This is a genomic window from Citrobacter sp. Cc139 (assembly GCF_030334645.1).
Taxonomy (GTDB): Bacteria; Pseudomonadota; Gammaproteobacteria; order Enterobacterales; family Enterobacteriaceae; genus Citrobacter; species Citrobacter werkmanii.
Genome location: NZ_JAOWDM010000073.1, coordinates 1 through 56992, shown reverse-complemented (window position 1 = coordinate 56992; position 56992 = coordinate 1). Strand labels below are relative to the sequence as shown.

Sequence of the window (56992 nt, the reverse complement as noted above, 5' to 3'; positions counted from 1 at the left end):
AACTCTCTGATGCGCGATGCCTCCGCCTTTGATTTTGAAGAGAATATTCGTCTGACCAAAGAGGCTGTGGACTTCTTTCATCCGTTAGGCATTCCGGTCGAAGCGGAGCTGGGCCACGTGGGCAATGAGACGGTCTACGAAGAGGCGCTGGCGGGTTATCACTATACCGACCCGAGCCAGGCGGCGGAATTTGTCGAGCGTACCGGCTGTGACTCTCTGGCGGTGGCGATTGGCAACCAGCATGGCGTATATACCTCCGAGCCGAAACTCAATTTCGAGGTGGTTGAGCGCGTACGCCGAGCGGTTTCTGTTCCGCTGGTGCTGCACGGGGCATCCGGCATTAGCGATGCGGATATTAAAAAAGCCATCTCATTAGGCATCTCTAAAATCAATATTCATACCGAACTGTGTCAGGCGGCAATGGTGGCGGTGCAGGAGAACCAGAACCAGCCATTCCTGCATGTTGAACGTGAAGTTCGTAAAGCAGTAAAAGAGCGAGCGTTGGAAAAAATCAAACTGTTTGGCTCTGACGGTAAAGCGGAATGATAATATGGATAATATCGAGGTTATTTGTATAGGGGCGGCAATTGTTGATATCCCCTTACAGCCAGTGAGTAAAAATATTTTTGATGTAGATTCTTATCCGTTAGAACGTATTACGATGACCATCGGGGGCGACGCGATTAATGAAGCGACTATTATTTCTCGCCTTGGGCATCGTACTGCGTTAATTAGTCGGGTAGGGGATGATGCGGCAGGTCATTTTATTCTCGACCACTGTCGTCGGGAGAACATTGATATTCAAAGTCTGAAACAGGATGCGGATATTGATACTTCTATTAACGTGGGTTTGGTTACAGCTGATGGCGAACGCACCTTTGTCACCAACCGCAATGGTAGCCTGTGGAAGCTGAATATAAACGATGTTGATTTTGACCGCTTCTCTCAGGCAAAGCTGCTGTCGCTGGCGAGTATTTTTAACAGCCCGCTACTCGACGGCGAAGCATTAACGACGATCTTCACTCAGGCGAAAGCACATCGGTTAATTATTTGTGCCGATATGATTAAGCCACGACTTAATGAAACGCTGAACGATATTCGCCAGGCTTTGAGCTACGTAGACTATCTGTTTCCTAATTTTGAGGAAGCAAAACAGCTTACCGGCAAAGAGACGCTGGATGAAATTGCCGACAGTTTCCTGAGCTGTGGCGTAAAAACGGTAGTGATTAAGACCGGTAAAAGAGGCTGCTTTATCAAGCGTACCGATATGAAAATGGAGGTCCCGGCGGTTTCAGGAATTACCGCTATCGACACCATCGGCGCGGGAGATAATTTTGCCTCGGGATTTATCTCCGCGTTACTTGAAGGCAAGTCGCTGCGCGAGTGCGCACTGTTTGCTAACGCAACGGCAGCAATATCGGTACTGAGCGTGGGCGCCACAACGGGCGTAAAAAACAGAAAGCTGGTTGAACAACTTCTTGATGAATATGAAGGGTAATAACGGCAGATGAAAAAGATTCCTTTAGGCAGTACGGATATTATGCTTTCCCGCATGGGATTAGGGACATGGGCCATTGGTGGCGGTCCGGCATGGAACGGCGATCTCGATCTGCAGGTTTGTATCGATACCATTGTCGAGGCGCATCGCTGCGGTATTAATCTGATTGATACCGCTCCAGGCTACAACTTTGGTAATAGTGAAGTCATTGTTGGGCAGGCGCTGAAAAAGTTACCGCGTAAAGATATCGTGGTTGAAACTAAATGCGGCATTGTCTGGGAGCGGACAGGCAGCCTTTTTAACAAAGTGGGCGATCGCCAGTTGTATAAAAACCTCACGCCCGAGTCGATTCGTGAAGAGGTCGATGCCAGTTTGCAAAGGTTGGGTATAGAAAGCATTGATATCTATATGACCCACTGGCAATCGGTCGAACCCTGTTTTACACCGATTGCGGAAACCGTAGACACGCTGAACGCACTTAAGAAAGAAGGCAAGATTCGATCTATCGGTGCTGCCAACGTGGATGCAGGGCATATCAGGGAGTATCTCAAACACGGTGAGCTGGATATCGTGCAGGCTAAGTACAGCATCCTTGATCGCGGACTGGAAGCTGAATTGTTGCCGTTATGTCAGCAGCATGGCATCGTCGTGCAGGTTTATTCACCGCTCGAACAGGGTTTACTGACTGGAACAATCGCGCGGGATTATATTCCTGGCGGCGCACGGGCCAACAAAGTCTGGTTCCAACGGGAAAATATGCTGCGGGTGATTGATATGCTCGAGCAATGGCGGCCATTGTGTGAAAAATACCGTTGCACGATCCCCGCGCTGGCGTTGGCGTGGATTTTGAAGCAAAGCGATTTAATCACCTTACTGAGCGGAGCGACCGCGCCTGAACAGGTTCGCGAAAACGTCGAGGCGCTGACCGTTGCCCTGACTGATGGCGATTCGTTATTGATGAGACAAATGGCAGAAGCGTTGGATATAAAATAACCCAGCTGGCAATGACCTCTGTTTCTGTGTAAAAGAGTACTAAATCTGTGATTCAGACATGTTCTTTTGAAAATAAACATAGCCTGTGAGATACTAGGGTCTTATTATTACTTTGCAGGAAACAGAGGTGTCATCGTGGCGGCAAAAGACAGGATTCAGGCCATTAAGCAAATGGTGGCTAATGATAAGAAAGTGGCGGTATCTAATTTAAGTTCCATCTTTCAGGTAACTGAGGAAACAATTCGCCGCGATCTCGAGAAGCTGGAAGATGAAGGTTTTTTGACCCGAACATATGGTGGTGCGGTACTTAATACCACCGCGTTGTCTGACAATATTCATTTTTATAAACGTGCAAAGTCTTTTTTTGAAGAGAAGCAGATCATTGCTCGTAATGCATTACCGTTTATTAAAAATAAGACCACAATGGCCGCTGACTCCAGCAGTACGGCGATGGAATTATTAAAGCTGTTAAAGGAAAGAAACGATCTGACGCTGTTAACCAACTCGGCTGAAGCATTTCATGAACTGGCGCAGTCAGAAATTAACGTCGTTTCTACTGGCGGCGAACTGAATAAGAATACGTTGTCGTTGCAGGGAAGGATCACCAAGGAGATCATTAGTCGCTATCATGTTGATATTATGGTGATGAGCTGCAAAGGTCTGGATATGCAAAGTGGGGCGCTTGACTCTAACGAAGCAGAAGCGGAAATCAAAAAAACCATGATCCGCCAGGCGACTGAGGTGGCCCTGTTGGTTGATCACTCAAAGTTTGATCGTAAAGCTTTCGTCCAGCTCGTGGACTTTAGCCATATTAACTACCTTATAACCAATAAGGCACCGGGTGCAGAGTGGATTGCGTTTTGTAAAGAGAATAATATTCAACTCGTTTATTAATTTTAACGTTACTCGTGTCGATATTATTTTAGTTTGCACCTGGATAATGCCATAAAAATCTAATGATGATGGATGGCGCGGCAAAATTACCACTGCCGCGAGCGCCATACTTTCTGTTTAGTTGAATTTGAGGCATCCAGATGGAACAATGTGACCCTATCGGTGCAAGATTAGATCGTTTACCCTTATCGCGATTTCATTTTCGTATTTTTGGCATTATAAGTTTTAGTTTATTAGTCACCGGTTTCCTCAGTTATTCCGGGAATGTGGTATTGGCAAAATTAGTCAGTACTGGTTGGTCTAACAATTATCTCAACGCAGCATTTACCTCGGCGCTGATGTTTGGCTATTTTGTCGGTTCGCTAACCGGGGGCTTTATTGGTGATTATCTCGGTCGACGCAAGGCATTCCGCATTAATTTGCTGATTGTTGGGGTCTCTGCTTGCGCGGCAACGTTTGTGCCCAACATGTACTGGCTTATTTTTTTCCGTTGCCTGATGGGGATCGGAATGGGGGCGCTGATTATGGTGGGCTATGCTTCGTTTACCGAATTTATTCCGCCTGCAGTACGTGGAAAGTGGTCTGCCCGCCTGTCATTTGTTGGTAACTGGTCGCCGATGTTGTCCGCGGCTGTTGGCGTCGTGGTTATTGCCTGGTTAAGCTGGCGGGTGATGTTTCTGCTCGGTGGCGCGACAATGCTGTTGGCCTGGTATCTGTCCGGAAAGTACTTTATCGAATCTCCCCGTTGGCTGGCTGGTAAGGGACAGAGAAGTGAAGCTGAAAAACACCTGATACTGGTGGAGTCGCAGATTGAGACAGAGAAAAATATCACCTTACCCTCCTGTCAGAGCCAGTGCCTGGCGGTGCACTCTGGCGTGGAAAGTGGTTCATTTTGGCTACTGTTCAAGGGGCCGATGTTGCGCTGTACGCTGGTGGCGATCACTGTGCTTATCGCGATGAATATTTCGCTCTATACCATCACAGTATGGATCCCAACGATTTTTGTTAATTCGGGAATCGATGTGACGAAGTCTATCTTTATGACCGCGATAATTATGATTGGCGCGCCCGTTGGAATATTTATTGCCGCGATGATTATCGATCGTTTTCCACGGAGGCTGTTTGGTTCATTCTTACTCGTTATTATCGCGCTGCTCGGATATTTCTATTCGATTCAAACCGAAGAGTGGGCCATTTTGAGCTACGGGTTGGTGATGATTTTTTTTCTGTATATGTATGTTTGCTTTGCCTCTGCGGTATATGTCCCGGAGTTATGGCCGACACATCTGAGATTGCGTGGTTCGGGTTTCGTGAATGCGGTGGGCAGGATTGTCGCGGTATTTACGCCTTATGGCGTCGCTATTCTGTTGACACGCTACGGCTCGACCACTGTCTTTATCGTGCTGGGCGTTATGCTGGTGCTCTGCGCACTGATTCTGTTGTGCTTTGGCATCGAAACACGCAAAGTTTCTCTGGAAGAGATTTCAACCCTGGCCTGAAATAACGTGCCGACAGGAGCGATCCTGTCGGCGTCGCTTACGGTTGGGTTTCCAGCCAGTCATCCAGCGTATACAACGTCGCACCCGCCGCCGCCATTTCCATAAAGGCGTTTGCACTGTCCTGGGGGTGAATATTGACGCCACGACAACCGTCGGTAATGACGCTGACGGCGTAACCCAGATCGAGCGCATCCAGAACGGTAAATTTTACGCAATAATCGGTCGCCAGCCCCATGATGATGAGCTCGGCAACGCGATGTTCGAGCAGCCATGCGTTCAGTGCGGTTGCCTTACGACGACCATTATCAAAAAACGCACTATAACTGTCGACCAGCAGGTTTTCGCCCTTAGTGAAGGTTTGCGCTATCGCGCGCTGGTTCAGCAAAGGATGCAGGGCTGCCCCTTCGCTGTTTTGCACGCAATGGTCGGGCCAGAACGTCTGCGCCAGGCCGTCCAGTTGCCCCTGACTGTAAGGTTCAACCTGGTGCTGGCTGGCAAAACTACCGTGATTAGCCGGATGCCAGTCCAGACTGGCGACGACGGTGTCGCCGCGCGGGGCGCACCAGTCGATCAGGCGGTTAGCAATATCGATGGTGCTGTCGCCTTGCGGGACGGCGAGGGCGCCGCCGGCACAAAAGTCGTTCTGTAAATCGACCAACAGTAAGGCTCGGGCCATGGGCATTAACTCCTTTATTCGTCTGGCGTGAGCTCGCCACGCAGATTTTGCGACATGGCTTGACGAATGCTCTGCGTGTCCAGCCCCTGACTCAGCAAATAGTGCAGTTTGGTCAGCGTTGCTTCGACCGTCATATCCGCGCCGCCGATAACGCCAGCATGCGCCAGCGCGTTCCCCGTCGCGTAACCCCCCATGTTCACCTTGCCGGACATACACTGCGTAAGGTTAACCACCACGATGCCGCGTGAGCTGGCATCTTCAAGCTCTTGCAGAAACTCTTTATTTTGCGGCGCATTGCCCACGCCGTAAGAGCGTAAAATTAACGCTTTAACCGGCTGGCGCAAGAAGTTGCGTACCACATCCGCAGAAATCCCAGGATAAATAGTCACCACGCCAATCGGTTGTGGCGTGATAGGGTGAACAATCAGTTCGCCCGTACCGTGTGGCGCAGGTGGTGTTCCCAGTCGACGGATATGGATACCCGCTTCCAGTAGAGGGGAAAGATTGGGTGAGGCAAAGGCGTCAAAACCATCGGCATGCGCTTTGGTGGTACGGTTGCCGCGAAACAGTCGATTATTGAAGAACAGGGTCACTTCGTTAATCGGATAATTCGCTGCAACGTAGAGCGCATTCAGCAAATTAATTTGTCCGTCGGAGCGTAATTCTGCCAGTGGTATTTGTGACCCTGTCACAATCACCGGCTTGCCGAGATTCTCCAGCATGAAAGAGAGTGCCGAAGCGGTAAACGCCATGGTGTCGGTACCGTGGAGAATGACAAAACCATCGTAATCGTCATAGTGCGATTTAATGTCTTCCGCAATATGCTGCCAGTCTTCCGGCGTCATATCGGAAGAATCCATCAGCGGATCGTATTCATGGATGGTGAAGTCTGGCATCTCAGGGCGGTGGAATTCTGGCATCAATGCCAGCTGGCGCTGAAGATGACCAGAAACGGGGATATAACCCTGTTCTGAGCGCTGCATACCAATGGTACCGCCGGTATAGGCAACGTAAATCGATTTCTTTTGCATGGGCGTCACAGATTAAGTTGTGCATGAACAGGCGCAGTATAAAGTCCCTCCTGAAAAAAAACAGCGCAAATGACGCATACCGGTTGTCTGATCAATATGTCATTTACGTTCAGTGCGTTGTCCCGATTATACAGTGTGGTTCTCCCCCCTCAGTCCTACAGTATCGACCTTCTTTTACGCGTACTTTTACGGATCGAGAAATGATCAGAAAGAGAATTGATAATGCCGCTATTTTGCTGATGGTGGTGATTTGCGGTGTCTGGGGTAGTCAACAGGTTGCGATTAAATCCGCGGCTGATGATATGTCGCCGTTTCTTCAGGTGGGGTTGCGTTCTGCAATTGCCGCGCTGCTGATTGGACTGCTTTTTCACCGCAGGGATAATATATTTGGCCGCCTGCGTGAGCGCAGTATTGCCAGAATGGGTACTATCGTTGGGCTGCTTTTTGCGCTTGAGTTCGTGTTGGTTTCTGTCGGAATAACGCTGACGACTGCCTCTCATATGGCGCTTTATCTGTACACCGCGCCGTTGTTTTCCGCTGTCGGGTTACATATTATTTTGCCTGAGGAACGCCTGAGCCGCCTGCAGTGGTGCGGGTTGGGCATCGCCTTTTTCGGGATTGCCGTCGCCGTGATGTGGGTTGCGCATGACGAGAATACGCAGTGGAGTCTGGCAGGCGATTTGTGCGGGCTGTTTGCGGGCATTGCCTGGGGAACGTCCAGCGTTGTGATTCGCTGCAGTCGTCTTGCTACCATTCCTTCATCGTGTACGTTGTTTTATCAACTCGCTATCACCGGTATTGTGTTATTGCTTATTGGTTTGATGCTGGGTGAAACGACGATACATATGACCTCGACATTGATGGCTAGTCTGACTTTCCAGACGCTGGTCGTCGCATTTTCAAGCTATCTAATCTGGTTTACTCTGCTGCGTAATTATCATGTTGCTTCGCTGGGAACGCTGGTTCTGATGACGCCTGCGATGGGGATTATCGCCGGCGTGATGTTTCTGGGAGAATCGCTACAGCCTGCGTTTATCGTAGGGGCGCTGTTGATACTGACAGGATTGCTTTGTGTGTCATTACCGTCCCGGGCAATTTTGCGCCATCGCCCGGGTTTAAACCGGAGCCTGAAGTGAAGAAAAACAACATTGCGTTGCCCCCAGGTGGAAAAGCGGATCGCGATATTATCACCGCCATTGATGCGAACCAGACAGCGATGCCCCTCAGGCCGCAATTAAATGTCGGGATTGTACTATGGCCTGAATTTCCTTTACTGGCACTGGCGGGGTTGACGGATGCGCTGCGTCACGCGGCGGATATGGGGGATGACAGCCAGAAGATCCGCTGTTCCTGGCGTCTGATGAGCGCTACGCCAGAACAGCCTGTTTTAAGCAGTTCGGGCATGGCGATGATGCCGGATAGCGCATTCGTTACCCCGGAGCAGTTTGATTATATCGTGGTGATCGGTGGGCTATTGCGCAGTATGGCAAAAGCGGACCCTGCCGCGCGGCGTTATCTGCATCTTGCCCATCAGCGGAATATCCCGCTGGTCGGTGTTTGTACGGGCAGCTTTGTTCTGGCGCAGGAGGGTTTTCTACAGGGATTAACTGCGGCGGTTCATCCCTGGCATCTGAACGATTTTAAGACGCAATTTCCTCTGTTGACCGCCCGAACCGGCGTCGATTTCCATGAAGAAAAGGGGATACTGACTTGCCCGGGCGGTATCTCAACGATCGGACTGGCGACGGAGCTTATTCGCCGACACTGTGGCCCCGACAGAGCGACAAAAGCCATTTTCCAGATGTCAGTGCCTAACCGAATAGACGGCACTTCCGTGGCGGTTTCCAGAGCGATAGGCTTTACGCATGTGAGCGATAGCCGCTTACGTAAGGCCGTATTTTTGATTGAGAAAGGGTTGGTTAAACCTATCTCCACCCAATGGCTTGCCGCAGAAGTCAATCTGAGTCCACGGCAGTTGACCCGGTTGTTTAATGCTGAGTTTTCTCAGTCGCCGGGGGAGTTTATCCGTAGCGCCCGATTGCGTTATGCCCATTGGCTGCTGATAAATTCTGGAGAGAGCGTAACGGAGATTGCGCTGCGTCTGGGGTTTAGCGACTGCGCGCACTTTATTCGCATGTTTAGTCGGGAATTTGGCTGTACGCCTGGGGATTGTCGGAATACCCGAATCAATGCTGCCCCATCCGGGGCAGCATTTGACGGTTAACGAACGTTGGCACAGGTCAGGCAAAACGCATAGCGGTTTTGCGGATCGTTAAACGCGGCCAGCTTATCGCTTTCAGCTTTTACCGTACTTGCCGCAGAAGCCAGCGGAGCCGGAAGCATTGCCTGAATGGCAGCGGGCAGCATGGCGCGAACCGAACCTGACATACTGTCCATGACCATATCCACGAATGTGGGTTCGTCCTGGTAATACTCAATGTGCCATTGTTTCAGTTTGGCCAGTTCAGCCGCTTTCGCGACGGCGTCGTCAAAATCCCCCAGACTGTCTACCAGACCGTTGGCTTTCGCATCCTGGCCGGTCCAGACGTGGCCCTGAGCGATTTTGTCAATCTGCTCTGGCGTTGTCTTACGTGCATTCGCGACCAGCGTGATAAAGCGCTTATAGCCGTTCTCGATGCTCAGTTGCATCATTTGCTGTACTTCAGGCGGTAACGCTTTAGTGATGGAAATGTCCGCCAGCGGGGAGGTGGCTACGCCGTCGGTATGTACGCCAATGGAATCCAGACTGTTTTCCACGGTGTTGATCACGCCAAAGATCCCGATTGAACCGGTCAGTGTGCTGGGGTTAGCCACAATGTAACTGGCTGGCGTGGAGATCCAGTAACCGCCTGATGCCGCCATACCGCCCATCGACACGACGACCGGTTTGCCCGCTGCTTTGGCCGCAGCCAGTTCAGCGCGGATCACTTCGGAGGCGCTGACGCTGCCGCCAGGACTGTTCACTCGCAGAACAATGGCTTTCACCTTCGGATCAAGACGCGCTTCGCGGATTTGTGCGGCAGTGGTGTCGCCGCCCACATTCCCTGGGGTTTCTTCACCGTCCATAATCGCGCCATTCGCGAAGATGACGCCAATGCTCTCTCCGGTATCCGCCGGGGTTTTCAGCGAATAATCGTAGTAGCTGATGGCGCGGAAGTTTTTATCCGCTTTGCTCCAGCCGAACTGTTTGGTCAGCATTTTTTCGACTTCAGCGCTGGAGGCGAGTGCATCCACCAGTTTGTTGTCGAGCGCGTATTTTGCGGTATCACCCTCGACTTTTGTCAAACCGTCCAGCATCGCTTGCGCGCCGGGGAACACCTGCTGGGCTGGGATCTGACGGTTTGCGGCTACCGTATCGAGATAGTTCTGCCACAGCTCGCCGATCCAGCGGCTATCGGCCTCGCGCGCGGCAGGGGACATATCATCGCGGATGAAGGGTTCTACCGCAGACTTATAGGTACCGACGCGGAACACGTGCGTTGAGACTTTCAGTTTATCCAGCAGGGACTTGTAGTACAGACCGTTAGTGGCAAAACCGTGCAGATCAACGGAACCCTGCGGAGAAAGGTAAATTTTGTTGGCAAAACTGGCGAGGTAATATTGCCCCTGGCTGAAGTTATCGCCCACGGCAAAGACCGGTTTACCGCTGTCGCGGAATTCCCGCAGCGCTTTACCGATGTACTGCATGGACGGCTGATCGGCCCCGGCAAAGTTTTTCAAATCCATCACGATGCCGGTGATGTTGCGGTCATCTTTCGCCTGGCGAATGGTATTCACGATATCAAACAGGGAGTTTTCCTGCAGTCGGTCAGAACTGGCGCCAAACAGTTGACGACCAATGGCGCTCAAGCGACTGGTGCTTGAAGGCTTGTCGACAATCACGCCCGAGATATCCAACAGCAGCGCGCCACGTTCAGCATGTTCACTGGTGTTGCTGCTACTGACCTGCATCCAGATCCCCACGCCAACCAGCACCAAGAAGATAAAGAACAGGTTAAGCACAAATTCACGGACGAAATTGAGTAATCGCCATGTCCATTTAAAAAATCCGGCAATAAATCGCCACAGGGTTCGCATGTATTCTCCCTACCGATTAACAACACGCCACCCGGTTATCCCGAAAAAGGCGTTAAGATGTGGCTATCGTAATGACCCAACGGGCACTTGTCAGCAGGAATCACCGCCTGTGCTGTAACAAAATCCGCTCACGTGTTAATTTTGTGAATAAATCTCATTGTTGGAGTTAAACAAATGGATGCACTCGAATTACTCATCACCCGTCGTAGCGCTTCTCGTCTTGTCGAACCGGCACCGGCGGGAGAGCAACTGCAAAACATTCTGCGGGCGGGAATGCGCGCGCCAGACCACAAAACGCTGCAACCGTGGCAGTTCTTTGTCATTGAGGGCGAAGGGCGCGAGCGCTTTAGCGCCGTGCTTGAAAAAGGCGCTATTGCCGCAGGCAGCGACGAGAAAGCTCAGGAAAAAGCGCGGACGGCGCCGTTTCGCGCCCCGCTGATCATTACCGTCGTCGCGAAATGTGAAGAAAACGACAAGGTTCCGCTGTGGGAACAGGAAATGTCTGCCGGTTGCGCGGTAATGGCCATGCAGATGGCCGCTGTTGCTCAGGGCTTTGGCGGTATCTGGCGTAGCGGCGCATTAACGGAAAGCGCGGAAGTTCGCGAAGCGTTTGATTGTCGTCCGCAGGATAAGATCGTCGGTTTTCTCTATCTGGGTACGCCGCAGCTAAAAGCGTCCACGACCATTAGCCTGGCCGATCCGAGCGCTTTTGTTCGTTATTTCTGATATCAAAGGCAAAACTGTCTGGATTATGAGCAAAGACACCTGAATTCAGACAGTCACTCTTACCACATCATGGAATGAGCGCTACCATATCCGAATTGCAATGACAGGAGATGTCCATGAGCGAGCAAGCTATTCGTTTAACGCAATACAGCCACGGAGCCGGTTGCGGTTGTAAAATTTCCCCTAAAGTGCTGGAAACCATCCTGCACAGCGAGCAGGCGAAGTTCGTTGATCCAAACTTACTCGTGGGTAATGAAACCCGCGATGACGCCGCTGTCTACGATTTGGGTAATGGCACCAGCGTTATCAGCACCACCGATTTCTTTATGCCGATTGTCGATAATCCGTTTGATTTTGGCCGTATTGCCGCCACCAACGCCATCAGCGATATTTTTGCTATGGGCGGCAAACCGATTATGGCAATTGCTATTCTGGGCTGGCCGCTGGATAAGCTGGCGCCGGAAATTGCCCGTGAAGTGACCGAAGGCGGACGCTTTGCCTGCCGTCAGGCGGGTATCGCGCTGGCGGGCGGTCACTCTATCGATGCCCCGGAGCCTATCTTCGGTCTTGCGGTTACCGGCGTTGTGCCCACTGAACGCGTGAAGAAAAACAGCACCGCCGAGGCGGGATGCAAGCTGTTCCTGACCAAACCTCTGGGCATAGGCGTCCTGACAACCGCAGAGAAAAAATCGCTGCTGAAGCCGGAGCACAAAGGGCTGGCGACGGAAGTGATGTGTCGGATGAACATTGCCGGTGCGGCATTTGCCGATATCGAGGGCGTGAAAGCCATGACCGACGTTACCGGTTTTGGTCTGCTGGGACATCTGAGCGAGATGTGTCAGGGCGCAGGCATTCAGGCGCAGATTGTCTATCAGGATATTCCTAAGCTTCCTGGCGTTGAAGAGTACATCGCGCAGGGCGCGGTGCCGGGCGGTACCCAGCGTAACTTTGCCAGCTACGGACACCTGATGGGTGAAATGTCGCAGCCGGTTCGCGACCTGCTCTGCGATCCGCAAACTTCCGGCGGTTTGCTGCTGGCGGTAACGCCGGAAGCGGAAGCCGAAGTGAAAGCGGCAGCGGCGCAGTTTGGTATCGATCTCACTGCGATTGGTGAGTTAGTGGAAGCTCGTGGCGGTCGCGCCATGGTTGAGATCCGTTAACTCGATGCGGTTGTTTATTGCCGAAAAACCGAGTCTGGCGCGCGCTATCGCCGATGTGCTGCCAAAGCCGCATCGCAAAGGTGACGGCTTTATTGAATGCGGAAACGGACAAGTGGTGACCTGGTGTATTGGTCACCTGCTTGAGCAGGCGCAGCCAGACGCCTACGACAGCCGTTATGCGCGCTGGAGTCTGGTCGATCTGCCGATTGTCCCGGAAAAGTGGCAACTGCAGCCACGTCCTTCGGTGACCAAACAGCTCAACGTTATCAAGCGCTTTTTACATGAAGCCAGCGAGGTTATTCACGCGGGAGACCCCGATCGTGAAGGACAACTGCTGGTGGATGAAGTGCTGGATTACCTGCAACTGGCTCCTGAAAAGCGCCAGCAGGTGCAACGTTGTCTGATTAACGACCTCAACCCGCAGGCCGTCGAACGGGCTATTGAGCGTCTGCGGGCCAACAGTGAGTTCATCCCGCTGTGCGTGTCGGCCCTGGCGCGGGCGCGGGCAGACTGGCTGTACGGCATCAATATGACCCGTGCTTACACCATTCTTGGGCGTAACGCGGGCTATCAAGGGGTACTCTCGGTCGGGCGCGTACAGACGCCGGTGCTCGGCCTGGTTGTGCGTCGCGATGAAGAGATTGAAAACTTCGTCGCCAAAGATTTCTTTGAAGTGAAAGCGTATATCGTGACGCCCGCCGATGAGCGGTTTACCGCTATCTGGCAGCCCAGCGAAGCATGTGAGCCGTATCAGGACGAAGAAGGGCGCTTGCTGAATCGTACGCTGGCCGAACACGTGGTGAACCGTATTAGCGGGCAGCCGGCGCTCGTTACCAGCTATAACGATAAACGGGAATCAGAATCCGCGCCGCTGCCGTTTTCGCTGTCGGCGTTGCAGATTGAAGCGGCGAAACGCTTTGGTTTGAGCGCGCAGAACGTTCTGGATATCTGCCAGAAACTGTATGAAACCCATAAACTGATTACCTATCCGCGTTCGGATAGCCGTTATCTGCCGGAAGAACATTTTGCCGGACGTCATGCGGTAATGAACGCAATTAGCGTTCATGCGCCGGATCTGCTTCCGCAACCCGCGGTGGATCCCGATACGCGAAACCGCTGCTGGGACGATAAAAAGGTGGATGCCCACCACGCCATCATTCCTACCGCGCGCAGTTCGTCCATCAACCTGAATGACAACGAAGCGAAAATTTACAACCTGATTGCCCGTCAGTATCTGATGCAGTTTTGTGCGGATGCGGTATTCCGCAAGTGCGTTATTGAGCTGGATATTGCCAAAGGCAAGTTTGTCGCCAAAGCGCGTTTTCTGGCGGAGGCCGGATGGCGCACGCTGCTTGGCAATAAGGAGCGTGATGAAGATAACGACGGGACGCCGTTGCCGGTGGTGGCTAAAGACGATGAATTGCTGTGCGAAAAAGGCGAAGTGGTTGAACGTCAGACTCAGCCGCCACGCCATTTTACCGATGCCACGTTGCTGTCAGCGATGACCGGGATTGCGCGCTTTGTGCAGGATAAAGATCTGAAAAAGATCCTGCGCGCCACGGATGGATTAGGTACGGAAGCGACGCGCGCCGGGATTATCGAGCTGCTGTTCAAGCGCGGATTCCTGGTGAAAAAAGGGCGCTATATCCATTCGACTGATGCCGGAAAAGCGTTGTTTCACTCGCTGCCGGAAATGGCGACGCGTCCGGATATGACCGCGCACTGGGAATCTATTCTGACCCAAATCAGCGAAAAACAGTGTCGTTATCAGGATTTCATGCAGCCTCTGGTGGGAACGCTGTATCAGCTCATCGATCAGGCGCGCAGTACGCCGGTACGGCGCTTCCGGGGAATTGTCGCGCCGGGTGGCAGTGGTGGCGATAAGAAAAAGAGCGCGCCGCGTAAACGCCCGGCGAAAAAAAGCCCGCCATCCGAAGAGGCAGGCGTGTAAGTCTGTAGGCCTGATAAGCGTAGCGCCATCAGGCTTTGCCGGATGCGGCACCCGTGCCTTATCCGGCCTACGGTTCTACAGAGACAATATTAAATCACACCCTGGCCCAGCATCGCGTCGGCAACCTTCACGAAGCCCGCGATATTGGCGCCACGTACGTAGTTGGTTTGTTTGCTTTCGCCGCCGTATTCAACGCAGGCATGGTGAATATCCAGCATGATGTGGTGCAGGCGCGCGTCCACTTTCTCCGCTTTCCAGCCCAGACGTGCGGCGTTTTGCGCCATTTCCAGACCGGAGGTCGCTACGCCACCGGCGTTGGCGGCTTTACCCGGCGCGAACAGAACGCCCGCTTCGAGGAACAGGTCGGTGGCTTCGATGGTGGTCGGCATGTTTGCCCCTTCGGCGACAGCTTTCACGCCGTTGGCGATCAGTACGCGCGCCGCGTCGACATCAAGTTCGTTCTGGGTGGCGCACGGCAGGGCGATATCGACCGGAACCGACCACGGCTGCTTGCCTTCGAGATAGGTCAGGCCAAACTCCCGGGCGTAATCCGCCACGCGACCGTCACGGCTGTCTTTGATCGCGCACAGACGCGCCAGTTTTTCTTTGGTAAATCCACTTTCGTCGACCACTGTGCCGCTGGAGTCGGAAGCGGTCACCACCCGGGCGCCAAATTCCATGGCTTTCTCAATGGCGAATTGTGCAACGTTACCGGAGCCAGAGACCGCCACGCGCATGCCTTCAAAGCTGAGGCCATGACGTTTAAGCATCGCTTCGGTGAAGTACACCAGGCCATAGCCGGTCGCTTCCGGGCGGATCAGGCTGCCGCCGAAAGAGAGACCTTTACCGGTAAAGACGCAGGCGCTGTTGTTGGACAGTTTTTTCATCATCCCGGCCATAAAGCCGACTTCACGACCACCCACGCCGATATCGCCCGCCGGAACGTCGGTATCGGGACCTAAATGGCGGAACAGCTCGGTCATCAGCGCCTGGCAGAAACGCATCACTTCACCTTCGCTTTTACCTTTCGGGTCGAAGTCACTCCCGCCTTTACCCCCGCCCATCGGCAGCGTGGTGAGGGCATTTTTAAAGGTCTGCTCGAAACCGAGGAATTTCAGGATCGACAGGTTTACGGAAGGGTGGAAACGCATACCGCCTTTGTATGGGCCAATGGCGGAGCTAAACTGCACGCGCCACGCACGGTTAACCTGCACCTGATTACGATCGTCGAGCCAGACTACGCGGAACTGGATCACGCGCTCCGGCTCAACCAGACGCTCCAGCAGCGACATCTGGCGATAACGTGGGTTTTGCTCAAGGAAGGGCCACAGCGTCGTCATCACTTCACGAACGGCTTGCGCGAACTCGGTTTGGTTTGGGTCGCGCTTTTGTACATGGTTAAGAAACGACTCCAGAGAACATGTCTGATCCATAGATATAAAAACCTCTTATGTATTGATATGGTTATATTTTTGATATTTGTGTTAAGTGTTTTGCAGTTTTTGACTATACCACCAGCAGCGTGACGGGACGCAAGAAAAAATTAACCCCGCTAAGTAAATTAATATCGTGGCGTGGGTCATAACCAAAAACGATGACGGGAGGGACTAAAGTTTCTGCCGATTTATACCGTTATACTGAGCATAACTGTCAGTCACAAAGGAAAGAATATGCGCCGTTTAATCATGGCAGGAGCGCTGGTACTGGTGTCCAGCGCGACGCTGGCAAATCAGCTTTATCGCCCGGATGTGCAGGTGAATGTGCCGCCGGAAGTGTTCAGTTCCAGCGGGCAGCGAGCGCAGCCTTGTAGTCAGTGCTGTATTTATCAGGATCAAAACTACTCCGAAGGGGCGGTGATCAAAGCGGATGGTGTGCTGCTTCAGTGCCAACGCGATGATAAAACGATCAGCACGAATCCGCTGGTCTGGCGGCGCGTAAAAGAATAAAGGCTTCTAACAGCGGGATATCGGCAGGCGCCAGCGGATAACGCCGCGCCTCTTCGGGTGAACACCAGACCATATCCTGGTGTTCATACGCATTCAGTTCTCCCTGAAAAGACGGTACATGCCAGGCATGTAAATGAATCAGCCGGCCTGAAACCTCACGTTGATGGCTGGCGATATAGCGCCCAACGACTGCGTCGATGCCTAATTCTTCACGCAGTTCACGCACCAGAGCCTGAGACTGACTTTCGCCCGACTCAACTTTACCGCCAGCAAATTCCCACATGCCTGGCTGATCCGCATCCGGCGAACGCTGAGCCAGTAAAATTTTGCCATCACGTTCAATGATAGCGGCGACCACGTCGAGGGTTTTCATCATATTCATCAAGATCTAACAGCAGAAAATGACATACTATATTTATCTTTGAGTTATCTAAAGTATTCAGGAGTCATCGTTGAACGATCCTCACTCGTGGGTAAGTCCGTTAACGCGTATTCCCTCCAGTTTGCAACCGCTCGTCGCGACGCAGAAAAAACATTATGGCGATGTGCTGCATCCCACGCGTTGGTGGGGGCGGATGCCGTTTCTGTTCTGGCTGGTGGCGCTGTTTGTCGGGTTTCTGGAGCGTAAAAAGGCGCGCTTAACGCCGGTGATGCGCGCATTGTTAATGACCCGCGTTTCTCAGGTATGTCATTGCGCCTTCTGTGTTGATGCCAACAGCTTACGGCTGGCGGAACGCTGTGGCGCGCTGGATAAAGTCTTGCAGGTCGCCAACTGGCAAGAATCAGCGCTGTTTAACGCAGAAGAGCGCATAGCGCTGGCCTATGCGGATGCGGTGACCGCCACGCCACCGCAGGTAGACGATGCGCTGAAAACGCAAATGAAGCAGCATTTTACCGATGACGTCATTACTGAAATGACCGCGCTGATTGCGTTTCAAAATCTCTCGGCGCGTTTTAATGCCGCCCTCGATATTCCTGCGCAAGGATTGTGCGACAGTTTTAAAGGACGCCCGCATGCTTGACCGTCATCTTCATCCACGGTTAAAACCGCTGTTGCATCGCTGTGTGGGCATTATTGATAAACCTGCGATTACCCCGGATGGCCTGACGCTGGTCGGTTTTGCTATTGGCGTATTGGCCCTGCCATTTCTGGCGTTAGGCTGGTATCTGGCGGCGCTGGTGGTCATTGTGCTTAATCGCTTGTTTGACGGGCTGGACGGGGCGCTGGCGCGGCGCAGAGGGCTAACCGACGCGGGAGGATTTCTCGATATCTCACTCGATTTTCTGTTTTACGCCTTAGTACCGTTTGGTTTTATTCTTGCCGCACCTGCGCAGAATGCACTGGCTGGGGGCTGGCTGTTGTTTGCGTTTATTGGTACTGGCAGCAGCTTCCTCGCTTTCGCGGCTCTGGCAGCGAAACACGATATTGATAACCCAGGCTACGCGCATAAATCGTTTTATTATCTGGGGGGGCTAACCGAAGGCACTGAGACTATTTTGCTGTTTGTTTTGGGCTGTTTGTTCCCGGAATCTTTTGCCGTGCTGGCGTGGGTCTTTGGCGCGCTGTGCTGGATGACGACGTTCACTCGGATCTGGAGCGGATATCTGACGCTGAAAGCGGTTCAGCGTCAGGCGTAATGTCTTGTGTTGCCGGATGCGCTTATCCGGCAATGGTGACCATTTTACTTGCTGCTGTCCGGACCCCGTTCACCGCTGGCGACCGGGTTTTTCGGATTGCTGCTCCACTCATACCAGCCACCGTCGTAAACAGAGACGTTTTTCCAGCCCATCGCGCGGGCATACATAAACGTTTCTGAAGCACGCCAGCCGGTGCCGCAGTAGAAAGAAACCTGCTGGTCTGGCGTGATATTCCACTGTTTCCACATGGCGGCGATATCATCCGCGCTGCGCATGGTGCCGTCCGGGTTATGGAAATCTTCCATATGCGTGGAATCACTCCCCGCGTGGCCCCAGCGTGCGCCTGCGATCTCACCTTTTGGCTTGATGTAGCTATAGCCGCTGGTGGTACCAATAAACTCAGGCCACGAGCGGATGCTGACCAGCGACGCATCCTGGCGATGCAGCAGGCCGCGAGCCTGTTCCGTATTCAGCATCAGTTGTGGTTGGGCAGGGATAGCAACGCCAAAATCAGGAGCCGCTTTCACCGTCGGCGGCGTTCCGCGTTCCACCGGCAAACCTGAATCTGACCAGGTTTGCCACCCGCCGTCGAGCAGACGCACATCTTTCACGCCTGCATACAACATGATTTGCGCCACGCGCGCGGCGGCATAGACATCACGACCGTATAAAATCACCGTGGTGTCGTGGCGAATACCATGTTTTGCCAGCATGGCTTTGAGTTGCGCGTCGGAAACTTTATTCCACAGTGGTTCGCTCTCGACTTCGTTGGTATCAATGTAGTCCGCGCCAGGGATATGGCTGAGCAGATACAGCTTCGGCGCGCCCCAGGCGGCTTCAATCACTTTCCAGTCACCCGACGGTTTGGCGGTCACTTCTTTTCCCTGCTGCAGGTCGTGCAGCCACTGCGGGTAAACCAGTTGTTCGAAGTGCGGCAGACGTTGCAGGCGGCCAGGATCCGCAAGGGCGTCGCTGAGGGTTGAAATATGGCTAAAACCGACTTTCTGCAGGCGGGATTTAACGGCCTGCATCTCGCTATCGCTACCATACAACGCCACCGGCGCATCGGTTTTTAGCTGATGCGCCTTCACCCAGGCATTGAGTTGTTCATCATTCATTTTGTCGAGCCAGGCGGCAGACAGATTCAGTGCGGAGGGTTCGTGTCCGGAAGGACCATTGAGCGATTGTGGCCAGCCGTTGTAAAAAGCGCTCTGACGGGTATCGATCGCCGCGCCTTGCTTTTGCTGTAACTGGTTGAGGGTGAGCGTCTGTGCTGTTTCAGCAGCCCAGGAAGAAGCGCAAGCGAGCCCTAAAGCCAGTGCCAGCGCGGTCATTTGAGAAACACGTTTCATCGAATAGCCCGACGTTGAAAAAAGAAGACGACATTCTGTGCCGCCGGTTAAGTAAAAACCTTGCGTTAACGCAGCATATCGCCACATTCACGCCCAGTTTTCCATCTGTAATACACGGCCTGCTGACGGGACATCCTGCGCGTCATGCGTAACCTGTACCACCGGAATATTCAGCTTGCGCACCTCGGTAAAGACCCACTGGCGAAAGGTATCGCGTAGCGACGCATCCAGTCTGCTAAAGGGTTCATCGAGCAGCAGCGCCTGAGGCTGAGCCAGCAGGGCGCGCAGCAGGGCGACACGCGATCGTTGGCCGCCGGAGAGCGAGGCCGGATCGCGATGATAAAATCCAGCCAGGTCCGCGCGCGTAAGGGCGTTTTCAACAGTATGGCGTCTGGCGGATCCTTGCAGGCTGGCGGGTAAGGCTAGCAGTAAATTCTGCCCAACGCTGAAATGGTCAAACAACAACGCATCCTGGAACAGAATGCCAATCTGGCGCTGCGCGGTGGGCAGCATGTCTATACGCCGTTCGTTGAGCCACAGTTCGCCTGAAGCCTGAAACTGAGGAGACAATGCGCCGACCATCCACGAAAAAAGCGAAGACTTACCGCTACCGGAAGGCCCCATAATAGTGACAATGTCACTTTTGCTAACCTGGAAGTTCACATCTTTCAGTAGCGTTGTCGCGCCCCGGTACACTGAAAGGTTTTGAACGATGAGCATTAACGGAGTCCTTGTCGAAAGCGGCCGAGCCACGCGGCGAAAAGCGCCGCCAGTACGAAAACGAATAGCGGTAACAGAAGCTGCCATAGCGCCTGTGTCGCTAAAACAGCCGTGCTGCCGCCGCTGCTTAATGCCACCGCCTCGGTGGTCAGGGTGGGATAGCGTCCGGCCCCTAACCATAGCGTTGGCATATATTGGGCAATACTGACCGAGAAGCCAACCGCGAAGGCGACCAGTGCCGGGCGTAACAGCAATGGGCATTTTACCCGCCAAAATATGCGACCTCGTGTCCAGCCCAGCGTTTGTGCAATCAAAATCAATCGTGGGTCAATGCGTTGCCACGCCGGTTTGAGCACAAACAGCATCCACGGCATCACCCACAGCAGGTGGCCCCAGATGATGGTCGTCATCAGCCCATCTTGTCCGGTATATAACGCCAACAGATACTGTCCGGTGACCAGCGGCAGCGCGGGCAGGATAATGGGCAGCCAGACCCAACGGTGTCCGGTTTGCGGTCCCCATTCCAGCCACGCAAAGAGCATCAGTAACCCCAGCACGCTGGAGATGAGTCCCAGTTGCAGACTATTGCTTAGCGCCTCACTGTTGAGCGATGAAGAGTTGGCGGAAAGCACCAGCACCAGGGTGCATACTACTCCGCTGATAGGCAAAAGTTGTACCAGCGGCTGTGCGATTGTTGTGGACGAAAAACGCAGGCGTATTCCGTTTACTGACGGAATTGTGCGCCGCCAGCCACGCCAGAACAGATAGCCCACCAGTGCGAAGATAAATAGCAACAACACCAGCAGCAGGCTGGCGAGTGCGCCTTTGGCCTGTTGTTCGGCATCGCCCTGGCTGAGCCATTGCCAGCTCAGCACAGCAAGCGTGGGCGGATTGCCGGGGCCAAGGACGATGGCCACATCCACAACGGAGAGTGACCAGGCCACGACGGCCAGCATGGCTTTGCCTAACGCAGGAGCGATGGAGGGCAGTACCAGCCAGTTCAGGCATTGCAAACGGCTGTAACCCAGCGAATCCAGGACGATAACCTGCTGTGAAAGTTGTTTTTCACTCAGCAGGGCTGAGAGGATCCACAACAAAAAGGCGCTCTCTTTCACCGCCAGCGTTATGCCAAGCCCAACCCCATAGCGGTCTGGTTGCGAGTTGAGAAAGGGCAGCCACTGCCAGAGCATGCCGCCTTCGGCAAAAATCAACAGCATGCTGGTCGCGAATGCGACGTGCGGGATCGCCAGCAGCAAGGGCAGGCGCGTGCACAATCGCGCCCAGCCAGCGCCAGGCCACAAAAAGAGGATCGCCAACAGCGTAATGGCCAGGGCACCCAGAGCTGCGAGGCTTACGGAAATCAGCGTTGCCAGCAACGCCTGCGAGAGTTGAGGATCGTCAAAGAGCGCCAGCCAGTGCGTGGTGCGAAGCGCTGGGGCTAGCAGAGAGAACGTTGCTGGCACCAGCGGCAGATAAACTGCCGTCATGATGCCCCACAGCAACAGAATTAATGCGTACCGTAGCGGCGTAGCCATTCTTGTTCCAGTGCATTTATCCAGGCAGCATGTGGTTCCGGCAGTACGGCAGGGAGTCCTTGCGGGGTGTACGCCAGCAGTGCGTTACGCTGTTCGTTGGGCAGTTTTTGCGGATCAAGTACCGAAGGGTCTCCCCAGATAGCAGGGTCAGCCTTACGCAACTGCGCTTCGGGAGAAAGCAGGAAGTTTGCCACGACTTTTGCTCCGGCGCTGGCGCGAGCATTTGCCGGAATAGTGACAAAATGCACGTTGCCGATCATGCCCTGTGAGAAACCAAAACTATAGCTGGTTTTAGGCAATTCGCCGCTGGCCATTTTTTGCTGCGCGTGGGCTGGGTTAAAGGTCAATGATAAGCGCAGCGTACCGGTATTCAGCAACGCATCCATCCGCGCAGGAGTGGGAGGAAAATCTTTGCCTTCACGCCATAGTGAAGGGTGTAGAGCGTCAAGATAATGCCATAACGGAGCGGTAACGTTGGCGAATGTGGCGGCATCGGGCGCAACTTTCAATGCTTGCGGTTCCGTGGTGAGCATAATCAACAACTGCTCGAGAAAAGCCGTTCCGGTAAAGTCTGGCGGGCGCGGGTAGGTAACTGTGCCAGGGTGTGCCTGCGCAAATTCAAGCAACGCCTGCGGGGATTGCGGCGGCTGGGCGGTGAGATCGCGCCGGGCAATGAAGGTTAGCTGTGCGCCGCCCCATGGCGATTCTGCCCCTTCCGTGGGGATGGCAAAGTCTTCACTGACCGGTTTCCGGGTATCAACATAGCGCCAGTTAGGTAACGCCTGCGCCCACTGGGTTTGCAGCAGACCCGCTTCTTTTAATGTGTGGAAGTTTTCACCGTTTACCCACAATAAGTCGACAGTTCCGCCGGTTGTTCGCCCGGACGCCGCCTCGGTCTGGATGCGTTTAACGGCCTCGGCGGCATCCGCCAGCCGCACAATTTTCAGGTTAATGGCATAGTGCGTTTTCATCTCACCGCTAACCCAGTCGAGATACTGGTTAATGGCGTTATCGCCACCCCAGGCATTGAACCATACCGTCTGACCGCGGGCGTCATTTTTGATTTGCTGCCAGCTGGCGTCCTGGGAAAAAGCCGCCAGCGGGCAGAGCAGCAAACTCAGGCACAATAAGCAGTAACGCATAATATCTCCATTGCTAAAAATGGCGTATGTCTCAGGTTTTTTTCCGTTGACGCTCCAGGTAAAGGCTTCTTGCTACTGAAATCACCACGCTCAGGGCAAACAGGATGAACAGGCCGGTAACAAACCAAAATGTACCGCCGGTTAACAGGCTACCGGCCCACGAATAGACAATCGTGGCGGGTAACTGACCGAAGCCGGTGGCGAGGAGAAAGTGGCGAAAACGAATCGAGGTCAGGCCCGCGGCATAGCTTACCGGGTCGAAGGGCACAAAAGGTAACAGGCGACAGATGAGAATAGTGTGCTTGCCATAACGTTCGAAAAAAGCGTCCATGTTGTTCAGCACCGTTTTCCCGGTCAGCTTTTCCACCGCACTGCGACCCAAAACGCGGGCAATAAAAAAACACAGCGCTGCGCCGACCATCGCGCTGCTCCAGGACAGTACACCGCCCCAAAACGCGCCAAACAGCGAGGCATTGGCAAACGTAATCAAAAAGGCGGGAAGCGGCGCGACGATGGCCTGTAAGATCATCAGGAAGAACGATACAACCGCCGCCTGGGTCCCATACGAACGAATGAAGTGCTCGAGCGCGTGTTGATCCAGCGTAGTAAACGCCGCCAGGCTGCCCCGGAGAAAATCACTGACGCCAGGTATCCACGCCCATGCCATCAGCGCGAGCAGCAGCACAACTATCAATCCTGCCCGGTAATAGTGGGTTAATCGCGCTTTGTTCAGCTTTGTCATTTACCTGCACACTCGTGGCTGGACGACGGATCGATATGTTTATATCTGGCCCAGGCTTTTGCCGCCTGAATAAGAATGAATAACGCCAGGCCCGCAACGCTGAGTTTGCCGATAAATGCCAGAGTCATGCCTTCGCTGGCCAGTTCGTGCGACATCAGCGTATAGATAAAGATGCCGGGCAAGGTGGTTACCGCAGATATCACCGTAAATGACCAGAACGGAATCGCCGTCAGTCCATAGGCGTAATTTTGAATATTATAGGGGAACAATGGTACGAGTCGGGTCAGGATCAGAAAGTCCAATCCGCTATGGGCAATGCCTTTCTCGATTGCCTGAAAAGTCGCCGTGTGCCCAACGTATTTCAGCAGTAGTTCCCGACCAAGCCACCGAGCCAGCAAAAACGACAGCGCCGAGGCGACGGTTGCCGCCACTAACGAGACAAGCGTCCCTGCCACAGGGCCAAACAGCACACCGCCGACGATCACCAGAATACTGCCGGGGATCAGACACAGCGCAGCGATGATAAACAGCAAGATGTAAAGCGTATAGCCGAACATACCGCTTTGGCGGATGACGTTTTGTAAATGATGGAAATTGGTTATCAGGTCGGTCAGGCCGAAATAATGGAAAACTCCCGCCAGAACGCAGAACAGGACTGTGACAATCAGCAGTCGATATTCTGCGTTATGCGAACTTCTTTTTCATGGGGGTTCTCCTGTAAAACCGAGTGTAATGCAGCGTTTTCGTCAGCGAAAAGTGCGCGCGAAGATATAATAAATTCCCGGACACAACAATGTATTACCGTCGATTTATTGATTTTACACAGAATAAACAGACTCTCCAGGCGAGGCCCGGAGAGTGACAAATCGCAGGAGGTCAGACGCGGAATTTAGCCCATACCGGCGCATGATCGGACGGTTTTTCCATGCTGCGGATCTCATAGTCGATGCCGGTTTCTTCGCAGCGCTCCGCCAGTGGGTTGCTCGCTAACAGCAGATCGATACGCAGGCCACGGTTATCATCAAAGCCTTTGGAGCGGTAATCAAACCACGAGAACTGGTCATTTTTTTCAGGATAAGCATGACGATAGGTATCCACCAGGCCCCAGCCCAGCAGGCGCTCCATCCACTCACGCTCTTCCGGCAGGAAGGAACATTTACCGGTACGCAGCCAGCGTTTACGGTTTTCCTCGCCAATGCCGATATCGAGATCGGTTGGGCTGATGTTCATATCGCCCATGATCAAGACCGGATTGTCGCGTTTCAGTTCAGTCTCCAGATAGTTTTGTAGATTCTGGTAAAACGCGGCCTTGGCCGGAAATTTGGTTTCGTGGTCACGGCTTTCGCCCTGCGGGAAATAGCCGTTGATCACGGTAATGCTGCCCAGAGGGGATGGGATTTCCGCCATGATGATACGACGCTGCGCTTCTTCGCCATCGTCCGGGAAGCCACGACGCACTGCGATTGGCGTTTCTTTCGTTAGCAGCGCCACGCCGTAATGACCTTTCTGACCATGATAAAAGACGTTGTAACCCAGCTTTGCTACCTCTTCGAGAGGGAACATGTCGTCGTGGACTTTTGTCTCCTGTAAGCCAATCACATCCGGTTGGTGTTTTTCGACAATGGCTGCCAGTTGATGAGGACGGGCACGCAGGCCGTTGATATTAAAAGAGACAAATTTCATAGTCGCTGCCGTTTTGCAAGATGAATAGTGCAAGGATGGTAGCAGAATTTCCGCTGGCTGACTGCTTCTTGTCACCTGATTCCAACAATGATTGCCAATGGTGTTAACGATGGAGCAAAAACTGCACCGTTTTGGCGCGAAGCGCGTCAGAACAGAGCAATAATTTCCGATAAATTTCGTATACGATCACAATTCCAGAATTATATTTGGCAACTGAATAAAACTGCGGTTTTTCCTCTATTTAGTCGCCTGGTGCGCAAACATATTCACTTTATATGCACATTAAGTGAATATCGCCACGTTGTAACCTGTTGATATTCCGTCACCGACCTTTGTTTATGCACTTTTTTTGCTGGCTGGCACGAACCCTGCAATCTACATTTACACCGCAAATACTATATTTATTAACATATAAATAACCTTTTATTTACCGTTGAGGTCGCTATGTCTCTGTCAATTACGCGTGAAGATTTTGATGAATGGATGATGCCCGTATATGCCCCGGCTCCTTTTATTCCGGTGCGTGGTGAAGGTTCACGTCTGTGGGATCAGCAGGGTAAAGAGTATATCGATTTCGCGGGAGGCATTGCGGTTAACGCGCTGGGGCACGCCCATCCGGCATTGCGCGAGGCATTAAACGACCAGGCGAGCAAATTCTGGCACACGGGAAATGGCTACACCAACGAGCCGGTGCTGCGTCTGGCGAAAAAGCTGATTGATGCCACCTTCGCCGAGCGTGTTTTCTTCTGTAACTCCGGCGCGGAGGCTAACGAAGCGGCATTAAAGCTGGCGCGTAAATATGCTCACGATCGTTTTGGCAGCCAGAAGAGCGGCATCGTGGCGTTTAAAAATGCTTTCCATGGCCGCACGCTGTTCACCGTCAGCGCCGGAGGGCAGCCCGCTTATTCACAAGATTTCGCGCCGCTGCCGCCGGATATCCGCCATGCCGTCTATAACGATCTCGACTCCGCCCGCCAACTGATTGATGACACCACCTGTGCGGTCATCGTTGAACCGGTGCAGGGGGAAGGCGGCGTCGTACCGGCAACAAATGATTTCTTACAGGGGCTGCGTGAATTATGCGATCGCCACAATGCGCTGCTGATTTTTGACGAAGTCCAGACCGGTGTGGGTCGTACCGGCGAACTGTATGCCTATATGCACTATGGCGTTACGCCAGACCTGCTGACGACAGCCAAAGCGTTGGGCGGCGGTTTCCCCATCGGCGCGTTATTGGCGACAGCAGACTGTGCCAGCGTGATGACGGTTGGTACGCACGGTACAACATACGGCGGAAACCCGCTGGCCACGGCGGTGGCGGGCAAACTGCTGGAGATTGTTAACACCCCGGATATGCTCAACGGTGTTAAGCAGCGTCACGACTGGTTTGTGGAGCGTATTGACGCTATTAACGAACGTTTTGGACTGTTTAGTGAAATTCGTGGGCTCGGCCTGCTGATCGGCTGCGTACTGAACGCGGAATTTGCCGGGAAAGCGAAACTCATCTCGCAAGAGGCGGCCAATGCCGGAGTGATGGTGCTGATCGCTGGCGCTAACGTGGTGCGCTTTGCGCCAGCGTTAAACGTCAGCGAAGAAGAGGTTGCTAGCGGACTGGATCGCTTTGCGCTGGCCTGCGAACGCATTAAAGCAGGAGGTTCATCATGATGGTGATTCGTCCTATTGAACGCGCTGATATCACCGCGCTGATGCAACTGGCCGGTAAGACCGGCGGTGGGTTGACTTCGCTACCGGCTAATGAAGCCACGCTGATGGCGCGTATCGAACGCTCGCTACAAACCTGGCGCGGTGAGTTGCCGAAAAGTGAGCAAGGCTATGTTTTTGTACTGGAAGACAGCGCCAGCGGAACCGTGGCAGGGATTTGCGCCATCGAGGTGGCGGTAGGGCTTAACGATCCCTGGTACAACTATCGGGTTGGCACGCTGGTGCACGCCTCGAAAGAGCTGAACGTATATAACGCGCTGCCGACGCTGTTTCTGAGTAACGATCACACGGGCAGCAGCGAGCTTTGCTCTCTGTTTCTCGATCCCGACTGGCGTAAAGAGGGCAACGGCTATTTGTTGTCTAAATCACGCTTTATGTTTATGGCGGCATTTCGTGACCGGTTTAATGAAAAGGTCGTGGCCGAGATGCGCGGCGTAATCGATGAGCACGGTTACTCTCCCTTCTGGGAAAGCCTCGGCAAACGCTTTTTCTCCATGGAATTCAGCCGGGCGGATTTTCTCTGCGGCACCGGACAAAAAGCCTTTATTGCTGAACTGATGCCCAAGCATCCTATTTATACCCATTTCCTGTCTGAGGAAGCGCAAAGCGTAATTGGTCAGGTACATCCGCAAACCGCTCCGGCGCGGGCGGTGCTGGAGAAAGAAGGATTTCGCTACCGTAACTATGTCGACATTTTCGATGGCGGGCCGACGCTGGAATGCGATATCGACCGCGTTCGCGCTATCCGTAAAAGCAGGCTGGTGGAAGTGGCGGAAGGTCAGCCAGCGATCGGCGATTACCCGGCCTGTCTGGTCGCTAATGAAAACTATCAAAACTTCCGCGTCATGTTGGTTCGCGCTGACCCGGATACCCAACGTCTGGTACTGACGGCGGCGCAACTGGACGCCCTGAAATGCCACCCGGGCGACCATGTACGTTTTGTGCGTCTTTGTGCAGAGGAGAAAACAGCATGACATTATGGATAAACGGCGACTGGGTGACGGGGCTTGGCGAGCGTCGGGTGAAAACGAATCCGGTAAGCGGTGATGTGCTGTGGCAAGGTAATGATGCCGACGCGACTCAGGTGATGCAGGCTTGCCGTGCTGCGCGCACCGCCTTTGCCGGTTGGGCTAAACACCCCTTTAGCGCGCGTCAGGCTATTGTCGAAAAATTTGCTTCATTGCTGGAAAGCAATAAAGCCGAGCTAACCCAGATTATCGCCCGGGAAACCGGCAAGCCGCGCTGGGAAGCCGCCACTGAACTGACGGCGATGATCAATAAAATTGCTATTTCCGTGAAAGCTTACCATGCCCGTACCGGAGAGCAGCACAGCGAACTACCGGATGGCGCGGCGACGTTGCGCCATCGGCCGCACGGCGTGCTGGCGGTATTTGGCCCGTATAACTTCCCTGGCCATTTGCCCAATGGCCATATTGTTCCGGCTCTGCTGGCGGGCAACACGTTGATTTTCAAGCCCAGCGAGCTGACGCCGTGGACCGGTGAAGCCGTGACAAAGCTGTGGGAACAGGCGGGATTGCCGCCGGGCGTGCTAAATCTGGTGCAGGGCGGACGCGAAACGGGGCAGGCGCTGAGCGCGTTGGATGATCTGGATGGTCTGCTGTTTACCGGCAGTGCCAATACCGGTTATCAGCTGCATCGACAGTTATCCGGCCAGCCGGAAAAAATCCTTGCGCTGGAGATGGGCGGCAACAACCCGCTGATCATTGAGAACCCGGAAGATATTGATGCGGCAGTACATCTGACCATTCAATCCGCATTTGTTACCGCCGGGCAGCGTTGTACCTGCGCCCGTCGCCTGTTGGTTAAAAACGGCGCGCAGGGGGACGCGTTCCTCGTGCGTCTGGTGGAAGTCAGCCAACGACTAATGCCGGGTCACTGGGATGCGGAACCGCAGCCGTTTTTAGGCGGGCTGATTTCTGAACAGGCCGCACAGCACGTTTGTGATGCCTGGCAACGTCTGGCGTCGTTGGGGGGGCGCACGCTGCTGGCGCCACGCATGGTGAAAGCCGGAACGTCGCTGCTGACCCCCGGTATTATTGAACTGACCGACGTGGCAAACGTACCCGATGAAGAGGTTTTTGGTCCACTGCTCGGCGTCTGGCGCTATGACAGCTTTGATGACGCGATTCGTATGGCGAACAACACCCGCTTTGGGTTGTCATGCGGGCTGGTTTCACCCGATCGCAGCCAGTTTGATCAGCTCCTGCTGGAGGCGCGGGCCGGGATTGTTAACTGGAATAAACCGTTAACCGGCGCGGCAAGCACCGCACCGTTTGGTGGTGTGGGCGCGTCCGGTAACCATCGCGCCAGCGCGTGGTATGCCGCGGATTATTGCGCCTGGCCGATGGCGAGCCTGGAATCTCCGGCCTTAACCCTGCCGTCGGCGCTCAGCCCCGGTCTGGATTTCTCTTGCGGGGATAAACGATGAAAGCGCGTGAGGTCAATTTCGATGGTCTGGTGGGACTCACCCACCACTATGCGGGACTGTCATTTGGTAATGAGGCTTCGACCAGTCACCGTTTTCAGGTGTCGAACCCTCGTCTGGCGGCAAAGCAGGGTTTGTTAAAAATGAAAGCGCTGGCGGATGCGGGATTCCTTCAGGCGGTGATCCCGCCTCATGAACGTCCCTATATCCCGGCGCTGCGTCAGTTGGGCTTTTGCGGCAGTGATGAGCAGATTCTGGACAAGGTGGCGCGTCAGGCGCCGCACTGGCTCTCCAGCGCCAGCTCCGCATCACCTATGTGGGTGGCGAATGCGGCAACGGTCTGTCCTTCGGCAGATTCACTGGACGGGAAAGTGCATTTAACGGTGGCGAATCTGAATAATAAGTTCCACCGTTCGCTGGAAGCGCCGACGACCGAAGCGTTGTTACGCTCGATTTTTCGTGATGAAAATACCTTTGCGATTCACGGCGCATTGCCTCAGGTTGCGTTGTTCGGTGATGAAGGGGCGGCAAACCATAACCGCCTTGGTGGGGATTATGGCGATCCCGGCGTACAACTGTTTATTTACGGTCGTGAAGAGGGGAATGCGTCACAGCCGAGGCGCTATCCGGCGAGACAATCTCGTGAAGCCAGCGAGGCCGTAGCCCGGCTGAATCAGGTCAATCCACATCAGCTTGTTTTTGCTCAGCAAAACCCGGATGTCATCGATCTTGGCGTGTTTCATAACGATGTGATTGCGGTGTCGAATCGTCAGGTGCTGTTTTGTCATCAGCAGGCGTTTGTCAGACAGCAAACGTTGTTAGAGCAACTACGCCGTCAGGTGGACGGTTTTACCGCGCTGGAAGTCCCGGCCGCGGAGGTGTCGGTGCAGGATGCGGTAACAACCTATTTGTTTAACAGCCAATTACTGAGTCGTGACGACGGTTCGATGATGCTGGTTTTACCGCAGGAGTGTCGGGAGCATGCTGGCGTGTGGCGATATCTGAGCCGTTTGCTCGCAGATGACAATCCGATCGATGACCTGCGGGTCTTTGATTTGCGTGAAAGCATGTCCAACGGCGGCGGTCCGGCCTGTTTACGCCTGCGAGTGGTACTTACCCCACAGGAGCTGCAGGCCGTGAATCCGGCGGTTATCATGAACGACACGCTGTTCAATACGATGAATAACTGGGTTGACCGCTACTATCGCGATCGCCTTGTCGCAACGGACCTCGTGGATCCACAGCTGTTGCGCGAAGGGCGTGAAGCGTTGGATACGCTGACGCAATTGCTCAATCTCGGCTCTGTTTATCCCTTCCAGCAGGAGAGAACGAGCCATGGATAATTTTCTGGCCCTGACGCTCGCAGGTAGCGCACCTGAGAAAACGCAGGGCACAATTCACGGTTTTGTCTGGCAATGGCTTGGTCACGGGGTACTGGAACTGACACCAACTGCGCCGGTTGAACAGTCGCTGGTGCTTTCTGCGGGAATTCATGGCAATGAAACCGCGCCGGTAGAAATACTTGATTCATTGCTGACCAGGCTGTTTAACGGTGAGCTGGCGCTAACATGGCGGCTGCTGGTCATTCTCGGTAACCCGCAGGCGCTGGCCGCGGGAAAACGTTATTGTCATAGCGATCTGAACCGGATGTTTGGTGGCCGGTGGCAGAGTTTTGCCGAGAGTGAAGAAACGCACAGAGCCCATGAGCTTGAACTGTGTCTGGCAGATTTTTACTTGCGCGCGAAAGAGCCTGTGCGCTGGCATCTGGATCTTCACACCGCCATTCGCGGCTCACAGCATTTGCGCTTTGGCGTGTTGCCACAACGCAATGTTGCCTGGGACGAAAATTTTCTGGGTTGGCTGGGGGATGCGGGGCTGGAGGCATTGGTTTTCCATCAGACCCCAGGCGGTACGTTCACCCATTTTAGCGCTGAACATTTTGGCGCGCTGGCCTGTACGCTGGAGCTGGGTAAAGCGCTGCCGTTCGGGCAAAACGATCTGACCCAGTTTGCACGCACCGCAGATGCGATGGCGCAGCTGCTGCGGGGCGAGCGAGTGTCTACGGCAGAAACATCTCCGTTGCGCTACCGCGTGGTCTCGCAAATTACGCGGCGTAGCGACGATTTTATTCTCCACATGGATAACCAGACGCTCAATTTTACCCCCTTTACCGAGGGCACTTTGCTGGCGCAGGACGGAAATGAACGTTTTATCGTCACCCATGACGTTGAATACGTTCTTTTTCCGAACCCAAATGTGGCCTGTGGTTTACGTGCCGGATTGATGCTCGAAAGATTTTGATAAATATAACCGCCCTCAGATTTATTTCTGAGGGCTTATTTTTACGTGCGCTTTATATTGATTACAGATTATTCCTGGGAAGTTGCTTTCTTAATAATCACAGTTCAGGTATAGTTCTTCATAATCCTTTCAAAATCATATGGTTGTAATTTTTCCTTTCAACTCTGCGCAATTTATTCTTTTTTTCTCCATAATTGATGAAAGTTTGTTTTTTACACTTTCATTGTTTTACCGTTGCTCTGATTAATTGACGCTTAAGCCGGTAAAGTTAATCTCGTCAACACGACATCACATTGCATAAGAATCGCATGAATGTCGAAAAAAAACTGAAAGAAAGGATAGAAATTATGCGTAAACTGACTGCTCTGTTTGTTGCCTCTACCCTGGCGCTGGGTGCTGCAAACCTGGCCCATGCTGCTGACACCACAACAGCTGCGCCAGCGGATGCCAAACCAATGATGCATCACAACGGGAAGTTCGCCCCGCATCACGACATGATGTTCAAAGACCTGAACCTGACCGACGCGCAGAAACAGCAGATTCGCGAAATTATGAAAGGCCAGCGCGATCAGATGAAACGTCCGCCGCTGGAAGAACGCCGCGCCATGCACGATATCATCGCCAGCGATAGCTTCGATAAAGCGAAAGCCGAAGCGCAAATTGCGAAGATGGAAGAACAGCGTAAAGCCAACATGCTGGCGCACATGGAAACGCAGAACAAGATTTACAACATTCTGACGCCTGAACAGAAAAAGCAGTTTAATGCCAATTTTGAGAAGCGTCTGACAGAACGTCCGGCGCAGAAAGGTAAAATGCCAGAAGCTGCCGAGTAATCGCCAGTCGTCTACACTAAATCAGTCATGCTGTGTCGGCGTTCAGCGCCGCACAGTGTGCAACAAACTCAAGACCGCCGCTCTTGTCCACAACACGTTTAACGATGTGGGCAGGATCGGCGGTTTTTTCTTTCCCGCCAGGAGAAGCGTTAATTTTTTTGCAAAATACCCTATTCAGCACTAAGGCAAATCAACCCTGTTGCCGATAACGATACTCTGCAGGGTAAATATCACAATGATGATTTATGGCTGGCTGTTCACGGCAGGTTGCCGTGCTACGCCTTTCTGGAGGGGTGATGGAATATTTCGATATCCGCAAAATGCCGGTCAGTCTGTGGCGCAATGGGGCGGGAGAAACGCGAGAGATTTGCTGTTTTCCGCCAGCAACACGCGATTTTCACTGGCGGGCGAGTATCGCCTCCCTTGCAGCAAACGGAGAGTTTTCTCTTTTTCCGGGCGTAGAACGCGTGATTACCTTGCTGGAAGGAGGTGAAGTGACCCTGGAAGAGGCGAACATCTTCACTCACACCCTGAAGCAGCATCAACCTTTTACTTTTGCTGGTGACAAGGTAGTAAAAGCAAAGCTGACGGAAGGACGGATGTCGATGGATTTTAATATCATGACCCGACGAGATGTTTGCCAGGCGAAAGTCAGAGTTGCCGATCGCACTTTTACGACCTTTGGTTCTCGTGGCGGCGTCGTGTTTGTTATCAGTGGCGCCTGGCAATTGGGTGAGAAGCTGCTGACGGCCGATCAGGGCGCGAGCTGGCACGACGGTAAACACACCCTGCGCCTGTTGGAGCGCGAGGGAAAACTGCTGTTCAGCGAGATTAACTGGATGCCGGGATACTCTCCGGATTCAGTTCAATAATGTCATATTTGCCAGACAGAACAGGCCTACAGAGAATTTTGTAGCCATCATGGTCAAAGCCAGCCGGCATTCTCGCCAGGGTTGTCGCCTCATCCAGCGTTGCAACGGCGCCCAGCCAAAACCAGTTATTGATGATATGGTACTGAGTCATTTCAGCGCGGGTTTCTTGCAGCGCAATGGCATTGTTCCACGGCCAGCAGATGACGCGCACTCTTTCCAGCGCTTCCAGCAGGCGCGAATGATGCGCCTGCGGGCTCTCTTTCCCACAGCACGCTCCGGCGCAGCGCTTTAGCGCTGAGCGAAAGCAGGCGCGCCCGCGACTCAGGGGTTCCAGCCCCAACAGGCCGTAGCACAGTTGCTGTTCATCGGCGATGCTTTGCAATGTTTGTAGCGCGGCACGGCGATTGGCAAACAAACCAAACAGATTGGGGGCATGGGAGAAATCAATATCTCGTGCGTAAACAACCTGAACAGTCTGGTCGGTAAGCTGCAGGGCGCAAAGCTGACGATTGCGTCGCAACCGTTTATTAAACAGAGGCTGCTGCTCTTTGATAAGCCGCGCTTCTAACAGTAAGGCGCCAATTTCTCCAGCCGTACAAATCCAGCTAATGCGTTTGGACTGGCGCAGCATTGCCGCTTCGTCCGTGGTACGCAGGTGTGACAACACGCGGCTGCGAATATTGACGCTTTTGCCTATATAAAGCGGCAGGGTGTCGCTTTCGCTATGAAACAGATAGACGCCGGGCACCGCGGGAAGCGCACTCAAAAATGGGCGCAGATGCTCGGGGTATTCATAAATTGCTGCTGCCTCTAATGTCAGGCGAGGGGCTGATTGACGCCGTACCACTTTTCACTCCGCTGCTGGTTATCTATCCAGTATAACAGCTGAGGAGCGATTAAAAAAGCGGCATGACCAGGCAGCTAAGGCCGGAGAGCGGCAATAGGGGCGCTACCCGGCATTAGGCAGAAAAAATTATGCTTTTTTCCAGAAATCATCAAACACGGTGATGGGTGGGCGACGTTTGTGCTCAGTCTTCAGATACCAACCTTCGATTTTTTTAGCTATTTCAGCATCCAGCGTTTTTCCTTCCAGATAATCGTCGATGTTGTCATAGCTCACGCCCAATGCGGCTTCATCCGGCAGAGAGGGGCGATCGTCTTCAAGGTCTGCGGTGGGAGCTTTCTTATATAAATGCTCCGGGCAACCCAGCGCGGCAAGCAGCTGTTTACCCTGGCGCTTGTTCAGACGGAATATTGGGTTGATGTCAGTACCGCCATCGCCATATTTAGTGAAGAAACCGGTGATCGCTTCTGCTGCATGATCGGTACCCACGACAACGCCGCTGGTCATGCCCGCGATACTGTATTGCGCCTTCATACGTTCACGGGCTTTTTCGTTGCCGCGCACAAAATCACTCAGCTCAATTCCCGCCTCACGCAAAGCCTGCTCGCTGGCCAGCACTGCGCCTTTAATATTGACGGTGAGTACGCGGTCCGGTTGTATAAAGGCAATGGCATCCTGGCAGTCCTGCTCGTCAGCCTGAACGCCATACGGTAAACGCACCGCAATAAATTGTAGCGCGTCATTCCCCGTTTCCTGGCGGAGCTCGGAAACGGCCATTTGGCAGAGTTTTCCGGCGAGGGTGGAGTCTTGTCCGCCGCTAATGCCCAACACCAGTGATTTCAGAAAGGGGTAGGTTTGCAGGTATGATTTCAGGAAATCTACGCTGCGACGAATTTCCTCTTCTGCATTAATGTGCGGTTTTGCGCCAAGCGCTTTGATTATCTCTTGCTGCAGAGTCATGCAACCCCCTGTGAAAAATAAAATGATATGTTAAAGCTAACGCGTTGAGGCCCAAACGACAAGGGATGCAGGCCTGATATAACATCATTTTGTTTTAATAGAATTTTCCGAAACGGCCTAAGTATCATCTGATTGCTTGAAAAATGCGTTGTTGTGCTCCAGGCTTACATAACACGCTGAAAAACAAGAGGACGAAAAAATGAACAAGAATCTAACAGGAATTCTGGGTGCAGCGGCTGTTTTGACTATGCTGGCGGGGTGTACGGCCTATGATCGTACCAAAGACCAATTTGTTCAGCCCGTAGTGAAAGATGTGAAGAAAGGGATGAGCAGGGCGCAGGTCGCGCAGATTGCCGGTAAGCCTTCTTCAGAAGTGAGCATGATCCATGCGCGCGGGACCTGTCAGACCTACATCCTGGGTCAACGAGATGGTAAAGCTGAAACCTATTTCGTTGCTTTAGACGATACCGGTCATGTGATTAACTCTGGCTACCAGACCTGCTCAGAGTATGACACCGACCCGCAGGCAGCGAAGTAGTAACAACTGTTTATTGCCTGAGCACTCTGAACAACCGGCCATCGCGCCGGTTTTTTTGTGCCGCACGATCTTATTTATTGCCGCGAATTATTTGCATAAAATGTGAGGGGGGTCATAACGACAGGTCAAGGAGAGACAATTTAGTTGGTCAAGGAAATACCATCAACCGGTACAATCCCGTATACTCGTTTCAGCCACCTAAAAAAGTAATTTAGCTGACGCAGGTTACCCAGAGCATGGATGCAGGTTATGGCTTGCGGAGTGTCTGGTTGACAGATAATCGCACATGAGGATCGTTTTAATGGAAAAGAAACACATTTATCTGTTTTGTTCTGCGGGCATGTCGACTTCATTGTTGGTATCGAAGATGCGTGCTCAGGCCGAAAAATACGAAGTGCCGGTTATTATTGAAGCGTTTCCTGAAACGCTGGCCGGAGAAAAAGGCCCGGCGGCCGATGTTGTGTTATTAGGTCCGCAAATTGCTTATATGTTGCCCGAAATTCAGCGTTTGTTACCCAACAAGCCTGTGGAAGTGATTGACTCGCTGCTGTATGGCAAAGTCGATGGTTTAGGCGTGCTTAAGGCTGCTGTTGCAGCAATTAAAAAAGCCGCAGCAAATTAATTATTTTATTTTAATTTTTCCCGTCAAAGAGTTATTTCATTAACATTCACCGCAATTATTAATTGCGGTATTTAAGGGTATTTTTCTATGAGTAACGCTATTGCTTCACTTGAAAAGGTACTCCTTCCTTTTGCTGTAAAAATTGGAAAGCAGCCGCACGTTAATGCAATCAAAAACGGTTTTATTCGTTTAATGCCGTTAACCCTCGCAGGGGCAATGTTTGTATTAATTAATAACGTTTTCCTGAGCTTTGGGGAGGGGTCGTTTTTTTATTCGATGGGCATTCGACTTGATGCTTCAACTATTGAAACGCTGAATAGTTTGAAGGGCATTGGTGGAAACGTCTATAACGGTACGCTGGGTATCATGTCATTGATGGCGCCGTTCTTTATCGGCATGGCGCTGGCAGAAGAACGCAAGGTCGACTCACTGGCTGCCGGGTTGTTATCTGTCGCCGCATTTATGACCGTCACGCCGTACAGCGTGGGTGAAGCCTATGCGGTTGGCGCCAACTGGCTGGGCGGCGCGAATATTATTTCCGGTATTATTATCGGCCTGGTGGTCGCGGAAATGTTCACTTTTGTGGTCCATCGTAATTGGGTGATCAAATTACCTGATAGCGTACCGACATCCGTATCGCGTTCCTTCTCTGCGCTGATTCCTGGCTTTCTTATTCTCTCCATTATGGGGATCATCGCCTGGGCGCTGAACACCTGGGGTACCAACTTCCATCAGATCATTATGGATTCCATTTCAACGCCGCTGGCATCGCTGGGTAGCGTAGTGGGTTGGGCCTATGTGATTTTTGTTCCGCTGCTGTGGTTCTTTGGTATTCACGGTTCTTTGGCGCTGACCGCGCTGGACAGCGGAATCATGACGCCATGGGCGCTGGAAAACATCTCTATCTACCAACAGTTTGGTTCCGTAGACGCTGCGCTGGAAGCCGGTAAGACGTTCCACGTCTGGGCGAAACCGATGCTCGACTCCTATATTTTCCTTGGGGGTAGCGGGGCAACGTTGGGTCTGATTATCGCTATCTTCCTGGCATCACGTCGTCCTGACTATCGTCAGGTTGCTAAGCTGGCACTGCCGTCAGGTCTCTTCCAGATTAACGAACCTATCCTGTTCGGTCTGCCGATCATCATGAACCCGGTTATGTTTATTCCGTTCATTCTGGTTCAGCCGATTCTGGCGGCGATTACGCTGGCAGCTTACTACTCAGGCATTATTCCACCGATTACCAACATCGCACCGTGGACTATGCCAACCGGTTTGGGCGCGTTCTTTAACACCAACGGTAGCGTCGCCGCTCTGCTGGTCGCGCTGTTCAACCTCGGTATTGCAACGCTGGTTTACCTGCCGTTCGTGGTAGTAGCCAACAAAGCTCAGAACGTTATTGATCAAGAAGAAAGCGAAGAAGATATCGCTAACGCATTGAAATTCTAAATTTAATCCGGCGTGGCTTTGCGGTCATGCCGGACTTAACCAGAGGAAAAAAGTATGTTGGATATCGAGAATATCGTCGACACGCAGTCAGAAGCAGAAGAACTTGAAGAAGTGGTGATGGGGCTCATCATTAATTCTGGTCAGGCGCGTAGCCTGGCATACGGCGCACTCAAAATGGCCAAGCAGGGGGATTTTGAAGCAGCGAAGACCATGATGGACCAGTCTCGCCTGGCGCTGAACGAAGCGCACCTCGTGCAAACAAAACTGATTGAAGGCGATCAGGGCGAAGGTAAAATGAAAGTCAGCCTGGTGCTGGTCCACGCACAGGATCATCTGATGACCTCGATGCTGGCGCGCGAGCTGGTCACTGAACTGATTGAACTTCACGAGAAGCTGAAATAGCGAGGAGTGCAAAATGCAGCTACAGATTAACGCACCGGAAATCAAAACTGTCTATGAACAGCAGCTGTTTAATGGCAAAAATTTCCATGTGTTCATCTATAACAAAACTGAGAGCATCAGTGGGCTGCATCAACATGACTACTATGAATTTACGCTGGTTTTAACCGGACGCTATTATCAGGAAATCAACGGTAAACGCGTATTGCTTGAGCGTGGGGACTTTGTTTTTATCCCGTTGGGATCGCATCACCAGAGTTTTTATGATTTCGGTGCGACAAGGATCCTTAACGTCGGTATCAGTAAACGTTTTTTTGAACAGCACTACCACCCGCTGCTGCCGTTTTGTTTCGTTGCATCGCAGGTCTATCGGGCGAATAACTCGTTTCTTACCTACATTGAAACGGTTATTGCATCACTGAACTTTCGTGAGAGCGGACTCGATGAATTTGTAGAAGTGGTCACCTTCTATATTATTAATCGGCTGCGCCATCATCGCGAAGAGCAGGTGCTGGATGATATTCCTCAGTGGCTCAAAACCACCGTCGAGACCATGCATGATAAACGGCAGTTTAGCGAGAATGCGCTGGAAAATATGGTACACCTGTCCGCGAAATCCCAGGAGTATTTGACCCGCGCAACCCAGCGTTATTACAGCAAAACGCCGATGCAGATCATTAATGAAATTCGCATTAACTTTGCTAAAAAACAGCTGGAAATGACTAACTATTCTGTAACGGATATTGCTTATGAGTCTGGTTACAGTAGTCCAAGTTTGTTTATTAAAACGTTTAAAAAGCTGACGTCGTTTACGCCAAATAGCTATCGTAAGAAATTAACTGAATTTAATCAGTAGATATTATTTTCCAATAACTCATTTTTATAGCTTGCCCTAAATAGCGTCGGGACAGCCACGCTATACCTGACAAACGGGTTGAGCATAATACATGTCAGTGTTTTGACACTGAAGGGAGAACGTATGAGCCAGAAATTAAAAGTCGTCACTATCGGTGGCGGGAGCAGCTACACCCCTGAGTTACTTGAAGGCTTTATTAAGCGCTATCATGAATTACCGGTTTCTGAATTGTGGCTGGTTGATGTAGAGGGTGGTAAAGAGAAGCTGGACATTATTTTTGACCTTTGCCAGCGGATGATCGACAAAGCTGGCGTTCCGATGAAGTTGTATAAAACGCTGGATCGCCGCGAAGCGTTGAAAGATGCTGATTTCGTTACCACCCAACTGCGTGTAGGACAACTTAAAGCCCGTGAGAAGGATGAGCGTATCCCGCTGAGCCACGGTTATCTGGGACAGGAAACGAACGGTGCGGGCGGTCTGTTCAAAGGTTTGCGTACCATTCCGGTTATTTTTGACATTGTAAAAGATGTGGAAGAACTGTGCCCGAATGCGTGGGTGATTAACTTTACTAACCCGGCCGGGATGGTGACTGAAGCGGTCTATCGCCATACGAATTTTAAGAAATTCATCGGCGTGTGTAATATTCCCGTCGGCATGAAAATGTTCATTAGCGATGTGCTGGCGCTGAAAGAGAGCGATGATTTATCTATCGATCTGTTCGGTCTGAACCATATGGTCTTTATCAAAGATGTGCTGGTGAACGGCGTGTCACGTTTTGATGAACTGCTGGACGGCGTCGCATCGGGCGAGTTGAAAGCATCTACCGTGAAGAACATCTTTGACCTGCCGTTTAGTGAAGGACTGATTCGTTCGCTGAAACTACTGCCGTGCTCTTACTTGCTCTACTACTTCAAGCCAAAAGAGATGCTGGCGATTGAGATGGGCGAATACTATAAGGGCGGGGCACGCGCTCAGGTGGTACAGAAAGTTGAGAAACAACTTTTTGATCTCTATAAAAATCCTGAGCTGAACGTTAAGCCGAAGGAGCTGGAACAGCGCGGTGGCGCTTATTACTCCGACGCGGCCTGTGAAGTGATCAACGCTATCTACAACGATAAGCAGACCGAACATTATGTCAACATTCCGCACCATGGGCATGTCGATAACATTCCTGCGGACTGGGCGGTAGAAATGACCTGCACGTTGGGACGCAACGGCGCCACGCCACATCCACGTATTACTCATTTTGATGAGAAAGTCCTTGGTCTTATCTATACCATTAAAGGCTTTGAAGTGGCGGCGAGTAATGCGGCATTGAGCGGAGAGCTAAATGATGTGCTGCTGGCGCTGAACCTGAGCCCGCTGGTGCATTCTGACCGCGACGCTGAAGTCCTGGCGCGTGAATTGATTCTGGCGCATGAACAATGGCTGCCAAATTTCGCCGGGTGCATCGAGAAACTGAAAAGCGAACAACACTAACTGAGGTCGGCTATGGAACGCGTACTGATTGTGAATGCGGATGATTTTGGCCTGAGCAAAGGCCAAAACTACGGCATTGTTGAAGCCTGCCGCAATGGCGTGGTCACCTCGACGACGGCGTTGGTAAATGGCGCGGCGATTGACCATGCGGTACAACTGAGTCGTGACATACCTGCACTTGCCGTCGGGATGCACTTTGTTCTGACGCTGGGCAGACCGTTGACGCCAATGCCAGGCCTTACGCGTGACGGATTGCTGGGGAAATGGATCTGGCAAATGGCAGAAGAAGATGCTTTGCCGCTGGATGAAATTTCGCAAGAGCTGGCCGCGCAGTATCAGCGTTTTATAGACCTGTTTGGGCGGGAACCGACGCATCTGGATAGCCATCACCATGTGCATATGTTCCCGCAGATTTTCCCCATTGTCGCGAGCTTTGCAGCCGAACGAGGGATTGCGTTGCGTATCGATCGTCAGGCGGTGTGCCAGTCGTCTGATTTACCCGACACGTTGCGTTCTTCCCAGGGATTCAGCAGCGAGTTTTATGGCGAAGCGATTTCTGAGGCGCTGTTTTTACAAACGCTGGATGCCTCAGCAGACCGGGGAGAGTCCTCACTGGAAGTCATGTGCCATCCAGCCTTTATCGATGACACTATTCGTCAAAGTGCCTACTGTTACCCCCGCTTAACTGAGCTTGACGTACTGACGTCTTCGTCACTGAAATATGCTATTGCGGAGCGCGGTTATCGTCTTGGCAGTTTTCTGAACGTGTAATTCCTGAGTTTGCGGCGCAATTATGCGCCGCATTTTTTTAGGCAGGGATCGCGTCGATTTTTCCGGCTCGCGACCAGACACGATGCGCAGTCATCAGTGTCAGTAAGGTATCCATAAACTGTGCGTCTGCACTGTCCGCTTCTACCACGCCTTCCTCACTCTGATTTGTGATATTCAATGCAGCTTTAAGCTGGCGAGCATCTCCAGCCAGGGCGATAGGTTTCAGGTGCTTATACGCTTCCAGTAAGTAATATTTCGCATCGCCATTCATGGCGATATCCGCGATATTCCCACCCGGAACGATAACCGCATCGACCGTCAGCGACGGCGAGCCGGCAAAGGTACCCGCGATCGTCAGGACGGAGCCATCGTCGGCAACCACATTACCCATTCTGGAATAGAGCAACCTGGCATGAACGCCTTTCGCCTGCAGGGCCTGCATAATGGTGAGCAGATCGTCTGCCTTTACCTGATCATTGAGCAGAATGGCGACCACGCGGCCTTTGATATCACCTTTTGATCCCGCATATAAACTAAGCGAAGGCGCATTGGTTAACCCGTTGACGTCCGGTGGAGGGGAGATCTGGGTTTGCTCTTCGGTCAGTTCAAAACCGAGGTTGCTGGCCACGGACTGCGCCAGAGTGGTATCAATATGCGCCAGATGATCGACCACTCTTTCGCGAATATAAGGCCGGGTCACTTTGCTGAGTTCGAAACTGAATCCGCCAATAATATGCTGTTGCTCTATTGGCGTCTGGCTTAGCCAGAACAGGCGAGGGTGGGCATAGTATTCGCCGAAAGAGGGGCTACGCTCACGAATTTTATTCCCGTCAATGCGCTCCTGATACGACTCAAATCCACCACGTTTTGGCCCGGGCGGCGTTTCTCGTGGCCAGTTGTCATTGATGGAGTTAGGTTCATAGTTGGCGGGATTGGTATCAATATCCATGCGATGCATGCCGTCGCGCTGGAAGTTATGATACGGGCAGGTAGGGCGATTGATCGGGATTTCATGGAAGTTGGGTCCCCCCAGACGGCTGATCTGTGTGTCCGTATAGGAGAACAGTCTGCCCTGTAACAGAGGGTCATTGGTAAAATCGATGCCCGGAACGATGTGACCGGGATGAAATGCCGCCTGTTCGTTTTCCGCGAAGAAATTGTCCGGGTTGCGGTTTAGTACCATTTTACCGACGCGCTGAACCGGAACCAGCTCTTCCGGGATGAGTTTTGTCGGGTCGAGCAGGTCAAAATCGAATTTAAACTCATCTTCCTCCGGAATTAACTGCAGGCCAAGTTCGTATTCCGGGTAATCGCCGGCTTCAATTGCCTCCCACAGATCGCGGCGATGGAAATCAGGATCGCGACCCGTCAGTTTCTGTGCTTCATCCCATACCAAAGAAGCTTTGCCAGCCAGCGGTTTCCAGTGGAAGCGGACGAAAGTGGCTTTCCCCTGCGCATTAATCAGCCGAAAAGTATGGATGCCAAAACCTTCCATCGTGCGATAACTGCGCGGGATCCCCCGGTCAGACATCGCCCACATCACGTTGTGCAGGGTTTCAGGCTGCAATGAGACATAATCCCAGAAGGTATCATGCGCGCTTTGGCCCTGTGGGATGGCCCAATGTGGCTCCGGTTTTACGGCGTGGACGAAATCCGGGAATTTATGTGCATCCTGAATAAAAAAGATCGGCGTATTATTCCCTACCAGATCAAAGATGCCCTCTTCAGTATAAAATTTTGTCGCAAATCCCCGAATATCCCTGACCGTATCCGCTGAGCCTGCGCCGCCCTGGACTGTTGAGAAACGGACAAAAACGGGAGTTATCTTGTTTTCTGCGGACAAGAAATCGGCTTTTGTCGTTGCGCTTAAATCGGTATAGGACTGAAAGTAACCGTGTGCGGCAGACCCTCGGGCGTGAACGATACGTTCTGGTATACGTTCGTGATCAAAATGGGTGATTTTTTCTCGCAGGATAAAATCTTCCAGTAATGTTGGCCCGCGATTTCCGGCGCGCAGCGAGTTTTGATCGTCTGCAATGCGTACGCCCTGATTGGTGGTCAGGGCAAATTCTTCGCTTCCTTTGCGAAAACTGTCCAGCGCGTTGAGTTTGTCACTTCTGATGTCAGGCGCTTTTAAGCTGCCGGACGTGGTGGGTTGCATGCCCGGAGGCGTGGGTTCAGGCGTTGGACGATGTGAACCGTCTGCTGGCGCCAGGGAATCAAGACCGGGTTTGGACTCGCTGGCATCATGAACCGGCGCAGTGTGATGGAGCGGATGCTTATCTTTCTGTGACATTAAACTCGTCTCCTGTATTCATCGCTGAAAGGGTCGTTGTTGCTGTCAAAAGCTTTAACTATAGACCACTCACTCAGCCCTGCAGGAATATACCGGGGAAGTAAAGCGCGATGAGACAGGCAAACCGCGCACGCAAGGCAGGACGCGGGAGGGGAAAATCGGCTAAGATAGCGGTTTTCTGATTTTTAGAATTTGTCTTTAGTGAAACAACTGATTATGAAACCTCTTCGCCAACAAAATCGTCCGGTTATTAGCTACGTGCCCCGCGTGGAGCCTGCTCCGCCAGAGCATGCGGTTAAAATGGATGCGTTTCGTGACGTATGGATACTGCGCGGTAAATATGTCGCTTTTGTCTTAATGGGGGAGTCGTTTCAGCGTTCGCCTGCATTTACGGTTCCGGAATCAGCGCAACGCTGGGCTAATCAGATTCGCCAGGAAAATGAACTGAGCGATTAACTGGATATAAAAAAACCGCCGGAGCATGACACGCCGGCGGTTTTTTGTTTATCAGCAAACAGGCTTAGCGATGCGCCAGTTCGGCGTTATCATCGCTGTCCAGAATCGTTTTGTCGGTCTGCTTCAGCCACTGGCTGGTCAGCGTACCGGCAGTCATGGAGCCGCTAACGTTCAGCGCCGTACGACCCATATCAATCAGCGGTTCAACGGAGATCAGCAGCGCGACCAGCGTTACCGGCAGACCCATGGCAGGCAGAACGATCAGCGCGGCAAAGGTCGCGCCACCGCCCACACCCGCAACGCCTGCGGAACTCACGGTCACGATACCTACCAGCGTGGCAATCCACATGGGATCCAGCGGGTTAATACCGACAGTTGGTGCGACCATCACCGCCAGCATGGCCGGGTACAGGCCGGCACAGCCGTTCTGACCAATCGTGGCGCCAAAAGAGGCGGCAAAACTGGCAATGGATTCAGGTACGCCCAGACGACGGGTTTGTGCTTCAACGTTCAGCGGGATGGACGCGGCGCTGGAACGGCTGGTGAAAGCGAAAGTCAGGACAGGCCAGACTTTGCGGAAGTATTTCAGCGGGCTAACGCCGTTAACTCCCAGCAGGATCCCGTGTACCACAAACATAATGCCCAGACCGAGATACGAAGCGACGACGAAGCTGCCAAGCTTGATGATGTCCTGCAGGTTGGAGCCTGCAACCACTTTAGTCATCAGCGCCAGAACACCGTACGGCGTTAACTGCATAACCAGACGAACCAGCTTCATCACCCAGCTTTGCAGGGTATCGATAGCGACCAGAACACGCTCGCCTTTTGGGGCGTCATCTTTCAGCAGTTTCAGTGCGGCTACACCGAGGAATGCTGCGAAGATAACCACGCTGATAATTGACGTCGGGTTCGCTCCGGTCAGATCGGCAAACGGGTTTTTCGGGATGAACGACAGCACCAGTTGCGGAACGCTGAGGTCGGCTACTTTGCCAACATAATTGGTTTCAATGGCATTCAGGCGTGCGGTTTCAGCCCCGCCCTGTACCAGACCTTCAGCGGTCAGGCCGAACAGGTTGGTCACCAGAACACCTACCAGCGCGGCAATCAGCGTGGTAAACAGCAGCGTGCCGATGGTCAGGAAGCTAATTTTACCTAACTGAGAGGCGTTGTGCAGACGCGCAACGGCACTGAGAATAGAGGCAAAGACCAGCGGCATAACAATCATTTGCAGCAACTGGACGTAACCGTTGCCGACAATGTTGAACCACTGTACGGAATCTTTAAGAACCTGGCTGTCGGAGCCATAAATGGTGTGCAGCGCAAGGCCGAACACCACACCCATGACCAGACCGACCAGTACTTTTTTTGCCAGACTCCACTGTTTGTGACGGGCTTGCGCCAGCACGAACAGCAGCACTACGAACACGATAATGTTCGCGATTAATGGAAAGTTCATCCCCGTTCTCCTGATCTTATTATGCGGATCACCGTACGATGGTGATTCAGTTGGCGCAAGATTAGCAGAACTGTGACATGCCTCTTATATTCAAATGGAATTGTTTATGCCAAAAATGACATTTCGGCTGATTTATTAGTCAACCTGGTGCGTTATGAAACGATTAAACTGCATTTGTAGCGTATTTATCATTTGCGATGACCAGCGTACTGCGCTGTTTTCTTGTACGGTCTGCGGCATCCAGATCGCCCAGGCAAACAGCGCCATACACAGGAATCGCTCCAGTTGATTCCCTTTTTGCGGCACAAGGATCGGCAGGCGAAAACGCCAGCGACAGGGCCAAAGCAGGGGAACGCCTGCCGGGGTCAGCATATCGGCCAGAATATGGCTGAGATAACCGAGAACCATGCCCTGTAAGGCATCAGCTGGAATTATCCAGGTATCAGGGACTTTCAGGTAAAACGTGGCCAGCAGGGCAAAGACTGCCAGCAGGCTATGCGTAAACCCGCGATGGCCAAATGCGCGGGCAATGGGTTTCGATATCCACTTCAGACGCTGTCCGAGCAGAGATTTTGGATGATCGATATCCGGTAGCAGACATGTCAAAATGGCTGAAGGAACAATATGCCACCAGTCACCCTGCGCAAGAACGGGCGTTAGCTCGGCATTTTTGGCAAATACCGCACAGGCAATAGAAAAAAGAAGGTGGCCTTCCGCCGTCATGATAAAACCCAATAAACTGTCGATTCATACAGTATAGGGGTTTTATACAGTAGGCGGAAGAGGTGACGTTGTAACCCTTTGTCACAAGTGCGACATTACCGCGCCAGCCAACCACCATCCACGGCCAGCGTATAACCATGAATATAGTCAGAGGCTGAACTTGCGAGAAAAACGACCGGGCCTTTCAGATCGTCTGGCTTTCCCCAGCGTCCGGCTGGAATACGATCGATAATCTCCTGATTGCGCTCGCTGTCTTCACGTAGTTGCTGCGTGTTATTGGTCGCCATATAGCCGGGCGCAATAGCGTTGACATTAATACCTTGTGCAGCCCATTCATTAGCCAGCAGGCGGGTGATACCCAGTACACCGCTTTTCGATGCGGTATAGGAAGGAACGCGGATCCCGCCCTGAAATGAGAGCATTGAGGCAATATTAATTATTTTCCCACCGTTTCCCTGCGCCACAAACTGGCGCGCCACGGCCTGCGACAGAAAGAACACGGATTTGAGATTCAGGTTCATCACGTCATCCCAGTCTTTTTCGCTGAAGTCCAGCGCATCCTGGCGACGTATGGTGCCCGCATTATTGACCAGAATATCGATCCGACCAAATGCCTCCACCGTTTGTGTCACAATACTGGCGAGTACGTCCTGTTGGCTGAGATCGGCCTGAATCGCCATAAAGCGTCGACCGAGCGCGTTAATTTTCTCTGCGGTATCATGCGGGGTTTTACGATTCACTCCGACCACATCACAGCCAGCTTCAGCCAGCGCCAGTGCCATACCTTGTCCAAGGCCGGTATCACATCCGGTGACGATGGCAACTTTACCTGCGAGACGAAAAGCATCCTGAATCATATTCACCTCAATTATTCATTCCATTCACACTTTACCATGCGGAAAGAATAGGAGAGGCTGAGCAGAAATACAATGAAAATGAAATGCTGTTTTAAAAAAACAATCTCACGGGCAATGATTCGCATTGCCCGTGAGAGGATTAGCCGCGCAGATGAACGGCTGTAAGTTCGGTGAGCGAGGACAGTTTTACGTCGGCCAGTACATAGCGAGGATCGTCCTGATTTTCATGTGCAGGCACCACGATAGAGCGCATGCGAGCCGCTTTCGAGGCGATCATGCCGTTGACTGAATCTTCCAGGGCAACGCAACTCAAAGGATCAATGCCCAGTTTCGCTGCGCAATCGAGATACACCTGCGGGTGCGGTTTGCTGTAGGGCAGTTTCTCCGCGGAGGCCAGTGCATCGAAGCTGTCGCGTAAACCAAACATGGTCAGCACTTTTTCCAGCATATGCAACGGTGATGCGGATGCCAGCCCGACCAAAAGTCCCTGCGATTTGCACAACGCCACGGCTTCACGTACGCCAGGCAGCAGCGGTCTTGTTTCTTCAACTAACGCAATAGCCCGCGTGATGATACGTTCAGTCACTTCCTGACGTGTGGGGCCATTCCACGGTTGCTGCGCAAACCACAAATCAACCACCATGTCGATGCGTAAGCCAAGGGTATCGGGAAGCTCATGGCGGCGAGTGATATCAACGCCTAAACTTGCCATCACATCCAGTTCGGCCTGATCCCAGAGCGGTTCTGAATCGACCAGTAATCCATCCATATCGAAAATTGCAGCAAGAATTTGACGCGGGGTTGACATCACAACCTCTCCTTTAGGGTGATAAAAGGGATTTCGAGCCAGTCATAACAGGCTCTGAGCGTTCATTATGGCTAATTCTCTATTATACCGCCTTTAAAGATCAGGCGAAAACGGTTATCAACGGGTAAACTTAGGCCAAAATGACACGTCTTTATCAAGGGGAACTCATGACGTATCAACAAGCTGGACGCATTGCCGTCTTGAAAAGGCTGGTGGGATGGGTGATTTTCATTCCCGCGCTGATTTCAACACTGGTTTCTGTACTGAAGTTTATGTATGCGCACAGCGAAAAGCAGGAGGGGATTAATGCGGTGATGCTCGATTTTGCCCATGTAATGATCGACATGATGCGGGTGAACACCCCCTTTCTTAACGTATTTTGGTATAACTCGCCGACACCCGATTTTCAAAGTGGACTCAATCTCGTTTTTTGGCTGATTTTCATCCTGATTTTTGTCGGCTTAGCGTTGCAGGATTCAGGTGCAAGAATGAGCCGTCAGGCGCGTTTTTTACGCGAAGGTGTTGAGGATCAACTGATTCTGGAACAGGCCAAAGGCAGTGAAGGGTTATCACGCGCACAAATTGAATCACGTATCGTGGTACCGCACCATACGATCTTTTTACAAATTTTTCCGCTGTATATATTGCCGGTGATCGTTATCGTCATCGGCTACTTCTTCTTCTCATTACTGGGCTTTTTGTAAGCGTTGAAACATCAGGCCTGCCGCATTGTGTAACGTCAGGCCTGATAAGCGCGTTGTTAAGCCGCCAGTAACCTATCCATCGCTTTCTGCGCCACAACCAGATGCTGCCCTCCGAACAGAATAGCCCGATTCAGCAGCGTATAGAGCTGGTAGACAGGCTGTCTGTCAAGAAAATCCAGGGGGAGCGGCGAGACGGACTGATAACCATCATAAATTTGCGGCGGTTGCTCGGTATGTAACGGCAGCATTGCCAGATCGCACTCTCTGTCTCCCCAGTAGCAGGCAGGGTCGAAGATGTAAGGACCGTTCGGGCCGAGGGCGCAGTTTCCCGACCATAAATCCCCATGCAGGAGAGACGGCTGCGGCTGATGGGACGAGAGGCGTTGCTGAACATGCTCGACAATGGCGTCAATATTGCCAAACGCAATACCTTTTTCAGCGGCGAGTTCCAGTTGCCAGCCAATGCGCTGCTCGGCAAAAAAAGTTGACCAGCGACGTTGCCAGGCATTGGGTTGCGGCGTGGTCGAGAGCGCATTGTCGAAGTCGAGTCCGAACTGCGGCTGATCGCTCCATTCATGCAAATGCGCAAGCTGTTGGCCGAGGATAAATGCATTGTGCGCGTCAAGCGGACGGGGAGGGAGGAAGTCCATCACCAGGAAACTGTAATCTCTGTCTGCGCCTACCGCCCAAACTTTCGGTACAGATACGGTTTGACTGCGGGAAAGTAGCTCCAGTTGATCGGCTTCCGCCGTAAAGCCGGTCAACAGCTCTCTTTCATCGCATTTGACGAAAAAATCGCGCCCCGCATAGCGTAAATGCCATGCGGCGTGGATCTCTCCGCCGGGCAGTTCATTACGCAGTTCGATTTCGCCTTCACCTAATTGCTCGCTTAAAAGACGACTGATAGCCTGCCACATGATGTCTCTCCCCATGTTGTCTGCCAGATCATAAGGTTAGCGCAAGAATGCGGTTAAAAAACACGAACTGACGCACACCACGGACGCGTCATCGCTGGAAAGGCACTTAATGTTTGTCGTTCTTCTTCATCTCGCACAGTTGTGGAGACGTCTGTTTGCACATGATTCACTTCTTTGTAATCACGTGATTTTTTATCATAGACGTATAACAACCATGCCGACAGTTTTACCGGAAAATCCCCCTTCCTGGTAAGAAGGGGGACGGTGGCATTACTGCGCAAGGTATGCATATATTTTTTGCGTATCGTCCAAAGCGCACAGACGCGTCCCCTGATTCAGGGTTGCTGCGCTACCGGCGGCAACCCCGAAACGAACAATATCGTCAAAAGGTGCGTTCTCAGCCAGTTTAAGCGTCATGGCGCCGACCATGCTGTCGCCTGCGCCTACGGTACTTTGACTTTTCACCGGGGGTGGAACCACCTGGACGCAGGTGTCGCGATCAACGCCCAGCGCCCCTTGTGGCCCAAGAGAGACCACGACGCGATGTGCTTTACCCGATTGCACAATCTCCTGCGCGGCTTTACGCACGTCATCAGGTTGGGTGAGTTCGCGGTTCACCAGCGCGCTCAGTTCTTTAAGGTTGGGTTTGACCAGTTCGATATTGCCGATGGCTAACGCCGCCGTTAGCGCCTCGCCTGAGCTATCGACGATGCAGCGAATACCCTGTTTTTGTGCTGAGGTAACGAGTCGGGTCAGCTTCTCAAGTTGTACGCCAGGCGGCAAACTGCCGCTAATCACCAGCAGCGCGCCGGACTCAATTTCCAGCACCTGATCCTGAAGTTGATAGAACTCATCATCGGTCAGCGCAGCCCCGGGCATAACGAAGCGATACTGCTCACCGCTGGACTCAACGTGGACGTGCAGATTTTGGCGGGTCCAGTCTTTGGCTTCGACTGTAGAGACGGGAACATTTTCGTCGGCGAGCAATGCAACAAGATGCTCACCCGTGGCCCCGCCCGCGGGGAAGATAGCCGTCGCAGTACCGCCAAGATGCGCTATTGCACGAGCGACGTTGATACCGCCGCCACCGGGTTCAAAAACCGGCGAGGTACAGCGAAGTTTACCCTCAGGGTAGATTTGCGGAGTAATTGTTGCGCTATCGAGAGAGGGCGCAAGTGTTAACGTATAGATACGTACCATCTTTACCTCCTGTTAGGCTGCCTTCAGTTTGGCACTTAACATCCCGAAAGTGAAGTAATTAACAACATGATTTTTCATATCTTTATTTAAAATTATCGGGTCAAAGTTATATAAATAAAATATCGATTTAAGAACGCTCTTATTCAAAAAATGAAATAAGAATTTATTGCTATGTTATTCGAGTCTTTTTATAATTTGTTACCTTTCAAGGGTCTTTTGTCATTGATCCATATGAAAGTTTCCGAGACCGTTATGGTCTCTTTTTTTGTTGTACGGACTCTTAATAAATGAAGCTTTTGAAGACAGTGCCCACAGCATTCATGCTGATGGGAGGCCTGCTTGCGTCAATGCATGCTGCCGCCGATGATTCCGTTTTTACTGTCATGGATGACCCTTCCAGCGCGAAAAAACCCTTTGAAGGTAACCTGAACGCGGGATATCTCGCCCAGTCAGGCAACACAAAAAGTTCTTCTTTAACTGCAGACACCAACATGACCTGGTATGGTCAAACCACGGCGTGGTCTCTGTGGGGAAACGCCAGCAACACCTCCTCAAATGATGAGCGTTCATCAGAGAAATATGCCGTAGGGGGTCGTAGTCGTTACAACATGACCGACTATGACTATCTCTTTGGGCAGGCAAGCTGGTTGACCGACCGCTACAACGGTTATCGCGAGCGTGACGTACTGACCGCAGGTTACGGCCGTCAGTTCCTTAATGGGCCGGTGCACAGCTTCCGTTTTGAATTCGGTCCTGGTGTTCGTTATGACGAGCACACTGATGGCACCACCGAAACGCAGCCGTTGGGCTATGCGTCCGGGGCGTATGCGTGGCAGATGACGGATAACACCAAATTTACTCAGGGTGTATCGGTATTCGGTGCTGACGATACGACACTCAACTCTGAGACGGCTTTGAACGTTGCCATCAACGAACACTTCGGGTTAAAGGTTGCTTACAACGTGACCTGGAACTCTGAACCGCCGGCAACGGCGCCGGAGCATACCGATCGTCGAACGACTGTTTCGCTCGGTTATCGTATGTAATGACAAGCCGGGTCAAATAATTGGCCCGGTTTTCCCAATTAAAGTTAAGTTTATTTAATATTTACTCTACGTTTTATTTTTACCACGTACCAATAACGCGCTATTTTTCAGGTAAATTCTATTTAATAGATAAATAAACGGAACCGTACTGCCGGTGCCAATAATTTAACCCCAGATCATTGCGGCCCAACGCAGCATCAGCATGGCCGCACAAATAACAAGCAGAATCACAACTATTTTCCAGTGTTTCTTCGCAAAGCGATTTGTTGGCATAGTTCTTTCCCGCTCATATTCGATGACTTTCGGCAAGTGTAACAAAGACGTCAGGGTGTCAGTGAATTGATTTACATCATACAGTGCGCGTTGATTGCTGCTTTGATCGGCTCGTAACACCGTGTACACTGTCAACGGTGTTATCAAAAAAAGGGCGTAGGTCCAGCGTCGCCACCAAGGCAACCCGTGACATATTTCGCAGAGTGAAGCGGGAATCAGCCCACACCTTTTTGATAATTTTAAATATTGAATCTTTGTATGTGCTCTTACGTGTAGGCCGCCAGTGCCGTTCCCTTCTGTTTATCTCCGTTTCATCACCTCTATCCAACCCATTGCCAACATTGACTAAACCACCTTTGAGTGTTTCACTCTGTTTTACATGATTCCACTTTGTGCCACTGAAATTATGTACACACCTATGTACACAGTTGGCGGATGTACACTACATGCTCACTGACACCAAACTTCGCAAAATGAATGGCAAGCCTATCGAGAAGAGAATGGAGATTGCCGATGCTAACGGACTGTCGATTCGTGTCACGCCAACCGGGGTAATCGCATTTCAGTACCGGTATAACTTTGACGGTAAGCCGCGGAGAATGACGCTTGGTCAGTATGACCGTATGTCGTTGAAAGAGGCCAGAGAACTGGTTGGTGAATATAAGAAGCTCCTGGCGAACGGGAAAGACCCGATCACGTTCAGGAGCATGGAACTGGAAGCCAATATTAAAGCAGCAACGGTAAACGACTGCATCAAGGCGTGGCTTGTGAGTGCAGGAGCCAACAAGCTGGTAAGGCGAGATGAATGGGAAAGGGCGCTTAATCGTCATGTGGTTCCCTATGTCGGGAGTATGATAGTAGACGAAATGGCGATTTCTCACTGGCAGCCTGTCTTTAAAAGAATGCGGGATAACGGTGCTGAGACGTATGCCGGAGAACTTCTGTCGAGGATGAAGACGATCTTCTCATACTGCATACGTACAGAATTGATTAAGAGAAACCCTGTTCGGGATTTGCGTGTTATTGACGTTGGTAAGCATCCGAAAAAAGGACACAGAAATTTCAACGACAAGGAGATCGGAGCGTTCTGGCACGCCGTTGACGCCTCAACTATTACTTACCAGAGCAAGCTGCTTTTAAAACTACTATTGCTAACCGGATGCCGTGGCGTAGAACTTCGCCTTGCGAAAAAGGCTGATTTTGATTTAGAGGGGAGAGTTTGGCGCGTCCCTGATGAAAACTCAAAAACAAGGGAGCCTTTTGAAAGGGGATTATCGGCTAAGGCTGTCGAATTGTTGAAAGAGGCTTTTGACCTTTACCCAAACTTCCAGCAGGTATTCCCGCCAGCGATAAAGAAAGAAGACAGGCCAATGGCGGCAAGCGTGATACTCAACCTTGCTATTCAGATTCGTGAGGATATGACCATCGATCACTGGTCTATTCACGACCTGCGCCGGACGGCAAAGACGAAAATGGCAGAACTTGGCGTGCCACCACACATATCAGAGAAAGTGCTTGGTCACAAACTCGGAGGTGTTCTCGCCATTTATGACCAGCACAGCTACGTGAGAGAGCAGCAGGAGGCGCTAGACATCCTTGCTGCCCATATTCAGTCATGCGTAGACTCAACTAAACCCTGAGCCTCCATGAATCGCATCACGTCGCAGTAACGATACTGCTCACCGCCTCGACCTGCGTTAGTGCCAGGCGCTTTTGGCGGGAATGGCGTTCCGGCAGCCTCCCACTGGATACGCTTGCGATAAAACGTAGTCCGCGAGATACCGCCAAGCATCTGCTGAACGGTTTCGCGATTGATGATGACTGGCGGGATTGCCATCTGTGTACTGATCATGGTTTTCTCCAGGCAAAAAAGAATCCCGGCACGATGGCCGGGGAAAGGGGGATAACGTGGCAGTGCATTCGCACCCAATAGCCAGCTCATAACTGGCTATCAGTTGCGTTAAACAAAGCATTGTCCGCTGTCGCAGAACTGAATCAGGTCCATCTGGGTATTCTTACCGCCACTAGGTTTAAGCGGGGCATCTGCTAACGGAACGCCGTACTTAGTCAGCCACAGGTGCGGCCACAATTTCTGAATCTCTTTCTCATGGGCACATGCTCTGGCGAAGTCTTCAGGAACGTTGTTCTTCATGAAAAGCCATAGATCGTCATCTCGGTTTGGGCACATCCAGCAGAGAGAGGCTGGCGGAGTAGGCAACCCATAATCCTCGACACACTGGATAGCCATCTGCTTTGTCATCATCATCTCGATCAGCGGGTACCGGCGCTGCCATTTCCCAGGAGGGAACTTCGCTCTCCTCTGAGCCTCTTCGATACTGATTCCAAGCCACGTATCAACTCCTCTCTCCGTGAGATATTTCTCTCCATATCGCTCATTGAGATAGCGATGGATAACTTCAGTTTTCCACTTAATGGAGCAAAATGCTGGTTGCTTCCCTGAACACTGGCCGCGGATATCACGCCCCTCATACTCTATGAAATATCCCGGTAGAGGAGCGTCCTCATCACTGCCGATCAAGTCATAGGTGGCATACCTGCTCTTTGGGATGATCTGGTATTCAACGCCCATTTCCTCACATAGAGGCGCAATGTATTTCCTCTGATACTCGAAAACATTGCTAGCCTCTCGTTCCGTGTCAGACATAACGATGATATCTGGCTTTGGAAGTACGCCAGCATGAATCAGGCAGATGATGGCGTTACTTTGCGTGCCCCCCCCCTGAAGACAGAACATTGAAGCGTTCCGGTCGGTGATTGAAATTTTTCTGAGGGATGAAATTCTTCGTAAACCCTGGCATAAAACCTCCGGGCATAAAAAAAGCCCTGAAGGGCTTATGTTTTGATTATGCCGCCCGCATAGCGCGGAGGCGTTTTAAGTGTTCTGCTGTTTCTATTTCTTCGGCGATCCGCTCTGCCTGCGCTTTGGTCAGCGGCTCGAATTCGTTTTGAAAGCGGCCCATGCTGGCTATGCAGGTGCGACCGTTTCTGAAGTAGTGGATGACTTCGTGAGTGGCGCGGATTATTTTGCATGGTGCGCCGTGGGGATCGGCATAAAAGCTACCGGGTAGAATCATTCTGAACATTGGCTGACTCCTGCATCATGAGAAATGTGACCATCGCCGCTCGGAGTGGGTTCTTGTGGCAATTTGAGTGCTTAAACGCGCTGGTGTCGCAGAAATCCTGAACCAAGGCGGCCGACCAATCATTTGTGGTGTCGTCGATCATCACGGTGATTCGGTTATCAACGATAATCGGCCATGCGTCCGATGGGTTGCTGCATGGATTAAAATCTCCACTTTCGGCTTTCTCTACCGTTCTCAGTCCAATGTGAAAAGCTACCTTCCAGTTAATTTCTGCATCACTCAATTTGCTGTAATCCATCACATCCTCCCAATCTTCTTACGCAATTCCATATTGCTCTGGCACTCCACACACATCGTGCATCCCGGATACGCTTTCCGGCGAGCCTCCGGCAAATTGTCACCGCATTCCTCACAGTGCGTTGCTGATACTGCTGAGTGGTTGAGTCTGTGCATGCTCAGTGCCGCGTCACGCTGTAAATCTTCAAGCGTTGATGCGTTATCGACGATGTCAGCCATAATCAATACTCCATGAACTGTCGGTTAATTCGGTTTGTAGTGGTTTACTGAATTTGGCCACCTGAACAGAGGTGATATGCTCATCTCAGAACAATACAGGTGTCCCAATGAAAAAAAGAAATTTCAGCGCAGAGTTTAAACGCGAATCCGCTCAACTGGTCCTTGATCAGAACTACACAGTTGCAGCTGCGGCCAGTGCTATGGACGTGGGGCTTTCTACCATGACGCGATGGGTAAAGCAGTTACGGGATGAACGACAGGGCAAAATACCTAAAGCCTCTCCTATAACCCCAGAACAGATTGAAATACGTGAGCTAAAGAAAAAGCTACAACGCATCGAAATGGAAAACGACATATTAAAAAAGGCTACCGCGCTCTTGATGTCAGACTCCCTGAACAGTTCTCGTTAATCGAGAAACTCAGAGCGCAGTATCCTGTGGTCACACTCTGCCACGTGTTCGGGGTTCATCGCAGCAGCTACAAATACTGGGTGAAAAGCCCCGAAAAGCCAGACGGCAAGCGGGCTGTATTACGTAGTCAGGTTCTGGAGCTGCATAACATTAGCCATGGCTCTGCTGGCGCGAGAAGTATCGCCATTATGGCAACCCTGAGAGGCTTCAGAATGGGACGCTGGCTTGCCGGCAGGCTCATGAAAGAACTGGGACTGGTGAGTTGTCAGCAACCCACCCACCGGTATAAACGGGGTGGTCATGAACACATCGCTATCCCAAATCACCTTGAGCGACAGTTCGCAGTGACAGAGCCTAATCAGGTATGGTGCGGCGATGTGACGTATATCTGGACAGGCAGGCGCTGGGCTTACCTCGCCGTCGTTCTCGATTTGTTCGCCAGGAAACCGGTAGGCTGGGCAATGTCATTCTCACCGGACAGCAAGCTAACCATCAAAGCGCTGGAAATGGCGTGGGAAACCCGAGGTAAACCAGCGGGAGTGATGTTCCACAGTGACCAGGGTAGCCACTACACAAGCAGGCAGTTCCGGCAGTTACTGTGGCGTTACCGGATCAGGCAAAGTATGAGCCGACGCGGAAACTGCTGGGATAACAGCCCGATGGAACGCTTCTTCAGAAGTCTGAAAAACGAGTGGGTGCCAGTGACAGGCTATATAAACTTTAGCGAAGCAGCTCATGCGATCACAAACTATATCGTCGGGTATTACAGCTCGCTAAGGCCGCATGACTATAACGGTGGATTACCTCCAAACGAATCGGAAAACCGATACTGGAAAAACTCTAAAGCCGTGGCCAGTTTTAGTTGACCACTACA

Annotated in this window: 59 protein-coding genes (1 of these 59 cut by a window edge); 32 read left to right on the top strand and 27 right to left on the bottom strand. The window is 52.2% G+C overall.

All coding sequences use genetic code 11. The features are described 5' to 3' along the window. The 5 genes from OGV69_RS07795 to OGV69_RS07775 all read left to right on the top strand — a co-directional run. Positions 1-546, top strand: partial view of a ketose-bisphosphate aldolase gene (locus tag OGV69_RS07795; RefSeq protein ID WP_038640077.1) — the 3' portion only. It extends 291 nt beyond the left edge of the window; only the last 546 of its 837 coding nucleotides appear in the window; its start codon lies beyond the left edge, outside the window; it ends in the stop codon at positions 544-546. Positions 547-550: 4 nt separating this feature from the next. Next, a complete protein-coding gene (locus tag OGV69_RS07790; protein ID WP_069324292.1) occupies positions 551-1498 on the top strand; it encodes a carbohydrate kinase family protein in 948 nt (315 codons plus the stop codon). 9 nt (positions 1499-1507) lie between these two features. Next, on the top strand, positions 1508-2491 hold the full coding sequence (gene ydjG, locus OGV69_RS07785) for an NADH-dependent methylglyoxal reductase (protein ID WP_069324291.1): 984 nt from the start codon (positions 1508-1510) through the stop codon (positions 2489-2491). A 135-nt stretch (positions 2492-2626) separates the two neighbouring features. Then, positions 2627-3385 carry a DeoR/GlpR family DNA-binding transcription regulator gene (locus OGV69_RS07780; protein WP_032943120.1) on the top strand — a complete coding sequence of 253 codons (759 nt, stop codon included), beginning with the start codon at positions 2627-2629 and terminating at the stop codon, positions 3383-3385. A 140-nt stretch (positions 3386-3525) separates the two neighbouring features. Further along, on the top strand, positions 3526-4884 hold the full coding sequence (locus tag OGV69_RS07775; RefSeq protein WP_069324290.1) for an MFS transporter: 1359 nt from the start codon (positions 3526-3528) through the stop codon (positions 4882-4884). A gap of 37 nt (positions 4885-4921) precedes the next feature. On the opposite strand, the gene pncA is transcribed toward OGV69_RS07775, so the two are convergent. Next, positions 4922-5560 carry a bifunctional nicotinamidase/pyrazinamidase gene (gene pncA, locus OGV69_RS07770; RefSeq protein WP_502873881.1) on the bottom strand — a complete coding sequence of 213 codons (639 nt, stop codon included), beginning with the start codon at positions 5558-5560 and terminating at the stop codon, positions 4922-4924. A 14-nt stretch (positions 5561-5574) separates the two neighbouring features. Continuing rightward, positions 5575-6591, bottom strand: coding sequence for an asparaginase (gene ansA / locus OGV69_RS07765; RefSeq protein WP_038640081.1), 1017 nt, complete (start codon positions 6589-6591; stop codon positions 5575-5577). Positions 6592-6791: 200 nt separating this feature from the next. Between ansA and OGV69_RS07760 the strand changes: the two genes are divergently transcribed. Together OGV69_RS07760 and OGV69_RS07755 are read left to right on the top strand one after the other, a co-directional pair. Continuing rightward, the gene (locus tag OGV69_RS07760) at positions 6792-7727 is read left to right on the top strand and encodes a DMT family transporter (RefSeq protein ID WP_069324288.1); all 936 of its coding nucleotides are present in this window, start codon (positions 6792-6794) and stop codon (positions 7725-7727) included. Continuing rightward, positions 7724-8815, top strand: a complete 1092-nt coding sequence (locus OGV69_RS07755) for a GlxA family transcriptional regulator (protein WP_038640083.1) — start codon at positions 7724-7726, stop codon at positions 8813-8815. The genes OGV69_RS07760 and OGV69_RS07755 overlap by 4 nt, the downstream gene beginning before the upstream one ends. On the opposite strand, the gene sppA is transcribed toward OGV69_RS07755, so the two are convergent. Further along, positions 8812-10668, bottom strand: coding sequence for a signal peptide peptidase SppA (gene sppA, locus OGV69_RS07750; protein WP_069324287.1), 1857 nt, complete (start codon positions 10666-10668; stop codon positions 8812-8814). The genes OGV69_RS07755 and sppA overlap by 4 nt on opposite strands. Before the next feature lie 174 nt (positions 10669-10842). Here sppA and OGV69_RS07745 point away from each other — a divergent pair, with 174 nt between their 5' ends. The 3 genes from OGV69_RS07745 to topB all read left to right on the top strand — a co-directional run bounded on the left by OGV69_RS07745 (position 10843) and on the right by topB (position 14505). After that, the gene (locus tag OGV69_RS07745) at positions 10843-11394 is read left to right on the top strand and encodes an NAD(P)H nitroreductase (protein ID WP_038640085.1); all 552 of its coding nucleotides are present in this window, start codon (positions 10843-10845) and stop codon (positions 11392-11394) included. Between the two features lie 116 nt (positions 11395-11510). Continuing rightward, a complete protein-coding gene (selD, locus tag OGV69_RS07740) occupies positions 11511-12554 on the top strand; it encodes a selenide, water dikinase SelD (protein ID WP_227409056.1) in 1044 nt (347 codons plus the stop codon). Positions 12555-12558: 4 nt separating this feature from the next. Continuing rightward, positions 12559-14505: a DNA topoisomerase III gene (gene topB, locus OGV69_RS07735; RefSeq protein WP_204563418.1), complete on the top strand. Its 1947-nt coding sequence runs from the start codon at positions 12559-12561 to the stop codon at positions 14503-14505. Positions 14506-14594: 89 nt separating this feature from the next. On the opposite strand, the gene gdhA is transcribed toward topB, so the two are convergent. Next, positions 14595-15938, bottom strand: a complete 1344-nt coding sequence (gdhA, locus tag OGV69_RS07730) for an NADP-specific glutamate dehydrogenase (RefSeq protein ID WP_038640089.1) — start codon at positions 15936-15938, stop codon at positions 14595-14597. Between the two features lie 252 nt (positions 15939-16190). Here gdhA and OGV69_RS07725 point away from each other — a divergent pair, with 252 nt between their 5' ends. Continuing rightward, positions 16191-16451 (top strand): YnjH family protein, encoded by a 261-nt coding sequence (locus OGV69_RS07725; RefSeq protein ID WP_170973239.1) that lies wholly within the window; start codon positions 16191-16193, stop codon positions 16449-16451. Here OGV69_RS07725 and OGV69_RS07720 read toward each other — a convergent pair. Continuing rightward, positions 16411-16824: a pyrimidine (deoxy)nucleoside triphosphate diphosphatase gene (locus OGV69_RS07720; protein WP_162620741.1), complete on the bottom strand. Its 414-nt coding sequence runs from the start codon at positions 16822-16824 to the stop codon at positions 16411-16413. The two genes, OGV69_RS07725 and OGV69_RS07720, sit on opposite strands and share 41 nt — an antisense overlap. 79 nt (positions 16825-16903) lie before the next feature. Here OGV69_RS07720 and OGV69_RS07715 point away from each other — a divergent pair, with 79 nt between their 5' ends. Beyond that, positions 16904-17473, top strand: a complete 570-nt coding sequence (locus OGV69_RS07715) for a carboxymuconolactone decarboxylase family protein (RefSeq protein WP_069324284.1) — start codon at positions 16904-16906, stop codon at positions 17471-17473. Beyond that, the gene (locus OGV69_RS07710; RefSeq protein ID WP_069324283.1) at positions 17466-18089 is read left to right on the top strand and encodes a CDP-alcohol phosphatidyltransferase family protein; all 624 of its coding nucleotides are present in this window, start codon (positions 17466-17468) and stop codon (positions 18087-18089) included. The genes OGV69_RS07715 and OGV69_RS07710 overlap by 8 nt, the downstream gene beginning before the upstream one ends. A 44-nt stretch (positions 18090-18133) precedes the next feature. On the opposite strand, the gene OGV69_RS07705 is transcribed toward OGV69_RS07710, so the two are convergent. The 7 genes from OGV69_RS07705 to xthA form a co-directional block, all read right to left on the bottom strand. Beyond that, complete coding sequence (locus tag OGV69_RS07705; protein WP_069324328.1) at positions 18134-19441, bottom strand: sulfurtransferase; 1308 nt, start codon at positions 19439-19441, stop codon at positions 18134-18136. An 87-nt stretch (positions 19442-19528) separates the two neighbouring features. Next, positions 19529-20161 (bottom strand): ATP-binding cassette domain-containing protein, encoded by a 633-nt coding sequence (locus tag OGV69_RS07700; protein ID WP_069324282.1) that lies wholly within the window; start codon positions 20159-20161, stop codon positions 19529-19531. Further along, complete coding sequence (locus OGV69_RS07695; protein WP_069324281.1) at positions 20161-21696, bottom strand: ABC transporter permease family protein; 1536 nt, start codon at positions 21694-21696, stop codon at positions 20161-20163. Before OGV69_RS07695 ends, OGV69_RS07700 begins: the two co-directional genes overlap by 1 nt. Next, positions 21669-22838 carry an ABC transporter substrate-binding protein gene (locus tag OGV69_RS07690; RefSeq protein ID WP_069324280.1) on the bottom strand — a complete coding sequence of 390 codons (1170 nt, stop codon included), beginning with the start codon at positions 22836-22838 and terminating at the stop codon, positions 21669-21671. Before OGV69_RS07690 ends, OGV69_RS07695 begins: the two co-directional genes overlap by 28 nt. Positions 22839-22869: 31 nt before the next feature. Next, the gene (locus OGV69_RS07685) at positions 22870-23580 is read right to left on the bottom strand and encodes a TVP38/TMEM64 family protein (protein WP_069324279.1); all 711 of its coding nucleotides are present in this window, start codon (positions 23578-23580) and stop codon (positions 22870-22872) included. Further along, the gene (locus OGV69_RS07680; protein WP_170973240.1) at positions 23577-24233 is read right to left on the bottom strand and encodes a TVP38/TMEM64 family protein; all 657 of its coding nucleotides are present in this window, start codon (positions 24231-24233) and stop codon (positions 23577-23579) included. Before OGV69_RS07680 ends, OGV69_RS07685 begins: the two co-directional genes overlap by 4 nt. 223 nt (positions 24234-24456) lie before the next feature. Beyond that, a complete protein-coding gene (gene xthA, locus OGV69_RS07675; RefSeq protein ID WP_038640136.1) occupies positions 24457-25263 on the bottom strand; it encodes an exodeoxyribonuclease III in 807 nt (268 codons plus the stop codon). A gap of 444 nt (positions 25264-25707) precedes the next feature. On the opposite strand from xthA, the gene astC reads away from it, so the two are divergent. The 7 genes from astC to ves all read left to right on the top strand — a co-directional run bounded on the left by astC (position 25708) and on the right by ves (position 33437). Next, entirely contained in the window at positions 25708-26928 is a 1221-nt protein-coding gene (gene astC / locus OGV69_RS07670) for a succinylornithine/acetylornithine transaminase (protein ID WP_069324277.1), read from the top strand. Beyond that, the gene (gene astA, locus OGV69_RS07665; RefSeq protein WP_069324276.1) at positions 26925-27959 is read left to right on the top strand and encodes an arginine N-succinyltransferase; all 1035 of its coding nucleotides are present in this window, start codon (positions 26925-26927) and stop codon (positions 27957-27959) included. The genes astC and astA overlap by 4 nt, the downstream gene beginning before the upstream one ends. Then, positions 27956-29434 carry a succinylglutamate-semialdehyde dehydrogenase gene (gene astD, locus OGV69_RS07660; RefSeq protein WP_069324275.1) on the top strand — a complete coding sequence of 493 codons (1479 nt, stop codon included), beginning with the start codon at positions 27956-27958 and terminating at the stop codon, positions 29432-29434. Before astA ends, astD begins: the two co-directional genes overlap by 4 nt. Next, complete coding sequence (gene astB, locus OGV69_RS07655; RefSeq protein WP_069324274.1) at positions 29431-30774, top strand: N-succinylarginine dihydrolase; 1344 nt, start codon at positions 29431-29433, stop codon at positions 30772-30774. The genes astD and astB overlap by 4 nt, the downstream gene beginning before the upstream one ends. Beyond that, complete coding sequence (astE, locus tag OGV69_RS07650) at positions 30767-31732, top strand: succinylglutamate desuccinylase (protein WP_069324273.1); 966 nt, start codon at positions 30767-30769, stop codon at positions 31730-31732. The genes astB and astE overlap by 8 nt, the downstream gene beginning before the upstream one ends. Positions 31733-32079: 347 nt before the next feature. Beyond that, on the top strand, positions 32080-32565 hold the full coding sequence (gene spy, locus OGV69_RS07645) for an ATP-independent periplasmic protein-refolding chaperone Spy (RefSeq protein WP_006684847.1): 486 nt from the start codon (positions 32080-32082) through the stop codon (positions 32563-32565). A gap of 296 nt (positions 32566-32861) precedes the next feature. Beyond that, the gene (ves, locus tag OGV69_RS07640; protein WP_069324272.1) at positions 32862-33437 is read left to right on the top strand and encodes an environmental stress-induced protein Ves; all 576 of its coding nucleotides are present in this window, start codon (positions 32862-32864) and stop codon (positions 33435-33437) included. Here the strand turns inward: ves and cho are convergent. Both cho and nadE read right to left on the bottom strand, forming a co-directional pair. Beyond that, positions 33397-34284, bottom strand: coding sequence for an excinuclease Cho (cho, locus tag OGV69_RS07635; RefSeq protein WP_069324271.1), 888 nt, complete (start codon positions 34282-34284; stop codon positions 33397-33399). The genes ves and cho overlap by 41 nt on opposite strands. Positions 34285-34410: 126 nt before the next feature. Then, positions 34411-35241: an NAD(+) synthase gene (gene nadE / locus OGV69_RS07630; protein WP_038640152.1), complete on the bottom strand. Its 831-nt coding sequence runs from the start codon at positions 35239-35241 to the stop codon at positions 34411-34413. 199 nt (positions 35242-35440) lie between these two features. Between nadE and osmE the strand changes: the two genes are divergently transcribed. The 7 genes from osmE to chbG all read left to right on the top strand — a co-directional run bounded on the left by osmE (position 35441) and on the right by chbG (position 41352). Further along, positions 35441-35779: an osmotically-inducible lipoprotein OsmE gene (gene osmE / locus OGV69_RS07625; RefSeq protein WP_038640154.1), complete on the top strand. Its 339-nt coding sequence runs from the start codon at positions 35441-35443 to the stop codon at positions 35777-35779. A 301-nt stretch (positions 35780-36080) separates the two neighbouring features. Continuing rightward, a complete protein-coding gene (gene chbB / locus OGV69_RS07620; RefSeq protein ID WP_003030620.1) occupies positions 36081-36401 on the top strand; it encodes a PTS N,N'-diacetylchitobiose transporter subunit IIB in 321 nt (106 codons plus the stop codon). Between the two features lie 87 nt (positions 36402-36488). Continuing rightward, positions 36489-37847 (top strand): PTS N,N'-diacetylchitobiose transporter subunit IIC, encoded by a 1359-nt coding sequence (gene chbC / locus OGV69_RS07615; RefSeq protein WP_006684840.1) that lies wholly within the window; start codon positions 36489-36491, stop codon positions 37845-37847. A gap of 54 nt (positions 37848-37901) precedes the next feature. Next, a complete protein-coding gene (gene chbA / locus OGV69_RS07610; RefSeq protein ID WP_038640158.1) occupies positions 37902-38249 on the top strand; it encodes a PTS N,N'-diacetylchitobiose transporter subunit IIA in 348 nt (115 codons plus the stop codon). A gap of 13 nt (positions 38250-38262) precedes the next feature. Then, a complete protein-coding gene (gene chbR, locus OGV69_RS07605) occupies positions 38263-39102 on the top strand; it encodes a transcriptional regulator ChbR (protein ID WP_003030617.1) in 840 nt (279 codons plus the stop codon). 123 nt (positions 39103-39225) lie between these two features. Beyond that, positions 39226-40581, top strand: a complete 1356-nt coding sequence (locus tag OGV69_RS07600; RefSeq protein WP_038640160.1) for a 6-phospho-beta-glucosidase — start codon at positions 39226-39228, stop codon at positions 40579-40581. 12 nt (positions 40582-40593) lie between these two features. Beyond that, positions 40594-41352: a chitin disaccharide deacetylase gene (chbG, locus tag OGV69_RS07595; RefSeq protein WP_038640162.1), complete on the top strand. Its 759-nt coding sequence runs from the start codon at positions 40594-40596 to the stop codon at positions 41350-41352. 37 nt (positions 41353-41389) lie between these two features. Here the strand turns inward: chbG and katE are convergent, their stop codons facing one another. Continuing rightward, positions 41390-43648 carry a catalase HPII gene (gene katE / locus OGV69_RS07590; protein ID WP_038640164.1) on the bottom strand — a complete coding sequence of 753 codons (2259 nt, stop codon included), beginning with the start codon at positions 43646-43648 and terminating at the stop codon, positions 41390-41392. 192 nt (positions 43649-43840) lie between these two features. Here katE and cedA point away from each other — a divergent pair, with 192 nt between their 5' ends. Then, positions 43841-44104, top strand: coding sequence for a cell division activator CedA (cedA, locus tag OGV69_RS07585; RefSeq protein ID WP_071600734.1), 264 nt, complete (start codon positions 43841-43843; stop codon positions 44102-44104). A gap of 64 nt (positions 44105-44168) precedes the next feature. Here cedA and tcyP read toward each other — a convergent pair whose 3' ends face one another. From tcyP to hxpB, 4 genes are all read right to left on the bottom strand, one after another. Continuing rightward, on the bottom strand, positions 44169-45560 hold the full coding sequence (tcyP, locus tag OGV69_RS07580; protein ID WP_006684833.1) for a cystine/sulfocysteine:cation symporter: 1392 nt from the start codon (positions 45558-45560) through the stop codon (positions 44169-44171). Positions 45561-45695: 135 nt separating this feature from the next. Beyond that, complete coding sequence (locus tag OGV69_RS07575; protein ID WP_087050648.1) at positions 45696-46295, bottom strand: metal-dependent hydrolase; 600 nt, start codon at positions 46293-46295, stop codon at positions 45696-45698. Between the two features lie 83 nt (positions 46296-46378). Next, positions 46379-47140, bottom strand: coding sequence for a 2-dehydro-3-deoxy-D-gluconate 5-dehydrogenase KduD (gene kduD, locus OGV69_RS07570; protein WP_069324270.1), 762 nt, complete (start codon positions 47138-47140; stop codon positions 46379-46381). A 139-nt stretch (positions 47141-47279) separates the two neighbouring features. Further along, entirely contained in the window at positions 47280-47948 is a 669-nt protein-coding gene (hxpB, locus tag OGV69_RS07565; RefSeq protein WP_069324269.1) for a hexitol phosphatase HxpB, read from the bottom strand. 167 nt (positions 47949-48115) lie between these two features. Here hxpB and OGV69_RS07560 point away from each other — a divergent pair, with 167 nt between their 5' ends. After that, on the top strand, positions 48116-48652 hold the full coding sequence (locus OGV69_RS07560) for a YniB family protein (RefSeq protein ID WP_069324268.1): 537 nt from the start codon (positions 48116-48118) through the stop codon (positions 48650-48652). 56 nt (positions 48653-48708) lie between these two features. Here OGV69_RS07560 and OGV69_RS07555 read toward each other — a convergent pair whose 3' ends face one another. Next, a complete protein-coding gene (locus tag OGV69_RS07555; protein ID WP_069324267.1) occupies positions 48709-49569 on the bottom strand; it encodes a fructosamine kinase family protein in 861 nt (286 codons plus the stop codon). A gap of 270 nt (positions 49570-49839) precedes the next feature. Next, complete coding sequence (gene pfkB / locus OGV69_RS07550; RefSeq protein ID WP_061381454.1) at positions 49840-50769, bottom strand: 6-phosphofructokinase II; 930 nt, start codon at positions 50767-50769, stop codon at positions 49840-49842. Between the two features lie 287 nt (positions 50770-51056). Between pfkB and OGV69_RS07545 the strand changes: the two genes are divergently transcribed. After that, entirely contained in the window at positions 51057-51815 is a 759-nt protein-coding gene (locus OGV69_RS07545; protein ID WP_038640176.1) for a DUF481 domain-containing protein, read from the top strand. Positions 51816-51980: 165 nt separating this feature from the next. Here OGV69_RS07545 and yniD read toward each other — a convergent pair whose 3' ends face one another. Beyond that, entirely contained in the window at positions 51981-52088 is a 108-nt protein-coding gene (gene yniD / locus OGV69_RS07540) for a small membrane protein YniD (protein WP_087856702.1), read from the bottom strand. 446 nt (positions 52089-52534) lie between these two features. Between yniD and OGV69_RS07535 the strand changes: the two genes are divergently transcribed. Beyond that, positions 52535-53728: a tyrosine-type recombinase/integrase gene (locus OGV69_RS07535; protein ID WP_286469226.1), complete on the top strand. Its 1194-nt coding sequence runs from the start codon at positions 52535-52537 to the stop codon at positions 53726-53728. On the opposite strand, the gene OGV69_RS07530 is transcribed toward OGV69_RS07535, so the two are convergent. The 5 genes from OGV69_RS07530 to OGV69_RS07510 form a co-directional block, all read right to left on the bottom strand. After that, on the bottom strand, positions 53698-53940 hold the full coding sequence (locus OGV69_RS07530) for a hypothetical protein (RefSeq protein WP_085049496.1): 243 nt from the start codon (positions 53938-53940) through the stop codon (positions 53698-53700). The two genes, OGV69_RS07535 and OGV69_RS07530, sit on opposite strands and share 31 nt — an antisense overlap. Positions 53941-54048: 108 nt before the next feature. Continuing rightward, positions 54049-54753, bottom strand: coding sequence for a hypothetical protein (locus OGV69_RS07525; protein ID WP_286469225.1), 705 nt, complete (start codon positions 54751-54753; stop codon positions 54049-54051). A gap of 199 nt (positions 54754-54952) precedes the next feature. Beyond that, positions 54953-55192 carry a DUF4222 domain-containing protein gene (locus OGV69_RS07520; protein WP_286469224.1) on the bottom strand — a complete coding sequence of 80 codons (240 nt, stop codon included), beginning with the start codon at positions 55190-55192 and terminating at the stop codon, positions 54953-54955. After that, entirely contained in the window at positions 55167-55490 is a 324-nt protein-coding gene (locus tag OGV69_RS07515) for a phage protein NinX family protein (protein WP_286469223.1), read from the bottom strand. The genes OGV69_RS07520 and OGV69_RS07515 overlap by 26 nt, the downstream gene beginning before the upstream one ends. Beyond that, positions 55490-55708: a TraR/DksA family transcriptional regulator gene (locus OGV69_RS07510; protein WP_286469222.1), complete on the bottom strand. Its 219-nt coding sequence runs from the start codon at positions 55706-55708 to the stop codon at positions 55490-55492. Before OGV69_RS07510 ends, OGV69_RS07515 begins: the two co-directional genes overlap by 1 nt. Before the next feature lie 107 nt (positions 55709-55815). Here OGV69_RS07510 and OGV69_RS07505 point away from each other — a divergent pair. Beyond that, positions 55816-56984, top strand: a protein-coding gene (locus tag OGV69_RS07505; protein ID WP_114140367.1) for an IS3 family transposase whose coding sequence is annotated in 2 segments (ribosomal slippage) — positions 55816-56065 and positions 56065-56984 — 1170 coding nt in all. Because the reading frame shifts where the segments join, the coding sequence is not laid out codon by codon here. The last annotated feature ends 8 nt before the right edge of the window (positions 56985-56992 follow it).

Bases quoted from the DNA above. Each gene is read 5' to 3' on its own strand.
- xthA (WP_038640136.1), bottom strand. From the start codon at position 25,263: ATGAAATTTGTCTCTTTTAATATCAACGGCCTGCGTGCCCGTCCTCAT.
- OGV69_RS07600 (WP_038640160.1), top strand. From the start codon at position 39,226: ATGAGCCAGAAATTAAAAGTCGTCACTATCGGTGGCGGGAGCAGCTAC.
- astA (WP_069324276.1), top strand. From the start codon at position 26,925: ATGATGGTGATTCGTCCTATTGAACGCGCTGATATCACCGCGCTGATG.
- spy (WP_006684847.1), top strand. From the start codon at position 32,080: ATGCGTAAACTGACTGCTCTGTTTGTTGCCTCTACCCTGGCGCTGGGT.
- OGV69_RS07790 (WP_069324292.1), top strand. From the start codon at position 551: ATGGATAATATCGAGGTTATTTGTATAGGGGCGGCAATTGTTGATATC.
- gdhA (WP_038640089.1), bottom strand. From the start codon at position 15,938: ATGGATCAGACATGTTCTCTGGAGTCGTTTCTTAACCATGTACAAAAG.
- astD (WP_069324275.1), top strand. From the start codon at position 27,956: ATGACATTATGGATAAACGGCGACTGGGTGACGGGGCTTGGCGAGCGT.
- chbB (WP_003030620.1), top strand. From the start codon at position 36,081: ATGGAAAAGAAACACATTTATCTGTTTTGTTCTGCGGGCATGTCGACT.
- OGV69_RS07760 (WP_069324288.1), top strand. From the start codon at position 6,792: ATGATCAGAAAGAGAATTGATAATGCCGCTATTTTGCTGATGGTGGTG.
- chbA (WP_038640158.1), top strand. From the start codon at position 37,902: ATGTTGGATATCGAGAATATCGTCGACACGCAGTCAGAAGCAGAAGAA.
- astE (WP_069324273.1), top strand. From the start codon at position 30,767: ATGGATAATTTTCTGGCCCTGACGCTCGCAGGTAGCGCACCTGAGAAA.
- hxpB (WP_069324269.1), bottom strand. From the start codon at position 47,948: ATGTCAACCCCGCGTCAAATTCTTGCTGCAATTTTCGATATGGATGGA.
- chbC (WP_006684840.1), top strand. From the start codon at position 36,489: ATGAGTAACGCTATTGCTTCACTTGAAAAGGTACTCCTTCCTTTTGCT.
- ansA (WP_038640081.1), bottom strand. From the start codon at position 6,591: ATGCAAAAGAAATCGATTTACGTTGCCTATACCGGCGGTACCATTGGT.
- OGV69_RS07775 (WP_069324290.1), top strand. From the start codon at position 3,526: ATGGAACAATGTGACCCTATCGGTGCAAGATTAGATCGTTTACCCTTA.
- OGV69_RS07560 (WP_069324268.1), top strand. From the start codon at position 48,116: ATGACGTATCAACAAGCTGGACGCATTGCCGTCTTGAAAAGGCTGGTG.
- OGV69_RS07710 (WP_069324283.1), top strand. From the start codon at position 17,466: ATGCTTGACCGTCATCTTCATCCACGGTTAAAACCGCTGTTGCATCGC.
- OGV69_RS07515 (WP_286469223.1), bottom strand. From the start codon at position 55,490: ATGGATTACAGCAAATTGAGTGATGCAGAAATTAACTGGAAGGTAGCT.
- OGV69_RS07695 (WP_069324281.1), bottom strand. From the start codon at position 21,696: ATGGCTACGCCGCTACGGTACGCATTAATTCTGTTGCTGTGGGGCATC.
- nadE (WP_038640152.1), bottom strand. From the start codon at position 35,241: ATGACTCTGCAGCAAGAGATAATCAAAGCGCTTGGCGCAAAACCGCAC.
- tcyP (WP_006684833.1), bottom strand. From the start codon at position 45,560: ATGAACTTTCCATTAATCGCGAACATTATCGTGTTCGTAGTGCTGCTG.
- OGV69_RS07545 (WP_038640176.1), top strand. From the start codon at position 51,057: ATGAAGCTTTTGAAGACAGTGCCCACAGCATTCATGCTGATGGGAGGC.
- ves (WP_069324272.1), top strand. From the start codon at position 32,862: ATGGAATATTTCGATATCCGCAAAATGCCGGTCAGTCTGTGGCGCAAT.
- OGV69_RS07745 (WP_038640085.1), top strand. From the start codon at position 10,843: ATGGATGCACTCGAATTACTCATCACCCGTCGTAGCGCTTCTCGTCTT.
- OGV69_RS07555 (WP_069324267.1), bottom strand. From the start codon at position 49,569: ATGTGGCAGGCTATCAGTCGTCTTTTAAGCGAGCAATTAGGTGAAGGC.
- OGV69_RS07520 (WP_286469224.1), bottom strand. From the start codon at position 55,192: ATGTTCAGAATGATTCTACCCGGTAGCTTTTATGCCGATCCCCACGGC.
- OGV69_RS07720 (WP_162620741.1), bottom strand. From the start codon at position 16,824: ATGAAAACCCTCGACGTGGTCGCCGCTATCATTGAACGTGATGGCAAA.
- katE (WP_038640164.1), bottom strand. From the start codon at position 43,648: ATGTCACAGAAAGATAAGCATCCGCTCCATCACACTGCGCCGGTTCAT.
- yniD (WP_087856702.1), bottom strand. From the start codon at position 52,088: ATGCCAACAAATCGCTTTGCGAAGAAACACTGGAAAATAGTTGTGATT.
- chbR (WP_003030617.1), top strand. From the start codon at position 38,263: ATGCAGCTACAGATTAACGCACCGGAAATCAAAACTGTCTATGAACAG.
- ydjG (WP_069324291.1), top strand. From the start codon at position 1,508: ATGAAAAAGATTCCTTTAGGCAGTACGGATATTATGCTTTCCCGCATG.
- OGV69_RS07685 (WP_069324279.1), bottom strand. From the start codon at position 23,580: ATGACAAAGCTGAACAAAGCGCGATTAACCCACTATTACCGGGCAGGA.
- pfkB (WP_061381454.1), bottom strand. From the start codon at position 50,769: ATGGTACGTATCTATACGTTAACACTTGCGCCCTCTCTCGATAGCGCA.
- sppA (WP_069324287.1), bottom strand. From the start codon at position 10,668: ATGCGAACCCTGTGGCGATTTATTGCCGGATTTTTTAAATGGACATGG.
- OGV69_RS07510 (WP_286469222.1), bottom strand. From the start codon at position 55,708: ATGGCTGACATCGTCGATAACGCATCAACGCTTGAAGATTTACAGCGT.
- astC (WP_069324277.1), top strand. From the start codon at position 25,708: ATGTCTCTGTCAATTACGCGTGAAGATTTTGATGAATGGATGATGCCC.
- selD (WP_227409056.1), top strand. From the start codon at position 11,511: ATGAGCGAGCAAGCTATTCGTTTAACGCAATACAGCCACGGAGCCGGT.
- OGV69_RS07725 (WP_170973239.1), top strand. From the start codon at position 16,191: ATGGCAGGAGCGCTGGTACTGGTGTCCAGCGCGACGCTGGCAAATCAG.
- astB (WP_069324274.1), top strand. From the start codon at position 29,431: ATGAAAGCGCGTGAGGTCAATTTCGATGGTCTGGTGGGACTCACCCAC.
- chbG (WP_038640162.1), top strand. From the start codon at position 40,594: ATGGAACGCGTACTGATTGTGAATGCGGATGATTTTGGCCTGAGCAAA.
- OGV69_RS07530 (WP_085049496.1), bottom strand. From the start codon at position 53,940: ATGATCAGTACACAGATGGCAATCCCGCCAGTCATCATCAATCGCGAA.
- OGV69_RS07690 (WP_069324280.1), bottom strand. From the start codon at position 22,838: ATGCGTTACTGCTTATTGTGCCTGAGTTTGCTGCTCTGCCCGCTGGCG.
- pncA (WP_502873881.1), bottom strand. From the start codon at position 5,560: ATGGCCCGAGCCTTACTGTTGGTCGATTTACAGAACGACTTTTGTGCC.
- osmE (WP_038640154.1), top strand. From the start codon at position 35,441: ATGAACAAGAATCTAACAGGAATTCTGGGTGCAGCGGCTGTTTTGACT.
- OGV69_RS07700 (WP_069324282.1), bottom strand. From the start codon at position 20,161: ATGCTCATCGTTCAAAACCTTTCAGTGTACCGGGGCGCGACAACGCTA.
- OGV69_RS07535 (WP_286469226.1), top strand. From the start codon at position 52,535: ATGCTCACTGACACCAAACTTCGCAAAATGAATGGCAAGCCTATCGAG.
- OGV69_RS07525 (WP_286469225.1), bottom strand. From the start codon at position 54,753: ATGTCTGACACGGAACGAGAGGCTAGCAATGTTTTCGAGTATCAGAGG.
- kduD (WP_069324270.1), bottom strand. From the start codon at position 47,140: ATGATTCAGGATGCTTTTCGTCTCGCAGGTAAAGTTGCCATCGTCACC.
- topB (WP_204563418.1), top strand. From the start codon at position 12,559: ATGCGGTTGTTTATTGCCGAAAAACCGAGTCTGGCGCGCGCTATCGCC.
- OGV69_RS07705 (WP_069324328.1), bottom strand. From the start codon at position 19,441: ATGAAACGTGTTTCTCAAATGACCGCGCTGGCACTGGCTTTAGGGCTC.